Source organism: Streptomyces sp. NPDC054796 (genome assembly GCF_053611545.1).
Window position 1 is genome coordinate 1 of the sequence record NZ_JBSHAO010000066.1, and the last position, 41,692, is coordinate 41,692.

Consider the following 41,692-nt stretch of genomic DNA (forward strand, 5'->3'; position numbering starts at 1 on the left):
GGAGGTGGTGCGGTGGGGTGTCCCCGCAAGTGGTGGCGACGAGTGCCGGGAGAAACCCGACAACGAGACCCGCACTTGTCGCCGCCCGAGGAGACACCCCGGCGCGGCGCCGACCCCCACCACACACGGGCCCCATAACCACTGACGCAAGCCACGAATCACGCGGCGCCAGCCGCGTACTACCGGTCCATACGCCGCGCCGAAGCCACCGACCCGCACCCGGCCCCGTACCGCAGGGCGACGGCGCCAAATGTTGTGGGCAAACGTTCCGCAAGGCGGGACGGGTGGGCACAACCCGTGCCACCGGCCCGCAACACGCGAACGAACCCCAAGAGGCACCAGCCAAGGCGCACCCCTGCAAGAGCCGGGCACCCCGTGTGGCCGTCACCCCGCACCCCGTGAGGGGGGCGCAACCCGGTGAAGCGGCAACCCCCCGTTTCTTCCAACCGAATCCGCGTTAGGCTACGTTCGCGATACCGATCAGGTGTCGGGATATCGAACTGCCGCCAGTTGCAACCAGCTACAAGGGGAGACGCGGAACATGGGACGTCTCGTGCCAGCCGTAACCAGGGCTCTGGACATATTGGAGCTGTTTCTCGACGGCGACGGAACCCTCTCCGCGCCCGAAATCACCCGTAAGCTCCAGCTCCCGCGCACCACCGTGCACGAGCTGGTCACGACGCTCGCGGCCCGTCACTACCTCGTCCCGCTGCCCGACCAGCCGGGCCGCTACCGCCTGGGCGTCCGCACGTACCAGCTCGGCAGCCGCTACGCGGAACAGCTCGACCTCGCGGCCGAGGGCCAGCAGGTGGCCCGTACCGTCGCCGAGACCTGTGACGAGACGGTCCACGTCGCCCTTTTGGAGGGCATGGACGTCATCTACATCGCGAAGGTGGACAGTACGCACGCCGTCCGCATGGTCTCCGCCGCCGGGCGGCGGCTGCCCGCGCACTGCACCTCCGTGGGGAAGATGCTCCTCGCGTCGCTCCCCGAGGACGAGTTGGAGGCGCGGCTGCCCGCGGGCGAGCCCCTCGCGGCGATGACGCCGAACTCCATCACCTCGCCCGAGGCGCTGCGCGAGGCGCTCACGGAGATCAGGGGACGCGGAGTCGCCGTGGAACAGCGCGAGTCGAACCCGGACGTGAGCTGTGTGGCGGCGCCCGTACGGAACTCGGCGGGCCAGGTCGTCGCGGCGCTCAGCATCTCCGTGCCCATGATCCGGTGGAGCGACGAGCGGCTGGCCGAGCTGGAGGAGCTGGCGGTGAAGGGCGCGAGCGAGCTGTCCGAGCGGCTCGGTCACCGTCGCCGCCCCTGAACACCCCCGGCCCTCGGGCCGCCTGACGACTTACGGAGAGCGCATGAGCGGCACACACCCACCCCGCACGCCCCGCGCACTGGACGTCGCCGTGCGGGCGCACGCGAAGCTGGGGGAGGGGCCGACCTGGGACGCCGCGCGTGCGCGGCTGATCTGGGTGGACATCCTCACCTCACGGGTGCACACCTTCGACCCGGCCACCGGCGCCCGTACGGTCCTGGTGACCGAGCAGCACGTGGGCGCGGCCAAGCCCCGCGAGGGCGGCGGCCTCGTCGTCAACCTCCGCGACGGCATCGGGCTGTTCGGCCCGGAGGACGCGGACGCGGACACGGGCGCCGACGCGGGAGCCGTGCCCCGTCGCGCGTTCTCCTGGCTGCACAGGGACCCCGTCCCAGGGCGTCGTGGCAACGACGCGGCGGTCGCGCCCGACGGCGCGCTGTGGGCGGGGAGCATGCGCTACGACGAGGCGGCGGGCGGCGGCGTCCTCGCCCGCGTGACGGGGGACGGCGCGGTCCGCACGGTGCTGCCCGACGTCACCGTCAGCAACGGCGCGGGCTGGAGCCCGGACGGGCGGCTGATGTACTACATCGACACCCCCACAGGCCGCATCGACGTCCTCCCCTTCGACGGCCACGACGTGGACGTCTCGCGCCGCCGTCCGCTGGCCGAGATCGAGGAGAGCGCGGGCTACCCCGACGGCCTGACCGTCGACGCCGAAGGATGCGTCTGGGTCGCGCTGTGGGACGGGGCCGCGCTGCGGCGCTACACGCCGGACGGCGCCCTGGACCGCACCGTTCCGCTGCCGGTGCGGCGGCCCACGGCCTGCGCTTTCGGCGGGCCCGGGCTGCGCGATCTGTACGTCACGACGGCGCTGACGGGCGCAGAGCCGGCGCGGCAGCCGCTGGCGGGCTCCCTGCTGGTGCTGCCGGACGCGGGGCAGGGCCTGCCGCAGCCCGTGTTCGCGGGCTAGCAAGGGCGAGGGCGGGGGCGGGGCGCCCGGTGCCCCGCTCAGCTCTCCGCCGGGCCCGCCACGTCCTCGCCCAGCATCCGCTTCAGCAGATCCCGCAGCACCGTCCGCTCCGCGTTCGTCAGCTCGCCGAGGGGTTCGCGGGCGAAATCGAGGGACTCGCGCAGCCGGTCGGCGGTGGCGCGGCCCTCGTCCGTGGCGGCGGCGACCTTGACGCGGCGGTCAGCGGGGTCCGGACGGCGCTCGACGAGCCCGCGCACTTCGAGGCGGTCCACTATCCCCGTCACGTTCGACGGCTCGCACTTGAGCTGCTGGGCCACCTTGCGCATGGGCGTGGGCTCCCGGGAGAGGAGCGCGAGGACGCGGGCCTGGGCGCCGGTGAGGGAGTGGTGGGCCGCCGCCAGCTCGTACTCCGCGTAATAGCGCGCGACGACCGAACCTATGAGGTCCACGACCTCACGGGTGAGCGGGTCGGTGCTCCGTGAGCGGGTACTGCGAGCCATGACACCCAGGGTACCCGTTTGCTTGACAACATGAAATATCGAGGAGCATGGTTGTTTCAGTATCTGAAGCATTATTCTGGAGGCAGCCCTCATGACCTCGACCGGCCCCGTATCGCCCGACACCGCATCCCTGCCCGCCACCGGCCGTGAGTGGCACCTGGTCGCCCGGCCGCAGGGCTGGCCCACGCCCGCCGACTTCGCCCTGCGCGAGGCCCCCGTGGCCGCGCCCGGCGAGGGCGAGGTCCTGGTGCGGAACCTGTATTTCTCCGTCGACCCGTACATGCGCGGGCGCATGAACGACGTGAAGTCGTACGTGCCGCCCTTCGAGCTGGACCGGCCGATGCAGGGCGGCGCGGTCGGCGTCGTGCTCGCGTCCGGGGCCGAGGGCATCGCGCCGGGTGACCACGTGCTGCACTTCGCGGGCTGGCGGGAGTACGCCACGTTCCCCGCCAAGCACGCGACGAAGGTGGACCCGGAAGCGGCTCCGCTCTCCGCCTACCTCGGGGTGCTCGGCATGCCGGGCCTCACCGGGTACGCGGGACTGCTGCGCGTGGCCGATTTCAAGGAGGGCGACGCGGTCTTCGTCTCCGGCGCGGCAGGTGCCGTCGGCAGCCAGGTCGGCCAGATCGCCAAGCTCAAGGGCGCCTCGCGCGTCATCGGCTCGGCCGGTTCGGACGAGAAGGTCAGGGTCCTCACCGAGGAGTACGGCTTTGACGCCGCCTTCAACTACAAGAACGGCCCCGTCAAGGACCAGCTCAAGGCCGCGGCCCCGGACGGCATCGATGTCTACTTCGACAATGTGGGCGGTGACCACCTGGAGGCGGCCATCGGCCGTCTGAACCTGCACGGCCGGATCGCCGTGTGCGGGATGATCTCGCAGTACAACGCCACCGAGCCGACCCCGGCCCCGCGCAACCTCGCCATGCTCATCGGCAAGCGGCTGCGCATCGAGGGCTTCCTCGTCGGCGACCACGAGGACCTTCAGCCGAGGTTCGTCGAAGAGGTCTCCGCCTGGGTGCGCTCCGGTGAGCTGAAGTACCGCGAGACGGTCGTCGAGGGCGTGGAGAACGGCGTGGACGCCTTCCTCGGCCTGCTCAAGGGCGAGAACACCGGCAAGATGGTCGTCTCCCTGGGCGAGTGACCACGCGGGGCAGCCGCCCCCGCCCCACCCCGGGCCGCCCCTCCGGGCCGCCTCTCCGGCTCGTCCGCGAGGGGCGGCCCCCGGGCGGGTGCCGAGGGGCGGCTAGGCTCGGCAGCGGCCAGTGGAGTCGTGGGCGCGAGGCCCCTGGTCACGCCATCCAACAGGAGGATTCATGTCCATCCAGTCCATCGACGTCAAGTACACCGCTGTCGCCACGGCGGAGAACGGCCGCGACGGCCGCGTCTCCACCGATGACGGACAGCTCGATGTCGTGGTCAACCCGCCCAAGGAGATGGGCGGCAGCGGTGCGGGCACCAACCCCGAGCAGCTCTTCGCCGCCGGGTACAGCGCCTGCTTCCAGGGCGCGCTCGGTGTCGTCGCGCGCAAGGAGAACGCGGACATCTCCGGCTCGACGGTGACGGCCAAGGTCAGCATCGGCAGCACCCCCGAGGGCGGGTTCGGTCTCAAGGTGGCCCTTGAGGCGAACATCCCGAACGTGGACGCGGCCAAGGCCAAGGAGCTGCTGGAGAAGGCCCACCAGGTCTGCCCGTACTCCAACGCCACCCGCGGCAACATCGAGGTCACCCTCGACGTCGCCTGACCCTCCGCCTCACGTCCCGAAGGGCCACCCCGCCATCCGGCAGGGGTGGCCCTTTACGCGTCGGCCCTTTGGAGCGGGCGGGAGGTCGCGGGAGGTCAGGGAGTGCCCAAGTAGGTGGTGGCCTCGATGTCGTGGAGGTGGATGAGGACGTCGTGGGCCCGGCCGGGTGCGGCCGTGTACCGCGTAGGGTCGGGCCACCCGGCGCCGATGTTCCACGTGGCGCGTTCCTCGTCCAGCCACGCGCGCGCCGCCTTGGGCGCTGTGCGCATGTCCAGGATGTAGTCCTCCCGGCGGGACCTGTCCAGGGTCTCTTCGTTGGAGCCCTGCGGGGCTCCGGGCACGCGGTAGGTGCGCATCACGTTGTCGTCGGTGCCGAACGCCTTGAAGGCGCCCTCGTAGAAACTGAAGCCGACGCTGACGTACCCGCTGCCCAGTGCGTCGTGGAGGAAGGACCCCTGGGTCTTGGGGTAGCGCGCGTCGAACGAGTCGTAGGACACATGGGTGTTGTGGGCCGACAACAGCGTGCGGTCACCGGTGTGCCGGCGCCACCATCGCACGTTGTCGGCCATCACCTGGTCGCGGAGCTTCATCATCTGCGCGATCTGGGCCTCGTCATCGAGGTCAAAGGACATGCCCCTGGCCATCTGATGGATCGCCAGGGCGTGCTGCACCATCCACACGTGGTCCTGTCTGCCACCGGTGCCGGGGTGCTGTGCGCGCAGGAGGTCGTAGACCTTCCTGGTCCGTTCGGCCCGCTCCTGGCGTTCGCCGAGCGGCAGCTTGAGGTACGCCTCGCTGTAGGTGGCGGCGTCGGTGGTCGGGGCCAGACCGCGGTACAACTCGGTGACCTGTTCGAGCAGCCGCGGGTATCTGCGGGACACGTAGTCGGTGACACGCCCGTACAGTTCCGGGCCGGCGTAGCCCATGTCGTTGCCCATGAACCGCACCGGGTCGTCGGGGTGGTGGCGGTTGTAGTCGCGCATCCAGGTGAGGAGGTCGCGGTAGTCCTGGTTGTTCCAGATCCGGTAGGTGCCCTGGAACTCCTCCCGGACTATCTCATCGAGATCACCCTTCCCGTGCACCACGTACTCGTCGAGCCGCACGCCGCTGCTCCAGGGCAGTTCCAGCGAGAAGGACCGGAAGCCCCTCTTCTCCACCAGGTAGCGGAAGACGCGGTGCTTCATACGGAAGAAGTCCCGTGAACCGTGGGTGGCTTCGCCCAGTCCCACGACGTCGGCGTCCTTGATCATGCGGCCGAGCGCGTCCAGGTCCCGCAGAGAGCCCGTGGGCCGTGTGGTCCTGAGTGTGTGGGCGCTGCGGTCTATGGCGTCGACCACACTCCCGTGGTGCTGCCGCGAGGCCGATGCCCGCGAGACGGTGGCCGACGAGGTGTGTGTGGTGGACCCGGTGGCGGGCGTGGCGAGCGCCAGCGCGCCGAGGGAGCAGAGGACCGAGGGAACGAGCAGTGCCGTACGTCGCTTCATGCCTCCAGATTCCTGTGGACGCGGGGTCCGTCACCAACCCAACTGCTGCCCACCTGCGGGTAGTGCAGGCACTACCCGCAGGGTCTGGTCAGCCGGTCCTCACGCGCAGAGTTCGCTGTCGATCAGGTGGTTCTGGGCCTGTTGGGTGGAGGAGTCCGCGGAGCCGTCGCCGGTCGCGTTCAGGACCACCGCACGGCGGCCGTCCGGGCTCACGCCGTTACGGGTGGTGTAGCCGGGAACGTCGCCGCCGTGACCGTAGTAGGTGCCGCCGCAGGACAACGGGACCTCCATCAGGCCGAGGCCGTAACGCACACCGGCCCACGCGGGGTCCAGCTCCGGGGCCCGTACCGTCGTCTTCATCGCCGCCAGCTGTGCGGGGGGCAGCAGCCGGCCGCCCAGCAGCGCCCGGTAGAAGCGGCTCAGGTCGGCTGTCGTGCTGATCATGGCCCCTGCCGCGCCACCCGCGGAGGGGTTGAGCGCGGTGACGTCGATCGCCGGGCCCGCTTCGTCGAAGGCGGAGAAGCCGTGCAGATGGCGGCCGGGCATCCGCGGGTTCGTGGTCGGGGCGAGCGTGTCGTGCAGGCCCAGCGGGCGGATGATGCGGGAGGTGACCTCCTGGTTCCAGCTGTGTCCGGTGATCTTCTCGATGATCATTCCGGCGAGGAGGTAGTTGGTGTTGGAGTAGCTCCAGCCCGCGCCGGGCGCGAAGTCCGGGGCGTGCCGCAGCGCGGTGGCGACCAGCCGCTCGGGGGGCCAGGTGGTGTAGCGGTCGGCCAGGTAACCGGCCTTGCTGGTGAACTGGGGGAGGTCCGCGGCGTAGTCGTGCAGTCCGCTGGTGTGCTGGAGGAGCTGCCGCACGGTGACGGCGCTGCCGTCGTTGCCGTTGCCGGAGACCACGCCGGGCAGCCAGTGCTCGACCGTGTCGTCCAGCGAAAGGCGGTCCTCGCCGACGAGTTGCAGCACCACCGTGGCGACGAACGTCTTGGTGGTGCTGGCGATCCGGAACCGGTCACCGGGGCGTGCCCGCTCCCCTGTGGCCTGGTCGGCCACCCCGCCGGTGGCATACCGGGTGCCGCGCGGCCCGGCCGACTGTGCCACGACTGCGACGGTCCCCGTCTTCATGACCGCGTCCACGCCGGCCTCCAGAGCTGTGCTGTGCGTCCGGTCGTGCGTGCCGCCGTGCACGGGCACGGAACCGGTCGCGCCGGCCGCGGGCAGGGTCGGGCCGATTCCCGCGAGCGCGGTCACCAGGGCCGTGGCAGCCACACGGGAAGTGAGCTCGGGTTTCATGAGTCGCGGACTCCTCGGTCGTCGTCGCGGTCGTGCCGCCGTCGCGGCGTGACCACCACGCTAGGAACTCCGGCTCCGCGAAACGATGGGGCAGGCGGGCCGTTCGGTGGGGGTGCCTTCTCCCAGGTGCGAGTAGCGCGTGCTGCACCGGCCGGAGGTCCGACGGGGCGGGGACGCACACGCCGGGGGACACGCGAGGGGGCATGCACGCGCGCTGGACGCACGCTCCATGACGGGGCGTCAGGAGCGGCGTCGCGTGTCGTCGAGGTAGCGCAGGACCGCCGCGACCCGCCGGTCCACCTGGTCGGCGGGCGACAGGCCGAGCTTGGCGAAGATGCTGCGGATGTGTTTGTGGACGGCGCCCTCGGTAACAACGAGCCGTTTCGCGATGGCGCTGTTGCCCAGGCCCTCCGCCATCAGTCCGAGCACGTCGCGTTCACGCGGGCTGAGCTGCTCCAGGCGGGTGTCCTGGCGGCTGCGGGTGAAGAGCTGCGCGACCACCTCAGGGTCGATGGCCGTGCCGCCGTCCGCGACCCGGCCCAGCGCGTCCAGGAACTCCTCGACCCGCCCGACCCGCTCCTTGAGCAGATAGCCGAGCCCGGTGATGCCGCCCGAGAGCAGATCGGTGGCGAAGGACTGCTCGACGTACGCCGACAGGACGAGGACCGCCAGATCGGGCCGTCGCCGCCGGGCCTCGACCGCCGCGACGATCCCCTCGTCGGTGTGCGTCGGCGGCATCCGCACATCGAGGATGGCGACATCCGGCTTGTGGGTGTCGATGGCGTCGAGAACGCCGTCGACGGTACCGGCCGTGGCCACCACGTCGATGCCCTCGGCGCGCAGCAGCAACGCGAGCCCCTCCCGCAGCAGCGGGTCGTCCTCGGCGATCACAATCCGCATGGCAGTTCCACCTTGAGAGTCGTCGGGCCGCCGGGCGGGCTGGCCAGTTCGAGAGCGCCGTCGTGGGCGGCGATCCGGTCGCGGATGCCGGCGAGCCCGGAGCCGCCCTCTTCGTCGGCACCGCCCCGGCCGTCGTCGGTGACGTCCAGGCGCAGCCGGCCGCCCCGGCCGCGGACCGTGACCGACGCCTGCCGTGCGCCGCTGTGCTTGGCGATGTTCGTCAGGGCCTCCGCCACCACGAAGTAGGCGGTCGCCTCCACGGAGGCCGCGCACCGCTCAGGCACCTCGACGTCGATCCGACAGGGCACCGGGCAGCTCGCCGCGAGCCCGGTGAGCGCCCCGGCCAGCCCACGGTCGGCCAGCACGGGCGGCAGGATGCCCCGGGCGACCGAACGCAGCTCCGACAGGGCCTGCTCGGCGGCACTCTGGGCCCGTTCGAGGAGTTCTTCGGCGCCCGCCGGATCGCGGGCCACCATACGGCGCGCCGCGCCGAGCAGCACGGTGACCGTGACAAGCCGGTTCTGGGTGCCGTCGTGCAGTGAGCGTTCGATGCGCCGCAGCTCGGTGGCGTGGGCGTCCAGGGCGGCCGCCCGGGTGGCGGTCAGCTCCGCGACGCGCAGCAACAGGTCCGTGCCGGGCCTGGCCGCGAGGAGGGTGCGCCCCGGCCGCGCCTGGAGCCGTGCCATGCCGGAGGTGAGGCCCAGGATGATGGCGGTCCAGCCGAGCCCGACGAGGGCGGCGGCGAGCGCGTCGGCCCAGGTCTCGGCGACCCCGATGCCCAGGGAGGTGCTGGTCGAGCCCTCCGGCAGCAGGCGCCAGTACAGCGGGAAGGCCACGTCGCGCACGGCCAGCACCGGGAGCAGCGCGCCGCACAGGCCGAGGAGGAGCCCCAGCGAGGCGTGGCGGACCAGCCAGCGCAGCTCGCGCCGGGTGGTCGGGTCGACGAGCGCGAGCCGCAGCCGGGTGGGCGCCGGGTCAGGGCCGATGACCTCGGGGCCGCGGCGGCCGAGCCGTCGGCGTTCGCGTGCGGCGAGCGCGTGCAGTGTGCGCAGCACGGCCGGCGCCATGAGCAGTCCGACGCCCACCAGGGACGTCACGGCGGTCACGGCCACCCAGACCAGGACGAGGAGCGCGAGGAATGCCGTACGGAGTCCGCTGACGAGTTCGCCGAGCGCGGCGACGGCTGCGCCCGCCGCCCGGACTGCGGACGCCCGGACCGTGGCGGCCCGGACCGTGGTGGCCCGGATGGATGCCGGTATCCGCACCCGCTCCCCTCTCCGTATCTGTCACCAACAGCCCCCTTCGGTGCGGCCGGTTCGCCGTAGAGGAGGAGCGTAGAGGTACAGCCTGCCGTACCCCCAGTCGGGCGGCTGGCGGGCTCGGCCGGCCGGGTCCCGGTCCGTAGTTTCGGTGGCACGACAGCAGGACCCGACGATCCGGGACCCAGGAGAGGGACAGCGATGACCACCACGGACCCCAACCGCCTCGACGGCGGAGCCCAGGACCCGCGCCCGGTCGACCCGGGCGCACCGCGCGACAGTGTCACCGGGGGCGGTGTCGTCCGGGCGGCACTGTGGCTGGTGCTCGTCATCAGCACCGTCGGCAACATGGTGGCCTCGTTCGCCGCCGCCTCCACGCAGATCCACCTCGTCTGCGGCGTGGTCACCACGCTGTGCGTGGCGGGGCTCGTCACCTGCCATCTGCGGGCCCGGCGAGGAGCATGACGACCCCTGACTGGGCCCGGTCGCCTTCCCCCTGACGCCCTCGCGACCCCGTTTCTGCGCAAAGCATTGACGTAGGAGCGCTTCGATTCTACGTTCCCGTTCGGATAACCGATCGATGTACGGGATATCGAACGCACCGTACCCCCGATCGCGCACCCCCGCATGCCCGCACGCCGCAGCACCCCGCACCACCGAGACCTGTCCACCACTCCGGGGAAGAGCCGCATGACTTCAACTCCCCGTCAGGCGCCCAGTCGTCGGCGTCTGCTCGGAACCGCCGCCAAGGCCGCGGGACTCGCCGGGCTCGGCGCCTTCGGGGCCGCCGGGGCCCTGGGCACGGCGGGCTGCGCCGCGCCCGCCTCCGTCGCCGCGGGAAAGACCCCGTTCCGCTTCTGGCACCTCTACGGCGGTGGCGACGGCGTCAACATGAGCGCCATGCTCGACGTCTTCCGCAAGGAGCACCCCCAGTTCGATATGGAGGTCGCCCAGCTCCAGTGGGGCGCCCCGTACTACACCAAGCTCGGCATGGCGGGCGCGGGCGGCCGGGCGCCCGAGGTCGCGGCACTGCATCTCGCGCGGCTACCCGGGTTCGGACCAGGCCGTCTTCTCGACCCCTTCGACCTGGACCTGCTCGCCGAACACGGCGTCGAGCCGGGGAACTTCCCCGAGCAGATCTGGCGCCGGGGCGCCGTGGACGGCAAGCAGTACGCCGTGCCGCTCGACACCCACCCGATCGTTCTGTTCTACAACACCAAGATCTGCGAGAAGGCCGGGCTGCTCGACGGCTCAGGCAAGCTGAAGACTCTGCGCGGCGCCGAGGAGTTCACCGAGGCGCTGCGCGCGATCACCAAGGTCACCAAGCGGCCCGCGCTGGTCACCGAGACCCTCGGGCCCGATGTCGTCGGCCCCTGGCGGATATTCGCCACCTTCTACTCGCAGACCGGCGGCACCCTCCTCGACCCCACCGGCACCCGCATGACCATCGACGACGAGAAGGCCCTCCGGGCACTGGAGTACATGCGCACCCTCACTCACGAGGGCCTCGCCGTGCGGCGCGTCGACTACAACGGTGGGGTCGCCGTCTTCAACGCGGGGGAGACCGGCTTCTACCTCAACGGCGAGTGGGAGGTCTCCACCTTCACCGAGAGCAAGCTGCCCTTCTCCATGACGCGCGTCCCCAACCTCTTCGGCCGCCCCACCGTGCAGGCCGACGCGCACGCCTTCGTGCTGCCCCACCAGAAGGACAGGGGCGGCCCGCCGAACGAGGCCGCGCACGCCTTCGTCGGCTGGATGATGCGGCACAGCGCCGACTGGGCCAAGGGCGGCCATGTGCCCGCGTATCTGCCGACGCTGGAGGAGCCGGAGTATCTGGAGCTGGAGCCGCAGTCCGCCTACCGCTCCGTGATCGAGGACGTCGCGCTCGACCCGCCCGCCTGGTTCGCGGGCTCGGCCTCCTCCATGTGGCTGGCGCTGGGCGCCGTCTTCTCCGGCGTGCTGACCGGCTCCCGTACCCCGCGCGAGGCGCTGGACGAGGCGAAGTCCCGGCTGCGCGAACTCCTCGACACCCCCAGCCCGCTCGGTGCGCGCGGCACCCGCACCGCCCCAGGCTCCCGCGGAGGTGAGACCGCATGACCGCTCCCACGCCCACCGCGGCGATGCCGGACGGGCTCCCGGACCCGGTCGCGGGCGGCCCCGCGCGGCCCCCCGCCGCCGCACGCCCCCAGGGCATACGCCGCCGCTGGACCGAGCACGGCCTCACCTTCACCGCGCCCTTCCTCCTCGTCTACGGGTTCTTCCTGGTCTGGCCGCTGCTGCTCGGCGTCAAGATGAGCTTCAGCGACGACAACATCACCGGCAGCGGCGGCTCGTTCGTCGGCCTCGACAACTACACAGAGGCCCTCGCCGACCCCGATGTGTGGTCCTCGCTGTGGAACACGGTCTGGTTCACGGTGCTGTCCACCGTGCCGCTGGTCGTGATGGGCATGGTCCTCGCGCTGCTGGCCCACCATCTGCGGGTGGTGAGCTGGCTGTGGCGGCTGAGCTGGTTCGCGCCCTTCCTGCTGCCCTCGGGCGTCGTCGGACTGCTGTGGCTGTGGATCATCTACCCGTCCGACTTCGGCTTCGCCGACCAGCTCCTCGCCTCGGCCGGGCTGCACCCCGGCATCGGCTGGCTGACGGACGCGCGCTACGCGATGCTCTCCATCGTGCTGACCACCGTCTGGTGGACCGTCGGCTTCAACTTCCTGCTCTACCTCGCCGCGCTCCAGGCCATCCCGCAGCACCTCTACGAGGCCGCCGACCTGGACGGGGCCACCGGCTGGCAGCAGCTTTGGCACATCACGCTGCCGATGCTGCGCCGCACGACGGGCGTCGTCGTCATCCTCCAGCTGCTCGCCTCGCTCAAGATCTTCGATCAGGTCTACATCATGACCCAGGGCGGCCCCGACGACTCCACCCGCCCGATCCTCCAGTACGTCTTCCAGCAGGGCTTCACGGGCTACCGGATCGGCTACGCCTCGGCCGTCTCGTACATCTTCTTCGCCCTGATCGTGCTCGTCTCGCTGATCCAGCTCCGCCTTGCCCGCAGGTCCCGTGAGGAGAACGCCGCATGACGACACAGCTCGCCGAGTCGGGCAGGCGCGCCCGCTGGACCCCGGGCCGCCTCGCGATGCTGTGCGTGGCGGTGGTGCTGGCCGTCGCGTGGGTGCTGCCGCTCGCCTACGGGGTGGCCACCTCGCTGAAGCCCGCTGGCGAGGAGGTGAAGACCCCGCTCCAGTGGATCGGCTCGACGGTCACCTTCGAGGCGTACCAGAAGGTGTGGGAGGCCGGTGACCTGCCGCAGTGGATGTTCAACACCTTCTACGTCTCCGCGATGACGACCGTGCTGACCGTGCTGCTGTGCGCGATGGCCGCGTACGGCTTCTCGCGCACCGAGTTCCGCGGGCGGCGGGTGCTGTACGGGCTGGTACTGGCCGGGATCATGGTGCCGCCGCAGGTGCTGATGGCGCCGCTCTTCGCGGAGATGCTGGCGCTCGGCCTGGTGGACACGTACTGGGGCGTGATCCTGCCGCAGGTGGCCGTGCCCGCGATGGTCTTCATCCTCGTCAAGTTCTTCGAGGGCGTACCGCGCGAGCTGGAGGAGGCCGCGTTCTGCGACGGTGCCGGGCGCTGGCGGGTCTTCTGGACGATCGTGATGCCGCTGTCCCGGCCCATCCTGGCCGCCGTCGCGATCTTCACCTTCATCCAGACGTGGAACAACTTCCTCTGGCCGTTCCTGGTGACCACCGACCCGAACGGCATGACGCTCCCCGTCGGGCTCGTCAACGTGCAGTCCAGCTACGGCGTGCGCTACTCGCAGGTCATGGCCTCGCTGGTGATCGCCGGCCTGCCGCTGCTCGTCGTGTTCGCTCTCTTCCAGCGCCAGATCGTCCGCGGGGTCGCGCACACGGGCCTCGCGGGCCAGTAGCCGCCGGGCCGGTAGCCACCGGGTCACCAGGTCACCGCGTCACCGCGTCGCGGCAACTCCGGGCCGCGCGGCGGCGACCTAGCGAGGAACCACCAAGCGAGGAACCCCCGTCCGCACGAAGGAGTGCACCCCATGCGAATCCTCAGCGCACGACGACGCACCTCGAACCCCTCCGGTCCCTCCGGCCGCTCCCGCCGCCGCAGACGCGCCACGCTCGTCGGCGCCCCACTGGCGGCCGCCGTCCTGGGCACCGTCATCGCCCTCGTCCCCGGCACCGCCTCGGCCGCCTACCCGGGCCCCGGCGTGGTGACGGGCGACATCGGCATCCACGACCCGTCCATGGCCAAGGTGGGCAGCGGCTACGTGCTCTACGGCTCCAACAACCGCCTCGACGCGCGCACATCCCCCGACCGCACCGCCTTCAAGAACGCGGGCTCCGCCTTCTCGCAGCCGCTGAGCTGGTGGGGCACCTACTCGCCCGAGCGGAGCCCCTGGGCGCCCGACATCACCAAGGTCGGCAGCACCTACTACATGTACTACGCCGTCTCCAGCTTCGGCTCCAACAAGTCCGCCATCGGGCTGGCCACCAGCTCCACCGGGGCGCCCGGCAGCTTCTCCGACAAGGGCATCGTCTACTCGACGAGCACGAGCAGCGACCACAACGCCATCGACCCCGACCTCCTCGTGGACAGCGACGGCCGCTGGTGGATGACGTTCGGCTCCTGGTGGACGGGCATCAAGGTCATGGAGCTGAACCCGGCCACGGGCAAGCGCCTCAACTCCTCGATGGCGGGCGTCGCCTCGGCCAGCGGCGGCATCGAGGGCCCCACCATGGTCAAGAACGGCGGCTACTACTACCTGTTCAGCTCCTACGGGAAGTGCTGCGCGGGCACGTCCAGCACGTACAGCATCCGCGTCGGCCGCTCCACCAAGCCGACGGGGCCCTTCACCGACCGCTCGGGCAAGGCGCTGACGGCCGGCGGCGGCACGCCGGTGCTGGAGACGCACGACAGGATCATCGGCCCCGGCGGCCAGGACGTCCTCCACGACTCGGACGGTGACCTGCTCGTCTACCACTACTACGACGGCAACGACAACGGCACGCCGAAGCTCGGCGTCAACCTCATGAGCTGGTCCGGAGGCTGGCCCACCGTCTACTGAGCCCCGCCCCCTCGCCAGGAAACGCGCCCGCTCCTCCCGCACACCCCACGTACCCCCGCACACCCCGCACACCCCGCACCGAAGGGACCCCATGAGCACCACCGCACGCTTCACCCTCGACCCCGCGTTCACCGTCGGCGACGTGGACCCGCGTCTGTTCGGGTCGTTCGTCGAGCATCTGGGCCGCTGTGTGTACACGGGCGTCTACGAGCCCGGCCACCCCACGGCCGACGCCGAAGGACTGCGCACCGACGTCCTGGAGCTGGTGCGGGAGCTGGGGGTCACCACCCTGCGCTACCCGGGCGGCAACTTCGTCTCGGGCTACCGCTGGGAGGACAGCGTGGGACCGCGGGAGGAGCGCCCGCGCCGTCTCGACCTGGCCTGGCGCTCGACGGAGAGCAACCGCTTCGGGCTCGCCGAGTTCACCGACTTCGTGCGCAAGGTGTCCGGCGAACCGATGCTGGCCGTCAACCTCGGCACCCGGGGGGTGGCGGAGGCCATCCAGCTCCAGGAGTACGCCAACCACCCCTCGGGTACCGAGCTGTCCGACCGCCGGATAGCGCACGGCGACAAGGACCCGTACAACATCCGGCTGTGGTGTCTGGGCAACGAGATGGACGGGCCCTGGCAGACGGGGCACAAGACGGCCGCCGAGTACGGGCGCGTCGCGGCCGAGACCGCGCGGGCCATGCGGCAGATCGACCCGGATCTGGAGCTGGTCGCCTGCGGCAGCTCGAACCAGGCCATGGAGACCTTCGCCGCCTGGGAGGCCGAGGTCCTCGCCGAGTGCTACGAGCACGTGGACTTCATCTCGCTGCACGCCTACTACGAGGAGAAGGACGGCGACCGGGACTCCTTCCTCGCCTCGGCCGTGGACACCGAGTCCTTCATCGAGAACGTCATCGCCACCTGCGACCACGTCGGGGCCCGGCTCAAGTCGAAGAAGCGGATCAACCTCTCCTTCGACGAGTGGAACGTGTGGTACCAGTCCCGGCCCAACCCGCACCCCGTCGAGGACTGGCAGGAGGCGCCGAGGCTGCTGGAGGACGTCTACACCGTCACCGACGCGGTCGTGTTCGGCTCGCTGCTCATCGCCCTGCTGCGGCACGCGGACCGGGTCACCGTCGCCTGCCTCGCGCAGCTCGTCAACGTCATCGCTCCGATCATGACCGAGCCCGGCGGCCCGGCCTGGCGGCAGACCACCTTCTTCCCCTTCGCGCAGGCGTCCCGGCACGGGCGCGGCACGGTGCTGGAGGTGCGGGCGGACTCGCCCACGTACGCGACGGAGAAGTATGGGGAGGTGCCGCTGCTGCACGTCACGGCCGTACGGGACGAGGCGAGCGGCGAGGTCACCGTCTTCGCCGTCAACCGCGACCAGCACGCCGAACTCCCCCTGGAGGCGGCGCTGCACGGGCTGGGGCTCGCCCGTGTACTGGAGCACACGGCCCTCGCCGACGCCGACCCGGAGGCCCGCAACACCCTCGCGGACCCCGAGCGCGTCACCCCGCACACCCGCGAGGGCACCGAGCTGCGGGACGGGGTGCTGCGGGCGAGCCTGGAGCCGCTGTCCTGGAACGTGATCCGGCTGGGCTGACACGCGGCGACGGGCCGCCCGCCGTGGGGGCGGGCGGCCCGTCGCGGGTGGCCGGATCCGGCTCAGCGGATGCCGAAGTAGTGCAGCGTGCTGCTGCGGTACGTCTCGCCCGGACGCAGCACCGTGGAGGGAAAGCCGGGCTGGTTGGGGGAGTCCGGGAAGTGCTGGGTCTCCAGGCAGAAGCCGTCGCCCTGGCGGTAGACCGCGCCGGAGGTGCCGACGGCCGAGCCGTCCAGGAAGTTGCCCGTGTAGAACTGCACCCCCGGCTCGGTGGTGGCGATGCGCATCACGCGCCCCGAGGTGGGCTCGGTGACGGTCACGAAGCGCTCGGGGCGGGGCGTGATGCCCTTGTCCAGCACGAAGTTGTGGTCGATGCCCTTGCCGAACAGCACCTGCTCGTGCGGGACGCGGATGTCCTGCCCGATGGGCTTGGCGCGGCGGAAGTCGAAGGGGGTACGGGCGACCTTCGCCAGCTCGCCCGTGGGGATGAGCGTGGAGTCGACGGGCGTGTAGCGGGAGGCGTCCAGCTCCAGCCTGTGGCCGTAGACGTCGCCGCTGCCCTCTCCTGCGAGGTTGAAGTAGGTGTGGTTGGTGAGGTTGACGACGGTGGCCTTGTCGGTGACGGCCTCGTAGTCGATGCGGAACTCGCCGCCGGAGGCGAGCGTGTAGTCGACGCGCACCTTCAGCTTGCCCGGGTAGCCCATCTCGCCGTCGGCGCTGGTGTAGCGCAGCGTCAGCCCGACGTCCGAGCCCTTCTCGAACGGCTCGACGTCCCACACCCTGCGGTCGAAGCCCTTGTCGCCGCCGTGCAGGCTGTTCGGGCCGTCGTTCAGCGGGAGCTGGTACGTCTTCCCGTCGAGGGTGAAGCGGCCCTTGGCGATGCGGTTCCCGTACCGGCCGATGAGGGCGCCGAAGTGGGAGGTGTCCTTGACGTAGCCCTCCAGGTTGTCGAACCCGAGGGAGATGTTGGCGCGGCGGCCGTGGCGGTCCGGTATCTCCAGCGACTGGACGGCGCCGCCGAAGCTGATGACGCGCAGCCGGGTGCCGCCGTTCTCGATGGTCCAGCGGTGTACCTCGGTGCCGTCCTCAAGGGTGCCGAAGTGCTCCTTCGCCTTCGCCGCGTTCACCGGACCGTTCCCCTGTCCCTCGGCGCCGCGCCGGGGCGCCGCGTGTGCCGTACCGGCGGCGCCCGTCGCGCCTGCCGCAGCCGCGGCGCCCGCCGCTGCCAGAACTGTGCGTCTTCTTGTGGTCATGGTGGATAGAGCGCCCTTCTGTTCGGAAGTGGGTGAGCCAACTCTTTCGCGTCCAGCGCGTGTTGGCACGGGGTCCGACCAAGGTTTCGCTACTTCGCTACGGGGGTGCGGCCCGTGATCCGGGCCGCACCCCGCCTGGGCTCAGGTCAGGAACCGGCCGTCAGGAACCGACCTTCCGCTTGTTCCAGACGTCGAAGCCCACCGCGGCCAGCAGCACCAGCCCCTTGATGACCTGCTGGTAGTCCGTGCCGATGCCGACCAGCGACATGCCGTTGTTCAGCACGCCGAGGACGAGCCCGCCGATGACCGCGCCGAGTACCGTGCCGACGCCGCCGCTCATCGAGGCGCCGCCGATGAACGCCGCCGCGATGGCCTCCAGCTCGAAGTTGATGCCCGCCTGCGGTGTGCCCGCGTTCAGCCGTGCCGCGTACACACAGCCCGCGAGGGCCGCCAGTACGCCCATGTTGACGAAGACCAGGAAGGTGACCCGCTTGTCCCGCACGCCCGAGAGCTTGGCCGCCGCCTTGTTGCCGCCCAGCGCGTACACATGGCGGCCGATGACCGCGTTGCGCATCACGAAGCCCATGCCGATCAGCAGCGCGCACATGATCAGCAGCACGACGGGGACGCCGTGGTAGCTGGCCAGCGTCAGGGTGAAGGCCACCACGGCCGCGACGATCGCCGCGCACTTGATGACCCACAGCTTGAACGGCAGCACGTCCAGCTCGTAGGCGAGCTGCCGGCGCCGGTCGCGCCACTCCTGGAAGAGGACGAAGGCGATCACGACGAGGCCGATCAGCAGCGTCGGGTTGTGGTACTGCGTGTACGGGCCCATCTCAGGGATGAAGCCCTGGGCGATGTCCTGGAAGCTCTTGGGGAAGGGCGCGACGGACTGGCCCTCCAGCAGGATCTGCGTCGCGCCGCGGAAGAGGAGCATGCCCGCCAGCGTCACGATGAAGGACGGGATGCCGACGTACGCGATCCAGAACCCCTGCCAGGCACCGGCCGCCGCGCCGATCAGCAGCGAGACCACCAGGGCCAGCACCCACGGCATGTCGTGCTTGACCATCATCACGGCGGCTGCCGCGCCCACGAAGGCGGCCAGCGAGCCGACGGACAGGTCGATGTGCCCGGCGATGATGACGATCATCATGCCCATGGCGAGGATCAGGATGTAGCTGTTCTGCTGGACGATGTTGGAGACGTTGTTCGGCAGCAGCAGCGCGCCGTCGGTCCATATCTGGAACAGCACGACGATGAGCGCGAGTGCGACGAGCATGCCGTACTGGCGCATGTTGTTCCGCACGGTCCGCAGCAGCAGCGAACCCGCGCTCTCTCTGTCCCCGCTACCGGGGTTCGGGCCCCCGGGCGTCTGCTCCGGCTTCTCGGAGGTCACGGTCGTCATGGGTCGGCCTCAGCTCTTGTCGCTCGTCGTGCCCGGTTCCGGCTTGTCCTTGGTCATCAGGCGCATCAGCACTTCCTGCGAGGCGTCCTCGCGGGAGACCTCGCCCGTCAGCCGTCCCGCCGCCATCGTGTAGACGCGGTCGCACATCCCCAGCAGCTCCGGCAGCTCCGAGGAGATGAAGACGACCGCCTTGCCCTGCGCGGCGAGCTGGTCGACGACCGTGTAGATCTCGAACTTCGCGCCGACGTCGATGCCCCGCGTCGGCTCGTCCAGGATCAGCACCTCGGGATCGGCGTGGATCCACTTGCTGAGGACGACCTTCTGCTGGTTGCCGCCGCTCAGCCGCTGGACCTGCTCGTGGACGGTGGGCGCCTTGATGTTCATCGAGCGCCGGTAGCGCTCGGAGACCCGCCGCTCCTCGTGGTCGTCCACCACGCCGCGCCGGGTGAGCCCGCGCAGGGAGGCGAGCGAGATGTTGCGGTTGATGTCGTCGATGAGGTTGAGGCCGTAGGTCTTGCGGTCCTCGGTGACGTACGCGATGCCGTGCGCCACCGCCTCCGGCACCGTACGGGTCGAGACTTCGCGCCCGTCGACGTGCACCGTCCCGCCCGCGTACTGGCCGTAGCTGCGCCCGAAGACGCTCATCGCCAGCTCGGTGCGGCCCGCGCCCATCAGCCCCGCGATGCCCACGATCTCCCCGCGCCGCACCTCCAGGGACACGTCGTCCACGACCTTGCGCTGGTGGTCGATGGGATGGTGGACCGTCCAGCCGGACACGGACAGCGCCGTGCGCCCGGCGTCCTCGCCCTCGTAGCGGGTGCGCTCGGGGAAGCGGTGGTCCAGGTCGCGGCCGACCATGCCGCGGATGATGCGGTCCTCGGAGACCTCGGCCTCCGCTTCCTCGGTCTCGCGCACCGTCAGGGTCTCGATGGTCCGCCCGTCGCGCAGGATGGTGACGGAGTCGGCGACCTGCCGGATCTCGTTGAGCTTGTGCGAGATGACGATGCAGGAGATGCCCTGCGCGCGCAGCTCCAGGATGAGATCGAGGAGCTTGCGGCTGTCCTCGTCGTTGAGCGCCGCCGTCGGCTCGTCAAGGATGAGCAGCTTCACCTCCTTCGAGAGCGCCTTGGCGATCTCGACCAGCTGCTGCTTGCCCACGCCGATGTCCGCGACGCGGGTCTGCGGCTTGTCGGGCAGCCCGATCCGCTTCAGCAGCTTGTCGGCGTGCCGGAGGGTCTCGTTCCAGCTGATGACACCCCGGGTGGCGTGCTCGTTGCCCAGGAAGATGTTCTCCGCGATGGACAGATAGGGGACGAGGGCCAGCTCCTGGTGGATGATGACGATGCCGTGCCGCTCGCTGGCCCGGATGTCCTTGAAGGCGACCGGCTCCCCCTCGAAGAGGATCTCGCCCTCGTACGTCCCGTGCGGGTGCACCCCGCTGAGGACCTTCATCAGCGTGGACTTGCCCGCGCCGTTCTCCCCGCAGACGGCGTGGATCTCGCCCTTCCCGACGGTCAGGTTGACGTCCGAGAGCGCCTTGACCCCGGGGAACGTCTTGGTGATGCCCCGCATCTCCAGTACGGGCCGCCTCACTTGAGCTGCCCCGCCTTGTAGTAGCCGTCCTCCACGAGACGGTCGGTGTTGGTCTTGTCGATGCTGACGGGCTTGAGGAGGTAGGCGGGCACGACCTTCTTGCCGTTGTCGTAGGTCTTGGTGTCGTTGACCTCGGGCTTCTTGCCGGTCAGCACGGCGTCGCCCATGTCCACGGCCTGCTGGGCGAGCTTGCGGGTGTCCTTGTAGACGGTCTGCGTCTGCTGGTCCTTGAGGATCGACTTGATGGAGGCCAGCTCCGCGTCCTGCCCGGTGACGACGGGGAACGGCTGGTCGCCCGAGCCGTAGCCCGCGCTCTTGAGGGCCGAGATGACGCCGATGGAGATCCCGTCGTACGGCGAGAGGACCGCGTCCACGTCCTCGGAGCCGTAGTTCTTGCTGAGCAGGTCGTCCATCCGCTTCTGCGCGGTGCCGCCGTCCCAGCGCAGGGTCGTCGTCTGGTTCATCTTCGTCTGCTTGCTGAGGACGTTGAGCTGCCCCTTCTTCATGTACGGGCGCAGCACCTTCATCGCGCCGTCCCAGAAGAACTTGGTGTTGTTGTCGTCGGGCGACCCGGCGAACAGCTCGACGTTGAACTCCTCGTCCTTGTTCGACTCCTCGTCCAGCTTGAGCTTGTCGACGATGTACTGCCCTTGCAGCTCGCCGACGCGCTCGTTGTCGAAGGACGCGTAGTAGTCGATGTTGGGCGTGCCGAGGATGAGGCGGTCGTAGGAGATGACGGGGATGTCCGCCTCCTTGGCGCGACGGAGCACGTCCGTCAGCGCCGACCCGTCGATGGCGGCGATGACCAGGAGCCGGTGGCCCTTGGCGATCATGTTCTCCAGCTGCGCGACCTGGTTCTCCACCTTGTCGTCGCCGTACTGGAGGTCGGCCTCGTAACCCGCCGCCTCGAACTGCTTGGCCATGTTCTTGCCGTCGGCTATCCACCGCTCGGAGGACTTGGTGGGCATGGCCAGGCCGATGGTGCCGCCCTTGCCCGTCTTCTCCGACTTGTAGCGGCTGCCGCCCTTCGCCTCCTGGCCGCAGGCCGCGAGCGACGCGACGAGCAGCCCGGCGACGGCGACGGCGGCGACCGGGGCCGTACGGGTACGGGTACGAGTACGGGCGCCGGTACGGGCGCGGGAGCGGGAGCGTCCTGGGGTGGTACGTGTGCGGGTGCCCATGTCGTCAGTTCCTCTCGGGGAGCGGGAAGCGCCGCAGCTCGCCAGGGAGCCGCGAACCCAGCGGCGACATCCCGCCGTCGGCGCCGAGCCTGGCCAGCAGATCGAGCGCGAGCCTGCCCCTGCGCACGCGTTCGCGGGCCGAGTCGAGGGTGACGTCGCGCAGGTGGGCGCCGTAGGGGTAGATGCCGGGGGCCTTGCTGAGGCCGAACTTGAGGTAGATGGGGGCACCGCGCCGGATCAGCTCGGACGCCTCGTACATCCGCACATAGCCGCCGAGGTCGTCGGGCGCCTCCAGATAGAAGTCCATCGGTGCCCTGCTGACCCGGCGGATCTCCGTGAGGTGCTGGAGCGTCAGGTCCGAGGGGATGTTGATGGAGTCCGCGCCCAGGCCCTCGTGGACGCTGAACGCGGTCGGGTTGACGGGGCCGATCAGCGCCGACACCTTCAGCGTGGTGTCGGCGGGCAGCAGGCCCCGCTCGCGCATCTGGTGCAGCGTCCACAGCACGCCCTCGTCGGCCACCAGCAGGCAGCGCACGCCGAGTTCCGTGGCGCGCAGCGCGTCCTCGACGCAGCCCGCGACGGCGTCGTGCCCACGGGCGCGCAGGCCGCCGCCGCGCGAGTCGCTGCGGGTCGCGGCGCCGATGTCCCAGGTGCCGCGCGGGCCCGTGAACAGGCACAGCTCGATGTCGCGCTGCGCGCAGGCGTCGACCATCTCGGAGATCTCGGCGTCGGTCAGCATCCACACGCCGCTGCCCTGGCTGATGCGGTGGACCGGCACGTCGAGGGAGGCCGCCTCCTTGAGCACGGTGGCCAGCGCCTCCGGGCCCTCGCAGGACGGGATCTCGGTGCGCCAGGTGCCGCCGTCGGGGAAGGCGTGCGGGGAGGCGTCGGCGGGCTCGGGCCCGGGCGCCGCGACGCCGAGTGCGGCGAGCGCGGCGGCGCCGGGCTGACGGGGGCCGGGGCCGGAGGGGGCGGTGGTCACAGTGCTCCTGAGAGGTTGTTCGGAGGCGCGGCACCCGGAAGGGCCGCGCGTCATGACTGTTCGGTACTTCGGACGCTATTCGGTTGAGGGTTCCGTTCCGGTTCCGGTCCCGCCGCTGCGGGGCCGGAACGAGGCGGTGCGGACGGGCGGCGCCCCGGGTCCGGGAGGAGGGGCCCGGAACCGGAGGGCCCGGAACCGGACGGGCCCGGGGCGCCGTGGTCCGTCAGGGCCGCAGCAGGACCTTCCCGACGCCGGGATCCCCGCTGCCCACCAGCCCGATCGCTTCGGCGAACCGGGTCAGCGGCAGCTCGTGCGTGATCAGCGGTGCCGGATCGATGACCCCCGCGTCGAAGGCCCGCACGGCGTGCGACCAGGCCGACGACGGGGCGCCGAAGACCGAGCGCACCGTGAGCTGGCTGACGGCGAGATGCACGGGATCGATGCCCCGAGCGCCCGGCTCGAACATCCCCGTGAGCACGACCCGGCCGCCGCGCCGCGCCAGCAGGCACGCGTCGTCCGCGGTGCTGGGCGCGCCCGCCGTCTCCACGACGAGGTCGTAGCGCCCCGCCTCCCCGGCCGCCTCCGTGGGGGTCACCGCTCGCGTCGCGCCCATGCCGAGCCCCTGCTCGGCCCGCCGCACCCGTGGGTCGACGGCCACCAGTTCGCCCGGCGAGTACGCCGCCAGCATCTGCACCGCCAGCAGCCCCAGCGTCCCCGCGCCCACCACCGCCACGCGGTCGCCGGGCAGCGGCCCGCCCGCGAGCACCGCTGCGGCGACCACGGCCGCCGGCTCCAGCAGGGCCGCCGCGCTCAGATCGGCGTCGTCGGACAGCGGGTGCAGCAGCCTGGCCGGGATCACCAGCGCGTCGGCGAAGGCGCCGGGGCGGGTGAAGCCGGTCTCGTCGTAGCCGCTCTCGCACAGGCTCGTCTCGCCCTCGCGGCAGCGCCCGCAGCGCAGACAGGCACGGAAGCCCTCCGCGACGGTCTTGCGCCCGACGAGCGCCGGGTCCACGCCCTCGCCGACCGCGTCCACGGTCCCCGCCCACTCGTGCCCGGGGGTGACGGGATAGCGGACATAACCCGCCGCCCTGGTGCCGTCGTACACCTCGCGGTCGCTGGCGCAGATGCCCGCCGCGTGCACGGCGATCCGCACCTCGCCGGGGCCTGGGGAGGGGCGTGGCCCGCTCACCAGCCGGTGGGTGCCCGGCTTGTCGATGACGAGAGCGCGCGCGCCGTCCGGGCGCTGTGCGTCGGGTTCGTGCGCGTGGGGTTCGTGCGTGCCGGGTTCGTGCGCGTCGGCCGAAGTCGTCTCCACCGGTGCTCCCTTCGCCGGGCGGGCCTCCTGGCCCGCCGGTCCGAAGGACCGTACGGGCCCGAGCGCCGTTTCCCTCACCGCTCGCCGCCCTTGGGGTCCCGCTTCTCCCAGCCCTCGGCCCACAGATCGAACCGGGCCTGCTGCTGGGGGAATTCTGCCGCCGCTTCGGTATCCAGTTCGACCCCGAGACCCGGGGCATCGGACAGTTCGAAGTAGCCGTCGACGACCTGCGGGGCTCCCTTGACGACCTTCTTGATCTCCGCGTCGGCGAAGTCGTTGAAGTGCTCCAGGATCTTGAAGTTGGGCGTACAGCCCGCGACCTGGAGCGATGCGGCGGTGAGGACCGGGCCGCCGACGTTGTGCGGGGCGATCAGCGTGTAGTGGGTCTCGGCCGTCGCGGCCAGCTTGCGGGTCTCCAGGATGCCGCCGATGTGGCCGACGTCGGGCTGGATGATGTCGGCCGCCTGCGACTCGAACAGCTCGCGGAACTCGATGCGGTCGTGGATGCGTTCGCCGGTGGCCACCGGCAGGTCCACCTTCTCGGCGACCTTGGCCAGCGCCTTGAGGTTCTCCGGCGGCACCGGCTCCTCCAGCCAGGCCGGGCGGAACGGCGCCATCTCCTTGGCGAGCCGCACGGCTGTGGACGGGCTGAAGCGCCCGTGCATCTCCAGCATCAGCTCGGTACCGGGGCCGATCGCGTCCCTTACGGCCTCGATCAGGGACACCGCGTAGCCGGTCTGCTCGTGGTCCAGCTCGAAGTGCCCGGTGCCGAAGGGGTCGATCTTCAGCGCGCGGTAACCGCGCTCCACCACGGCGGTGGCGGCCTTGTGGTAGGCGTCCGGCGTGCGTTCCGTGGTGTACCAGCCGTTCGCGTACGCCTTGACCCTGTCGGTCACCTTGCCGCCGAGAAGCTGCCAGACCGGCACGCCCAGTGCCTTGCCCTTGATGTCCCAGCAGGCCATCTCCACGCACGCGATGCCGGACATCACGATCTCGCCCGCGCGCCCGTAGTCGCCGTACTTCATGCGGCGCACCAGGTCCTCGACAGCGAACGGGTCGGACCCGGCGATGTGGTTGGCCTCGGCCTCCCGCAGATAGCCCACCAGCGCGTCGGTGTGCCCGAGCATCCGGGTCTCGCCCACCCCCGTGAGCCCCTCGTCCGTGTGCACCTGTACGTAGGTCAGGTTGCGCCATGGTGTCCCGACGACGTGGGTACTGATTCCGGTGATGCGCACGGCAGTTGACCCCTTACGATGTTCGATATTTCGTCACACGTTCGAAATGCTGGCGTGAATCTATTGAGCGCGCGCGAGCCGCGTCAATGGGTTGTGTGGGGGGTCTTTCGCGGTTCCCCTTCGCGGGGTGCGGAAGGAAACGGGGGGTTGCCCCTGCACGGGGGTGTCGCGCGGGACGGTCGGCCCGGGGAGTGGGGACCGTAGGTCCCGCGCTGGGGCGTGCCGCCGCACGGCATGGAGTCGGCCTCAGCGGATCCGGAGTGGCAGTGGGCCACCGGGGGCACGGCACCGGACACCCAAGAGCACGCGCCCCACACGGCCACGGGCGCAAGCCAAGAACCACGCGGCGCAAGCCGCATCGCACCGCAACCACACGCCGCGCCGTAGCCATACAGCCGCACCCGGAAACGAAGCCGCGAGGCCACCGCACCCCCAGAGGAGACGCGCACCCTGTGGGGCGGTCAACGTCGCACCCCGTGAAGGGGGGCATAGCGGTGAAGGGGTTAGCCCTCGTTGGGGGCGACTATCTCGCGGTAGGCGAGTTCGGCGAGTTTGCGCTGGCCCTGTTTGCTGGGGTGGAACCAGTCCCAGTCGCTCAGCTCCGTCTCGGTGAAGCGGTACGAGAAGACGGCGCCCCCGTCATAGCGGCAGCGCAGATCCTCGGCGCACTCCTGTTCCAGTACGCGGTTGTACGCCACCACCCGTTCGTACACCTCCTGGCGCCGCTCCTCGGCCGCCTCGGTCACCGACTTCGCGTCCCGCAGCATCGACTGGCAGATCCCCAGCCGCCAGATCCGCTCGCCCATCGGGTTGGCCCGGCCCTCGGACCACAGCCGTTTGAGGTCCGGCACGCTGGCCACGTAGACCTGCGTCTTCGGGCTCTCCTTCCGCAGGGTGCGCATCGCCTCGCGGAAGCTCTCGCGGTAGTCGTCGACGGAGGTCATGCGGGCCACCGTCGGCTGGCAGGCGTCGTTCGCGCCGCTCATCACCGTCACCATGTCGGGCTCGCGCCCGGCGGCGCGCTTCATCTGGCGCGGCAGGTCGGCCATGACGGAGCCGCTGCGCGCGTAGTTCCAGCTGTCGCCGGAGGGGTCGTCCAGCAGGCGGCCCGCCAGGCTGTCCACCCCGGTGTCCGAACCGGTGGCCCAGGAGACCCTGGTGCAGTCGGCGAGCAGCGAACAGGCGTCGAAGCCGCGTGTGATGGAGTCGCCGACGGCCGCGAGGGATTCGGGGTGCCGGTCCCAGACGGGGGTGGGGGAGGGCGAGGCGGACGGCTGTCTGCCGCCGGGGCCCTGCCGGGTCTCCTGGCCGCCGCCGTCCCCGGCGCCACCGAAGGCGGCGAGCGCGATCCCTCCGGCCAGCACGGCGGCGAAGGCGCCGAGTGCGACGGCCCGCACGCGACGGCGGCGGCCCGCCCCTGTGCCCGTGCCGACCGGATGGCTGTCCCGCATGCGCGTCCCCGTCTCTCCCTGTCCGACCGGCTCCCCGGCGTCCATCCGACGGTACGTCACTCGTGGTGCGGTCCCGCAGGGTAGTTTTGCCCCGTGGCCTGTGGGGTGAGGGAGCGCACAGCGACAACTAAATATTACATCGCGTCACTTCATGTCCCTTTCGGGGAGAATTGATCGCAATGGTGTTTACTATTCGTAACCTCGGGCGCTGGTAGGGAGTGGCCGATGGTGCAGAATGTCAGGCGCCGATCCGGCGCGTGACCAGCAGGTCATCGAGGCCGTCGGCGAGGCGGCCCTCGAACCGCACTGGAGGTCCCGGTGACGACACGTGGAGTTCTGTACGTGCACTCCGCGCCCCGCGCGCTGTGCCCGCACGTCGAATGGGCCGTGGCGGGTGTCCTCGGCGCCCGGGTCAATCTCGACTGGATCAGACAGCCCGCCTCACCCGGCACCTGGCGCGCCGAGTTCTCCTGGCAGGGCGATCCCGGCACCGCCTCCAAGCTGGCCTCGGCGCTGCGCGGCTGGCACCTCCTGCGCTTCGAAGTCACCGCGGAGCCCTGCCCCACGGCCGAGGGCGAGCGCTACAGCTCCACGCCCGAGCTGGGCATCTTCCACGCCGTCACCGGCATGCACGGCGACATCCTCATCCCCGAGGACAGACTGCGTGCGGCGCTGGCCCGCTCCAAGCGCGGAGAAGGCGATCTGGAGGCCGAGCTGTCCCGGCTGCTCGGCAAGCCCTGGGACGACGAGCTGGAGCCCTTCCGCTACGCCGGAGAGGGCGCCCCCGTCCGCTGGCTGCACCAGGTGGTCTGACCGCGCACCCTCCCCGGGGAGCACCCGGTACGGCCCAACGCACGGCGCCGCACCCACACCGCGCGCGTGTCAGGGCATAGCGTGCACGCATGGCTGACCGAACCTCAGTAGCAGTGCTGGGCACAGGAATCATGGGGGCCGCGATGGCCCGCAACCTCTGCCGCGCAGGACTCGACGTCCGCGCCTGGAACCGCACCCGCGCCAAGGCCCGGCCCCTGGCCGACGACGGAGTACGCGTCACCGACACCCCGGCGGAGGCGGTGGACGGCGCCGACGTGGTGCTCACCATGCTCTACGACGGGCCCGCCACCCTGGAGACCATGCGCGCCGCCGAGCCGGGGCTGGGCCGCGACACGGTGTGGCTCCAGTGCACGACGGCGGGCACCGAAGGGCTGCCGCCGCTGGCGGAGTTCGCCGTCGAGCGGGGGATCACCTTCGTGGACGCGCCCGTGCTGGGCACCCGGCAGCCCGCGGAGACGGGGCAGCTCCTGGTCCTCGCGGCCGGTCCAGAGCGGGCGCGGGCACGGCTGGACCCGGTGCTGGACGCGGTCGCCGCGCGCACGGTCTGGGTGGCGGGGGAGCCGGGTGCCGCGACCCGGCTGAAGCTGGTCTGCAACAGCTGGGTGCTGACCGTCACCCACGGCACGGCCGAGGCGCTGGCGCTGGCCGACGGGCTCGGGGTCGATCCGCAGAGCTTCCTGGAGGCCATCGCGGGCGGCCCGCTGGACATGGGCTATCTCCAGCTCAAGGCCGCCGCCATCCGCTCCCGCGACTTCACCCCGAGCTTCGCCGTGGAGACGGCCGAGAAGGACGCGCGGCTCATCGTCGAGGCGGGAGGGGACGTCGGCGTCAGGCTGGACGTCATGGAAGCGGGTGCCGAGCGCTTCCGTCGCGCCGCCGAACAGGGCCACGGCGAAGCGGACATGGCCGCCTCGTACTACGCGAGTTTCGCGGACGGCCGCGCCCCGAAGTGAGCCCCCGAGCATGAGTAAGGGGCGGCCTCCAAGGAGACCGCCCCTTACCCGTATGGCGCGGGCGCCGGGCCCACCGGTGGTGTCCGGCGGGCCCGGCTACCGGCTCACACCCTCACCGCCCGGATGCTGCTCAGCAGCTCAGCAGCTCAGACCGAGCGGAAGGCCAGGACGACGTTGTGGCCGCCGAAGCCGAAGGAGTTGTTCAGCGCCGCGATCCTGCCCTCGGGCAGGGACCGCGCCTCGCCCGTCACCACGTCGGCGTCCGCCTCCGGGTCCAGGTTCTGGACGTTGATCGTCGGCGGGGCCACGCGGTCGCGCAACGCCAGGATCGAGGCCACCGTCTCGACACCGCCGGCGCCGCCGAGCAGATGCCCGGTCATCGACTTGGTGCCGGAGACCGCCATGTGGTCGACGTCGTCGCCGAAGACCTTGCGCAGCGCCTTCAGCTCGGCGATGTCACCCTGCGGCGTGGAGGTGGCGTGCGCGTTGATGTGCACGATCTCCGAGGGCTTCAGATCGTTGCGCTCCACCAGGTTCTGGAGGGCCAGCGCGATGCCGTTGCCGCTGGGCTCCGGCTGCGTGATGTGGTGGCTGTCCGCCGAGATGCCCTGGCCGACGGCCTCCGCGTAGATCTTCGCGCCGCGCCGCTTGGCGTGCTCCTCGGACTCCAGCACGATCACGCCCGCGCCCTCGCCGAGGACGAAGCCGTTGCGGTCGACGTCGTACGGGCGGGAGGCGCCCTGCGGGTCGTCGTTGTTCTTGGACATCGCCATCATGTTGCCGAAGGCGGCGATGGGCAGCGGGTGGATGGCCGCTTCCGTGCCGCCCGCCACGACGATGTCGGCCCGGCCTGTACGGATCATCTCGACCGCGTAGCCGATGGCCTCGGAGCCGGAGGCGCAGGCGCTGACCGGTGTGTGCACACCGGCGCGCGCGTTGACCTCCAGACCGACGTTGGCGCTGGGGCTGTTGGGCATCAGCATCGGCACGGTGTGCGGGGAGACGCGGCGTACGCCCTTCTCCTTGAGCACGTCGTACTGGTCGAGCAGCGTGGTCACGCCGCCGATGCCCGACGCGATGACCGAGCCGAGGCGGTCGGGGGACACCGAGGCGTCCTCGCCCGCCTTGGCCGTGAAGCCCGCGTCCGCCCACGCCTCGCGGGCGGCGATCAGCGCGAACTGGGCCGAGCGGTCGAGCTTGCGTGCCTGCGGCCTCGGGATGATCTCACCGGGGTCCACCGCCGCCTCGGCGGCGATGCGGACCGGCAGCTCGGCCGCCCATTCCTGTTCGAGAAGGTGTACACCGGAGCGCCCGGCGACGAGACCTTCCCAGGTCGATGCGCTGTCGCCACCCAGCGGTGTGGTTGCGCCGATACCGGTGACGACCACGGTGTGATGGGTCGCGTTCACTGGATTCCTGTCTCCACTGGTAGAGGGTGAGCATTTGAGCCACCTCGGAAGCGGGTGGCGACAAACGCGTCGTCGGACGGGTCAGTCCTGGTGCTTGAGGATGTACTCGGTCGCGTCGCCGACGGTCTTGAGGTTCTTGACGTCGTCGTCCGGGATCTTCACGCCGAAGCGCTCCTCGGCGGCGACGACGACCTCGACCATGGACAGCGAGTCGACGTCCAGGTCGTCGGTGAAGGACTTCTCGGTCTTCACGTCCTCGGTGGGGATACCGGCGATCTCGTTCACGATCTCAGCGAGACCGGCGACGATCTCTTCCTGCGTGGCGGCCATTGCGGCGCTCCTTCGGTGTGTTGCGGTGGGTGTCTGGGCGTCCGTACGCCTTTGTACGGACTGCGGGGATCTTGACTAAGGGAGGGTAACGACCGTAGCCGCGTACACGAGACCCGCCCCGAATCCGATGACGAGCGCGGTGTCGCCGCTCTTCGCCTGCCCGGTCGCCAGCAGCCGCTCCATGGCGAGCGGGATGGAGGCGGCCGAGGTGTTGCCGGTGGTCTCCACGTCACGGGCGACCATGACGTGCTCCGGCAGCTTGAGAGTCTTCACCATCGAGTCGATGATCCGCATGTTGGCCTGGTGCGGGATGAAGACGTCCAGGTCAGCGGGCGAGATCCCGGCGGCGTCCAGGGCCTCCTGGGCCACCTTCGCCATCTCGAAGACCGCCCAGCGGAAGACCGTCTGGCCCTCCTGCCGGATGGCAGGGAACTTCTCGACGGAGGCCGGATCCTGGCGGTACGCCTCCCAGGACACGGTCTGGCTGATGACGTCGGACTTGTCGCCCTCGGAGCCCCACACGGTGGGGCCCATGGCGGGCTCCTCCGAGGGGCCGACGATGACCGCGCCGGCGCCGTCCCCGAACAGGAACGCGGTGGAGCGGTCGGTCAGGTCGGTCAGGTCGGACAGCCGCTCGGCGCCGACCACGAGGACGTACTCGGCGCTGCCCTCGGTGATCAGACCCTTCGCGATGGTCAGGCCGTAGCCGAAGCCCGCGCAGCCCGCGTTGATGTCGAACGCGGCGGCCTTGCCCGCGCCCATCCGGTCGGCGATCTCCGTCGCGACGGCGGGCGTCTGCTTGAAGTGCGAGACGGTCGAGATGATGACCGCGCCCACCTGGTCGGGCGAGATCCCGGCGTCGGCGACGGCCTTGCCCGCCGCCTCCAGGGTCATCTCCGCCACGGTCTCCTCGGGGCCTGCCCAGTGGCGGGTCGCGATGCCGGAGCGGGAGCGGATCCACTCGTCGGACGAGTCGATGTGCTTCAGGATCTCCTCGTTCGGCACGACACGGGTCGGGCGGTAGCCGCCGACACCGAGAACGCGCGCGTACGGGGAGCCCTTCGCTGGCTTGATCTTCGCGGTCATGCTCTCCGGGCTCCTAGGGGCTCAGGCGGTCGGCGCGTGCTCGGCGATGAGCGCGCGGGCCGCTTCGAGGTCGTCGGGGGACTTCAGCGCGAGGGTCTGCACGCCGGGCAGGCCGCGCTTGGCGAGCCCGGTGAGGGTGCCGCCGGGGCAGACCTCGATGAGGGCGGTGACGCCCAGTTCCTTGAAGGTCTCCATGCACAGGTCCCACCGCACGGAGGCGGAGATCTGGTTGACCAGCCGCCGCACGACCTCGTCACCCGAGCCGACGGCCTGGCCGTCGAGGTTGGAGACGTAGCGCACGGCCGGGTCGGAGGCGGTGACGTCCTTGACCGCGGACTCCAGGGTGGCGACCGCGGGGGCCATGTGACGGGTGTGGAAGGCGCCCGCCACCTTCAGCGGGATGACGCGGGCCTTCTCGGGCTTGTCCTCCGCGAGGGCCGCCAGCTCCTCCGCGGTACCGGCGGCGACGATCTGGCCGCCGCCGTTCACGTTGGCCGCGGTGAGGCCGAGCTTCTCCAGGTGCGCGGTGACCTGCTCGGGGTCCCCGCCGAGCACGGCGGACATCCCGGTCTCGGTCACGGCGGCGGCCTCTGCCATGGCCCGGCCGCGGGTGCGGACGAGCGACATGGCGTCGCCGGGGGACAGCACACCTGCGATCGCGGCGGCGGCCAGCTCACCGACGCTGTGCCCCGCCGTGGCGCCCAGCACCCGCGCGGGGTCCTGGCCGTCCAGCAGGACCTCGGTCGAGATCAGGCTGGAGGCGACGAGCAGCGGCTGGGCCACGGCCGTGTCGCGGATCGCGTCCGCGTCGGCCTCGGTGCCGTAGTGCACCAGGTCCAGGTCGATGGCGGCCGACCACTCCGCGAGCCGGTCACCGACACCGGGGAGGTCGAGCCAGGGGTTCAGGAGGCCAGGCTTCTGAGCGCCTTGGCCGGGAGCGACGAGTACGAGCACTCTTTCACTCTCTCTTGTGGACAGCGGTCCCCGCCCGTGGGGACCGATACGAAGAACCGTCAGGGGAATTGTGAACCCTCGACAAAGGGCGCGTCCGAGCCTAGGGCTGGCTCTCGAAGTCGGCGAGACGCCCCAGGATCAGCGCGATACGCAGCGTGAAGGCGGACCGGACGTCCGAGGGCGACCAGCCGGTGACATCCGTCACACGTCGCAGCCGGTAGCGGACGGTGTTGGGGTGCACGAACAGCATCCGGGCGGCGCCCTCCAGGCTGCTCGCCTGCTCCAGGTAGACGCTCAGCGTCTCCAGCAGCGCCGAGCCCGCCTCCTCCAGCGGTCTGTAGATCTCCTCCACCAAGAGGTCCCGCGCGGCCGGGTCGCCCGCCATCGCGCGCTCCGGCAGCAGATCGTCGGCGAGTACGGGCCGGGGCGCGTCGGGCCAGGCGGCCGAGGCCCGCAGCCCCGCCGCGGCGGCCTGCGCCGAGCGCGTCGCCGACAGCAGGTCGCCCACCACGGGCCCCGCCACGACGGGACCCGGCGCGAACGGCCCGATCAGGGACTTCGCGGAGCGCAGCGGGTCGTCGGAGCCGCCCGCGATGACCACCAGCCGGTTCCCGAGCACCCCCGTGAGGACCTGGAGCTTGGCGTGCCGGGCCGCGCGCCTGATGGCCTCGACGGTCAGTTCGCTGTCCCCGTCGGGCGCGGTGCCCAGGACCACCGCCACGTGCTCGGGCGAGTTCCAGCCGAGCGCGGCGGCCCGGGAGACGGCGCCCTCGTCGGCCTCGCCCGAGAGCACGGCGTTGACCACCAGGGACTCAAGACGCGCGTCCCAGGCGCCCCGCGCCTCAGCGGCCTGCGCATACACCTGCGCGGTGGCGAAGGCGATCTCCCGCGCGTAGACGAGCAGCGCCTCGCGCAGCACCGACTCGTCACCAGGCGCCGCGACCTCGTCGATCTCGGCCTCGACGACCTCGATGGTGGTGCGCACCATCTCCACGGTCTGCCGCAGCGTGATCGCCCGCGTCAGCTCGCGCGGCGCCGTGCCGAACACGTCGGTGCTGATGGCCTGCGGCGTCTCCGGGTGCCGGAACCACTCGGTGAAGGCCGCGATGCCCGCCTGCGCGACGAGCCCGATCCAGGAGCGGTTCTCCGGGGGCATCGCGCGGTACCACGGCAACTGCTCGTCCATGCGCGCGATGGCCGAAGCGGCGAGCTTCCCGGAGGACTGCTCCAGCCTCCGGAGCGTGGCCGTGTGCGGGTGCTCCGGCGTTTCCTGCCGCCGCTTTCGCGGGTCCGGCTGCGGGCTGGGGGAGGGCTCTGTGGGTTCGGGCACGTGACAAGCCTGCCTTATCGGATGGCGTAAGCGGGTGCGGGGGCCGTCTCCGGACAACCTGGGCGGATTACCGGGGCTCTTGCAGAAGGCCCCGGCGTTCACGCCGGGGGTGAATGCATCTCAAGACTGCTCTGAAGTGCACCTTAGAGGGGACGTTCTTGCTGCTTGCCGCGCTGACGGGTGATCGCCAACGGTGCTCCGCCGCATGATGCGGAGAGTGGGAGGACAGGTGCCTGTGGTGAGGGGCATGGTTGATCACTGAGTGCGCATACATCGCCGAAACCACGTATCTGCCGCGCTTGTGGGGGGTTTATGCGTCTATGGCGTGACGGTGAGTAGGGTCGGGCTTGTGCAGCTTCGTTACAACTACCGGGTCTACTCGGATGCCGCCCAGTGCCGTGCGCTGGCCAGAGCGTTCGGGTGTGCGCGTGTGGTGTGGAACGACTGCCTGCGTGACCGGAGGGAAGCGCACGCGGCAGGACTGCCGTATGTCACGTCGGCTGAGTTGTCGCGGCTGCGTATCACCCAGGCCAAGCGCACCGAGGAGCGTGCCTGGCTCGCTGAGGTGTCGGCGGTCGTCCTGCAACAGTCCCTGCGGGATTTGGATGTGGCCTTCAAGAGCTTCTTCGACTCGCTGAAGGGTAAGCGGTCCGGTCGCAAGGTGGGGCCGCCCCGGTACAAGTCGAAGAGGGACACCCGGCAGTCGGTCCGCCTCAACGCCAACGCCTTCTCCCTCCCCGGCGACGGCAGGGTGTATGTGGCCAAGGTCGGCCATCTCAAGATCAGGTGGTCGCGTCGGCTTCCGGCGGCCCCGACTTCTGTGACCGTCACCAGGGACGGCGCGGGCCGGTACTTCCTCAGTTTCGTCGTGGAGACCGAGCCGGACATCCTCCCCGAGGTGGAAGCGGAGGCCGGTATCGACCTGGGTCTGTCCGTCTTCGCGGTCCTGTCCGACGGCTCCAGGATCGCCAGCCCGCGTTTCCTGCGCCGGGCGGAGAAGAAGCTCAAGCGCCTTCAGCGGGAGCTGTCCCGCAAGGCCAAGGGATCGAAGAACCGGGCCAAGGCCCGGATCAAGGTCGCGCGCCAGCATGCCCGGGTGGTGGACCGGCGCCGGGACTGGCACCACAAGGCTTCCACACGGATCATCCGCGAGAACCAAGCGGTGTATGTGGAAGACCTCGCGGTGGCCGGCCTCGCCCGTACCCGGCTGGGCAAGTCCGTGCACGACGCGGGGTGGTCCGCGTTCACTGGGATGCTGGAGTACAAGGCGGTCAAGCACGGGCGCGCCTTCGCCAGGGTGGACCGTGCTTTCCCGTCCTCGCAGGTCTGCTCGGTCTGCGGAGTGCGGGACGGCCCCAAGCCCCTGCATGTGCGGGAGTGGACGTGCGGCGTGTGTGGCACGGTGCATGAGCGTGACCACAACGCGGCCCGCAATGTCCTCTTCGAGGGACGCCGTATCGTCGCCGCCGGACGGGCGGAGACGCTAAACGCCTGTGGAGCGCCGGTAAGACGGGCACCCGTGCCCGCACAGCGCGGTGAAGCAGGAAGCCCCCGGAAGGGCCACACGACCCAGGCCGGAAGCCCTGGACTTTAGACCAGGGAGCACGTCAACGTGGTGCCCATGCTTCAGGTGTGGCGGGCTGACGACCGGTATCGGGGCGGCGAAGCGGACGCCGGGATCGATACCCGGCACGCGTTCTCCTTCTCGGGCTTCTACGACCCGGACAACGTGAACTTCGGCCTCCTCGTGGCCTGCAACGAGGAACGCCTCGCGGTAGGGGCGGGCTTCGAGGAGCATCCGCACCGCGACGTCGAGATCGTCACATGGGTGGCCGAGGGCGAGCTGGAGCACCGCGACTCGGCGGGCCACACCTCCCTCGTGCGCTCCGGTGACGTGCAGCGGCTCAGCGCGGGCAGCGGAGTGCGCCACGTGGAGCGCAACGCGGGCGAGGGGCCGCTGCGCTTCGTACAGATGTGGCTCGTCCCCGGGGCCTTCGGCACGGAGCCCGAGTACGAGGTCGTCCACGGCATCGCCGACAACACCCCCTTCGCGCTGCCCCGTACGGAGGCGGTGCTGCATGTGCGGCGGCTCGCCGAGGGGGAGCGCACGGCGGTGCCGGACGCGCAGTGGGTGTACGCGCACGTGGTGCGGGGGCGCGTGGTGCTCGACGGGCACGAGCTGGCCGGGGGCGACGCGGCGCGGATCACGGAGGCGGCGGAGCTGGAGGCGGCGGCGCTGGGCGGCCCGGCGGAGCTGCTGCTGTGGGAGATGCACGCGGAGCCCTCGTACGGGTGAGGGGGCGCGGGCGGCTTGCAGGGCGGGCGGTTCACGGGACGGCACCGTCCACAGGCCGCCCCGTCCGCCGGGCCGGGCCCGGGGTCCCGCGTCCAGTGGCCCCGCGTCCAGTGACCCCGCGTCGGCGGATTCCGGGCGCGGGCGCCCCGTGCCTCAGCGCAGCTCCGCCAGCACCGCGTCCGTGAGGGGCGGCCACACCTCCGTCGCCCACGGGCCGAAGGCGCGGTCCGTGAGGGCCACGCACGCGGCGCCCGCTTCCGGGTCCACCCACAGGAACGTGCCCGACTGCCCGAAGTGCCCGAAGGTGCGCGGCGAGGACGAGGCGCCCGTCCAGTGCGGGGACTTGCCGTCGCGGATCTCGAAGCCCAGGCCCCAGTCGTTGGGCGACTGGTTCCCGTAGCCGGGCAGCACGCCCTTCAGGCCGGGGAAGACGACGGAGGTGGCCTCGTCCAGCGTCGTACGGGCCACGAGGCGCGGTGCCTGGAGTTCGGCGGCGAACCGCGTCAGGTCCCCGACCGTCGAGACGGCGTCCTTCGCGGGCGAGCCGGGCAGGTCCGTCGCGGTCATGCCGAGCGGCTCGAAGACCGCCTCGCGCACGTACTGCGGGAAGGGGATCTCGGTGGCCTTGGCGAGGTGGTCGCCGAGCGCCTCGAAGCCCGCGTTGGAGTAGATGCGGCGGGTGCCGGGCGCGGCCATGGGCCGGTCCTCGTCGAACGCGAGGCCCGAGGTGTGGGCGAGCAGATGGCGGACGGTCGAGCCCTCGGGCCCTGCGGGCTCGTCCAGCTCGACGGCACCCTCCTCGACGGCGACGAGCACGGCGTAGGCGGCGAGCGGTTTGGTGACGGAGGCGAGGTCGAAGCGCCGTCCGGCCGGTCCCTGCGTCCCCGCGACGGTGCCGTCCGCGCGTACGACGGCCGCCGCCGCGTTGTCCACGGGCCAGTTCTCGATCATCCGCAGGCTGTCCATGGCCCCGAGCCTAACCCCGGGAGAATTGGCCCCGGTTTTGCGCTTGCTTGGAGTGCGCTCGAAGTCCGTAGCGTTCACTTGTGAGCGTGATGGAGACGAAGGCGGCGACGGAGACGGCAGCGGAGACGAAGACGGCGACGGAGACGGCGGACGCGGGTGCGGCGCGGGAGACCGTGTCCCCGAGGCCCGGAGGGCAGGACAGGTACACCATCAGCGAGGTCGCGGCGCGCACGGGCCTGAGCGCCCACACGCTGCGCTGGTACGAGCGGATCGGGCTGATGCCGCACGTGGACAGGTCGCACACCGGGCAGCGCCGGTTCACCGACAAGGACCTCGACTGGCTCGAACTGGTCGGCAAGCTGCGCCTGACGGGCATGCCCGTGGCCGACATGGTGCGCTACGCCGAGCTGGTGCGGGAGGGCGAGCGGACGTTCGCCGAGCGGGAGCGGCTGCTGGTGCGTACACGGGTGGACGTGCGGGAGCGGATCGCCGAACTCCAGGAGACCCTGGCGGTCCTGGACCACAAGATCGGCGTCTACGCGGAAGCGCGCGAGGCGTCGGAGAGGGCCCAGAACCCCGGATGAGCTGTATGAGCACGAACACCGGGAAGATCGCGGACACGGCTCGGCGAGGTCGGCCCGGCGCACGGGGCGACACCGGGGCAGGGCCGCTCCGGGCCGGTCCAGGTGCTCACACGACCGCGAAGGCGTAGAGCGCGAAGGCCGCCGCGAGCAGCGCGGCCACGGCCTTCCGCGCGCCCGTGACGCCCTTCCAGGGCGCCTCGAAGCGCCGGGTGACGCTGCCGATCGCCACCAGCGCCAGGGCGAAGACCGGCATCCAGGCCAGCCGCGCCAGCACCCAGCCCAGCGAGTCCGGCGCGGTCGTCAGCCCCGCGAAGGTGCCGGCGAAGGCGCTGGGCACGGCCGCGGCCAGCATCGCCGACTGGTGCCAGCAGAAGATCGTCATCGCCGAGAGGTTGATCAGCACCACCGGCGCCCACAGCGCCGGCCGGCGCAGCAGCGCCCCCAGGCGGTCGCGCAGCAGGACGGCGGCCCCGCACTGCACACCGGCGAGCGCCAGCACCAGCAGGGACGGCGGGTGCGAGTTCGTACGGGCCTCACCGGGGACGCCGACCATCGACGCCGGATAGTGGAAGACGAGCAGCAGCACCGCGAACAGCGCGGCCCCGCCGCCCAGGAGCAGGACGCCGCCGCGCCGGGCGAGTCTGCCCTCGCCCCAGGAGACGCCGAGCTGGTACGCGAACAGCCAGCCAGGCAGCAGGTTGGCCATGCCCACCCAGGAGGGCACGGCCTCGGCCCAGGGCCCGTAGCGCAGCACGTCCACGACGGCGACGGCGGCCAGCAGCGGCGCCGCGGCCCAGGCGCCCAGGCGCTCGGTGGCGCGCACGCAGTACGGGGTCAGCGCGGTGACGCCCGCGTACACGCCGACGAACCACAGCGGCTGCACCACCAGCACAGCGGCCGTGCGCAGCGTGCCGCCCGGCACCCCGGCCGCCCACAGCAGCGGCAACAGCGCCGCCCACACGGCCGTCACCCCCAGCACGGGGCGGCCGAGCCGCAACAGCCGGGCGCGCAGCCAGGCGCCCGTGGTCTCGCCGCGCGCCGTGGAGCGGCGCAGCGAGAGGACCGAGGAGTAGCCGCCGACCAGGAAGAAGATCCCGAGGAGCTGGAGCACCCAGCTCAGCGGCGCGAGGAAGCCGAGGGAGGCGAGAGGGCTGGCGTTGTGCAGCGCGCCGTCGCCGTCGCGCGTGAAGCCGCCCAGCAACCAGTGCCCCGTCGGCACGGCGAGCAGCGCGAGGGCACGCAGCCCGTCGATGGCGCGGTCGCGGTGCGCGGGGGTGCGGGCTTCTATGGAGCGCACGGCACCGCGTACGGAGCCGCGTGGACCGCGCGGGGGTCTGACGGGGACGGGAGTGGGAGTGGGAGTGGGGGCTGGGGCAGAGGTAGAGGCGGGGGCGGGAAGGCGCAGGTCAGACGCCATGGGTGCACTCCTTCGACGAGCAGTGGACGTCGCCCCAGGCACCGAGCGTGATGGCGGCGAAGTTGGTGAGTGAGCGGGTGCCGGGGACGAGGTAGCCCGCGTGGCCCTCGGCGCTCCCCGCGCTGACGACACGGGCGCCGAACTCCGGCGAGGCGGGGTCGCTGCCGTGGCCCAGGCCCAGGAACTCGACGTTCGGCACGCGGCCGATCCAGTCCCCCCGGTCGCGCGCCGCCCAGACGGGCACGGACGTGCCCAGCGCCTCGACGGACCCCGCGTGCATGCCGGGCGAGCCGAACACCACGAGCCCGGCGGCCTCCTGCCGCGTCAGGCCCTTCGGGCTCTGCTGGCCCTTCCGGTTCTTCCCGCCCGTCGAACCGTCCCCGTCGCGGGCCGCCTCGCCGCAGACGACCGAGCCGTAGCTGTGGCAGAGCACGGTCGGCGCCGGTGCGCCCGTCGCGGCCAGCCCGCGCAGGAAGCGCGCCAGCCGGGGCGCGCCCGCTTCGGCGAGCCGGGAGGTGGCCGCGTCGGGGCCGATCCCGACGGGCGTGGTGTAGCCGACCCAGGCGATCACCGCGGTCGGCGTGCCGGGCGACTGCCGCGCCATCCGCTCCCGGAGGGAGCGCGCCATTCCGGCGGGCTTCCCGTAGCGGTTCTCGCCGCCCCCGTCGAAGGTCGCGAGGTCGATGTCGGAGCCGGGGACGACGACGGCGGTGCGCCGCGCGGACGCCAGATCGCCGTACACCTCGGCCACTTGGCCCCTGCCGCGCGGGTCGAAGGCGAGGATCTGCCGCCCCGGTGCCAGGAGTTCCGCGTAGCGGTCGGCCTCGGCACGGGCCCGCTGGTGGTCCTGGAGGGTGAGCCCGGGCTCGGTGGCGCGCGCCTTCGCGCCCTCCCACGTGCTCTTGAGGGCCCGCCGGTTGGCCTCGTAGCGCAGCTCCACCGGGGCGCCGTCCAGGTTGCCGACGGTGAGGGGGTGACGTCGGACGAGCGCTTCGCGCCGCGCGGGGCCGAGACCCGCGAAGAAGCCGGCGACCTCGTCAGCGGGCGCGGTGGCCGGGTCGGGCAGCGCGCGGCCCAGCGAGGTGTCGGCGCGCCAGGCCGCGGCACCGGGCGGTGGCCCCGTGACGGCGGTCTCCTCAGAGCCGACGGCCCAGCCAGCGGTTCCCCCGATCGCGGCCGTGACCAGCGCGACGGCGATGAGCGTGCGCCTCAGCCGCTGCCCCGGCCGTCGCTGCGGCCGTTGCCCCGGCCGTCGCTGTGCGCTGTGTTTTGCGTTGCGGTTCGCGCTGCGCTTCATGACGGTTCTCCCTCCTGCGGCTGCCGGAGGGCCCGGCCGCCTGCCGGAGAGGAGATTGCGGGTGCGACGTGCCCCGGTACGTCACACCGGGGAGCCAACTCGTGGGGGATACCGGGGTACGGGGTGGCGCGCGCCGCCCTCCTCGGGGAGGAGCGGCGGGCCCGAGGCCGGGAAGGGGGTCAACCCCCGACCGGCCTCGAAGGCCAGGCGGGAGTCAGCCGCTCTCCGGCGCACCAGTCCGCTGACTGGGGTACCGACGATGTTTGTGGGGTGTCCCGAAACTTCTGTTACCTGATGCCCGGAATGTCCGCCTAGACTCGCCCGTAGTACGTGATCAAGCTGCTCGCCAGCAAGGACGTGAGGGAGTGCGGAGCATGACGGAGAACACGCTGCGGGACAAGGTCGCCGTCGTCGGCGGTGGCGAGAAGAACCTGGGCGGACTGATCAGCAGGACATTCGCGGAGGCCGGGGCGAAGGTGGTCGTGCACTTTCACAGCTCCGAGAGCGACGCCGAGCAGACGGTGAAGGCGATCCAGGAGGCCGGAGGACAGGCCGTCTCCGTCCAGGGGGACCTGACGAAGGTCGCCGACGTACGGCGGCTCTTCGACACGGCGGTGGACACCTACGGCGGCGCCGACATCGCGGTCAACACCACCGGGATGGTGCTGCGCAAGCCGATCCTGGAGACCACCGAGGAAGAGTACGACCGCATGTTCGGCATCAACGCCAAGGCGGCGTACTTCTTCATCCAGGAGGCCGGGCGCCGGCTGAACGACCACGGCAAGATCATCAGCCTGGGCACGTCGCTGCTGGCCGCCTTCACCGACGGCTACTCCACCTACGCCGGAGGCAAGGCGCCGCTGGAGCACTTCACCCGGGCGGCGGCCAAGGAGTTCGCTGACCGCGGGATCTCCGTGAACACGGTAGCTCCGGGGCCGATGGACACGCCGTTCTTCTACCCGCAGGAGACCCCGGAGCGGGTGGAGTTCCACAAGTCGCAGGCGATGGGCAACCAGCTCACCCACATCGAGGACATCGTCCCGATCATCAGGTTCCTGGCCACCGAAGGATGGTGGTTCACCGGTCAGACGATGTTCCCCAATGGCGGCTACACCACCCGCTGATCCCGTGGTCTCCCGGCGGGTGCACCGGCCGGCTCCCGGCACGGCCGGCTCCCGCCTGCATCGGCGCCCTGCGCGTAACACCAGGAGGTACTGATGACCGCATATCCGAGTGACCCCGCGGTGGCCGCCTTCGTCACCGCCGTCAACGCCGGCGACAAAGACGCCTTCTTCGCCACGCTGACTGATGACGCCACCATGTCCGACGACGGCACCGACCGTGACCTTGCCGCCTGGGCGGAGCGCGAGATCTTCTCCTCGGACGGCCGCATGGACATCGAGGACGTCTCGGCCGACGGCCAGACCCTGACGGTCATGTACACCAACTCCACCTGGGGCAGTATGCGCACGCGGTGGAGCTTCACCGTCACCGACGGCCGCATCAGCCGCTTCGAAACGAGCCAAGCCTGAAGAGGCCCTTCTTGTCCACCATGCTGGGTTCGGTGTGCCGATGAGATCACCCGCATGGCGGCATGTGGCGCCCCCCCGGCCCGGTCACCGCCGGGGGGGGGGCCCATCCGGCGGTACCCGGGGGCAGGGGAAAATAAGACACC

Annotated in this window: 38 protein-coding genes; 17 read left to right on the top strand and 21 right to left on the bottom strand. The window is 71.2% G+C overall.

Annotated elements, in window-relative coordinates:
- Window positions 1–541 precede the first annotated feature (541 nt).
- Together ACWGJ2_RS34820 and ACWGJ2_RS34825 are read left to right on the top strand one after the other, a co-directional pair.
- A complete protein-coding gene (locus ACWGJ2_RS34820) occupies window positions 542–1,315 on the top strand; it encodes an IclR family transcriptional regulator (RefSeq protein WP_453350348.1) in 774 nt (257 codons plus the stop codon).
- A 43-nt stretch (window positions 1,316–1,358) separates the two neighbouring features.
- Window positions 1,359–2,285, top strand: coding sequence for an SMP-30/gluconolactonase/LRE family protein (locus ACWGJ2_RS34825; RefSeq protein ID WP_453350349.1), 927 nt, complete (start codon window positions 1,359–1,361; stop codon window positions 2,283–2,285).
- Window positions 2,286–2,323: 38 nt separating this feature from the next.
- On the opposite strand, the gene ACWGJ2_RS34830 is transcribed toward ACWGJ2_RS34825, so the two are convergent.
- Window positions 2,324–2,785, bottom strand: coding sequence for a MarR family winged helix-turn-helix transcriptional regulator (locus ACWGJ2_RS34830; protein WP_453350350.1), 462 nt, complete (start codon window positions 2,783–2,785; stop codon window positions 2,324–2,326).
- Between the two features lie 91 nt (window positions 2,786–2,876).
- Between ACWGJ2_RS34830 and ACWGJ2_RS34835 the strand changes: the two genes are divergently transcribed.
- Both ACWGJ2_RS34835 and ACWGJ2_RS34840 read left to right on the top strand, forming a co-directional pair.
- Window positions 2,877–3,926 (top strand): NADP-dependent oxidoreductase, encoded by a 1,050-nt coding sequence (locus ACWGJ2_RS34835; RefSeq protein WP_453350351.1) that lies wholly within the window; start codon window positions 2,877–2,879, stop codon window positions 3,924–3,926.
- A gap of 172 nt (window positions 3,927–4,098) precedes the next feature.
- Window positions 4,099–4,527 (top strand): organic hydroperoxide resistance protein, encoded by a 429-nt coding sequence (locus tag ACWGJ2_RS34840; RefSeq protein ID WP_453350352.1) that lies wholly within the window; start codon window positions 4,099–4,101, stop codon window positions 4,525–4,527.
- 95 nt (window positions 4,528–4,622) lie between these two features.
- Here the strand turns inward: ACWGJ2_RS34840 and ACWGJ2_RS34845 are convergent, their stop codons facing one another.
- The 4 genes from ACWGJ2_RS34845 to ACWGJ2_RS34860 form a co-directional block, all read right to left on the bottom strand.
- Window positions 4,623–6,011 (bottom strand): erythromycin esterase family protein, encoded by a 1,389-nt coding sequence (locus tag ACWGJ2_RS34845; RefSeq protein WP_453350353.1) that lies wholly within the window; start codon window positions 6,009–6,011, stop codon window positions 4,623–4,625.
- A gap of 99 nt (window positions 6,012–6,110) precedes the next feature.
- Complete coding sequence (locus ACWGJ2_RS34850; RefSeq protein WP_453350354.1) at window positions 6,111–7,301, bottom strand: serine hydrolase domain-containing protein; 1,191 nt, start codon at window positions 7,299–7,301, stop codon at window positions 6,111–6,113.
- A gap of 240 nt (window positions 7,302–7,541) precedes the next feature.
- A complete protein-coding gene (locus ACWGJ2_RS34855; protein ID WP_453350355.1) occupies window positions 7,542–8,201 on the bottom strand; it encodes a response regulator transcription factor in 660 nt (219 codons plus the stop codon).
- On the bottom strand, window positions 8,189–9,466 hold the full coding sequence (locus ACWGJ2_RS34860; RefSeq protein ID WP_453350356.1) for a sensor histidine kinase: 1,278 nt from the start codon (window positions 9,464–9,466) through the stop codon (window positions 8,189–8,191). The genes ACWGJ2_RS34855 and ACWGJ2_RS34860 overlap by 13 nt, the downstream gene beginning before the upstream one ends.
- Before the next feature lie 195 nt (window positions 9,467–9,661).
- Between ACWGJ2_RS34860 and ACWGJ2_RS34865 the strand changes: the two genes are divergently transcribed.
- The 6 genes from ACWGJ2_RS34865 to arfA all read left to right on the top strand — a co-directional run bounded on the left by ACWGJ2_RS34865 (window position 9,662) and on the right by arfA (window position 16,146).
- On the top strand, window positions 9,662–9,925 hold the full coding sequence (locus ACWGJ2_RS34865; RefSeq protein WP_453350357.1) for a hypothetical protein: 264 nt from the start codon (window positions 9,662–9,664) through the stop codon (window positions 9,923–9,925).
- Window positions 9,926–10,150: 225 nt separating this feature from the next.
- Complete coding sequence (locus ACWGJ2_RS34870) at window positions 10,151–11,557, top strand: extracellular solute-binding protein (RefSeq protein WP_453350358.1); 1,407 nt, start codon at window positions 10,151–10,153, stop codon at window positions 11,555–11,557.
- A gap of 23 nt (window positions 11,558–11,580) precedes the next feature.
- Complete coding sequence (locus ACWGJ2_RS34875) at window positions 11,581–12,537, top strand: carbohydrate ABC transporter permease (RefSeq protein ID WP_453350381.1); 957 nt, start codon at window positions 11,581–11,583, stop codon at window positions 12,535–12,537.
- The gene (locus tag ACWGJ2_RS34880; RefSeq protein ID WP_453350359.1) at window positions 12,534–13,391 is read left to right on the top strand and encodes a carbohydrate ABC transporter permease; all 858 of its coding nucleotides are present in this window, start codon (window positions 12,534–12,536) and stop codon (window positions 13,389–13,391) included. The genes ACWGJ2_RS34875 and ACWGJ2_RS34880 overlap by 4 nt, the downstream gene beginning before the upstream one ends.
- A 132-nt stretch (window positions 13,392–13,523) precedes the next feature.
- Window positions 13,524–14,552 carry an arabinan endo-1,5-alpha-L-arabinosidase gene (locus ACWGJ2_RS34885; protein WP_453350360.1) on the top strand — a complete coding sequence of 343 codons (1,029 nt, stop codon included), beginning with the start codon at window positions 13,524–13,526 and terminating at the stop codon, window positions 14,550–14,552.
- Window positions 14,553–14,643: 91 nt separating this feature from the next.
- Window positions 14,644–16,146, top strand: a complete 1,503-nt coding sequence (arfA, locus tag ACWGJ2_RS34890; protein ID WP_453350361.1) for an arabinosylfuranosidase ArfA — start codon at window positions 14,644–14,646, stop codon at window positions 16,144–16,146.
- A gap of 62 nt (window positions 16,147–16,208) precedes the next feature.
- Here the strand turns inward: arfA and ACWGJ2_RS34895 are convergent, their stop codons facing one another.
- The 8 genes from ACWGJ2_RS34895 to ACWGJ2_RS34930 form a co-directional block, all read right to left on the bottom strand.
- Window positions 16,209–17,399 carry an aldose epimerase family protein gene (locus tag ACWGJ2_RS34895; protein WP_453350362.1) on the bottom strand — a complete coding sequence of 397 codons (1,191 nt, stop codon included), beginning with the start codon at window positions 17,397–17,399 and terminating at the stop codon, window positions 16,209–16,211.
- Between the two features lie 160 nt (window positions 17,400–17,559).
- Window positions 17,560–18,804: a multiple monosaccharide ABC transporter permease gene (gene mmsB, locus ACWGJ2_RS34900; RefSeq protein ID WP_453350363.1), complete on the bottom strand. Its 1,245-nt coding sequence runs from the start codon at window positions 18,802–18,804 to the stop codon at window positions 17,560–17,562.
- Window positions 18,805–18,813: 9 nt separating this feature from the next.
- The gene (mmsA, locus tag ACWGJ2_RS34905; RefSeq protein ID WP_453350364.1) at window positions 18,814–20,397 is read right to left on the bottom strand and encodes a multiple monosaccharide ABC transporter ATP-binding protein; all 1,584 of its coding nucleotides are present in this window, start codon (window positions 20,395–20,397) and stop codon (window positions 18,814–18,816) included.
- Window positions 20,394–21,578 carry a multiple monosaccharide ABC transporter substrate-binding protein gene (chvE, locus tag ACWGJ2_RS34910; protein ID WP_453350365.1) on the bottom strand — a complete coding sequence of 395 codons (1,185 nt, stop codon included), beginning with the start codon at window positions 21,576–21,578 and terminating at the stop codon, window positions 20,394–20,396. Before chvE ends, mmsA begins: the two co-directional genes overlap by 4 nt.
- Window positions 21,579–21,582: 4 nt before the next feature.
- Window positions 21,583–22,560 (bottom strand): hypothetical protein, encoded by a 978-nt coding sequence (locus tag ACWGJ2_RS34915; protein ID WP_453350366.1) that lies wholly within the window; start codon window positions 22,558–22,560, stop codon window positions 21,583–21,585.
- A gap of 223 nt (window positions 22,561–22,783) precedes the next feature.
- On the bottom strand, window positions 22,784–23,776 hold the full coding sequence (locus tag ACWGJ2_RS34920) for a zinc-dependent alcohol dehydrogenase (RefSeq protein ID WP_453350382.1): 993 nt from the start codon (window positions 23,774–23,776) through the stop codon (window positions 22,784–22,786).
- A 173-nt stretch (window positions 23,777–23,949) separates the two neighbouring features.
- On the bottom strand, window positions 23,950–25,110 hold the full coding sequence (locus ACWGJ2_RS34925; protein ID WP_453350367.1) for a mandelate racemase/muconate lactonizing enzyme family protein: 1,161 nt from the start codon (window positions 25,108–25,110) through the stop codon (window positions 23,950–23,952).
- A 503-nt stretch (window positions 25,111–25,613) separates the two neighbouring features.
- Window positions 25,614–26,561: an SGNH/GDSL hydrolase family protein gene (locus tag ACWGJ2_RS34930; protein ID WP_453350368.1), complete on the bottom strand. Its 948-nt coding sequence runs from the start codon at window positions 26,559–26,561 to the stop codon at window positions 25,614–25,616.
- A gap of 318 nt (window positions 26,562–26,879) precedes the next feature.
- On the opposite strand from ACWGJ2_RS34930, the gene ACWGJ2_RS34935 reads away from it, so the two are divergent.
- Both ACWGJ2_RS34935 and ACWGJ2_RS34940 read left to right on the top strand, forming a co-directional pair.
- Window positions 26,880–27,374 (top strand): DUF3145 domain-containing protein, encoded by a 495-nt coding sequence (locus ACWGJ2_RS34935; protein ID WP_453350369.1) that lies wholly within the window; start codon window positions 26,880–26,882, stop codon window positions 27,372–27,374.
- Window positions 27,375–27,463: 89 nt separating this feature from the next.
- Entirely contained in the window at window positions 27,464–28,348 is an 885-nt protein-coding gene (locus ACWGJ2_RS34940) for an NAD(P)-dependent oxidoreductase (RefSeq protein WP_453350370.1), read from the top strand.
- Window positions 28,349–28,494: 146 nt separating this feature from the next.
- Here ACWGJ2_RS34940 and fabF read toward each other — a convergent pair whose 3' ends face one another.
- The 5 genes from fabF to ACWGJ2_RS34965 all read right to left on the bottom strand — a co-directional run bounded on the left by fabF (window position 28,495) and on the right by ACWGJ2_RS34965 (window position 33,358).
- The gene (gene fabF / locus ACWGJ2_RS34945; RefSeq protein WP_453350371.1) at window positions 28,495–29,757 is read right to left on the bottom strand and encodes a beta-ketoacyl-ACP synthase II; all 1,263 of its coding nucleotides are present in this window, start codon (window positions 29,755–29,757) and stop codon (window positions 28,495–28,497) included.
- A gap of 81 nt (window positions 29,758–29,838) precedes the next feature.
- Complete coding sequence (locus ACWGJ2_RS34950; RefSeq protein WP_453350372.1) at window positions 29,839–30,087, bottom strand: acyl carrier protein; 249 nt, start codon at window positions 30,085–30,087, stop codon at window positions 29,839–29,841.
- Window positions 30,088–30,162: 75 nt separating this feature from the next.
- Complete coding sequence (locus ACWGJ2_RS34955; RefSeq protein ID WP_453350373.1) at window positions 30,163–31,173, bottom strand: beta-ketoacyl-ACP synthase 3; 1,011 nt, start codon at window positions 31,171–31,173, stop codon at window positions 30,163–30,165.
- Window positions 31,174–31,194: 21 nt separating this feature from the next.
- A complete protein-coding gene (locus tag ACWGJ2_RS34960) occupies window positions 31,195–32,127 on the bottom strand; it encodes an ACP S-malonyltransferase (RefSeq protein ID WP_453350374.1) in 933 nt (310 codons plus the stop codon).
- A gap of 100 nt (window positions 32,128–32,227) precedes the next feature.
- Window positions 32,228–33,358, bottom strand: coding sequence for a PucR family transcriptional regulator (locus tag ACWGJ2_RS34965; RefSeq protein ID WP_453350383.1), 1,131 nt, complete (start codon window positions 33,356–33,358; stop codon window positions 32,228–32,230).
- Window positions 33,359–33,806: 448 nt separating this feature from the next.
- Between ACWGJ2_RS34965 and ACWGJ2_RS34970 the strand changes: the two genes are divergently transcribed.
- Window positions 33,807–35,051: an RNA-guided endonuclease InsQ/TnpB family protein gene (locus ACWGJ2_RS34970; protein ID WP_453350375.1), complete on the top strand. Its 1,245-nt coding sequence runs from the start codon at window positions 33,807–33,809 to the stop codon at window positions 35,049–35,051.
- 27 nt (window positions 35,052–35,078) lie between these two features.
- Window positions 35,079–35,753: a pirin family protein gene (locus ACWGJ2_RS34975; RefSeq protein ID WP_453350384.1), complete on the top strand. Its 675-nt coding sequence runs from the start codon at window positions 35,079–35,081 to the stop codon at window positions 35,751–35,753.
- A 153-nt stretch (window positions 35,754–35,906) separates the two neighbouring features.
- Here ACWGJ2_RS34975 and ACWGJ2_RS34980 read toward each other — a convergent pair whose 3' ends face one another.
- Window positions 35,907–36,719: a serine hydrolase domain-containing protein gene (locus tag ACWGJ2_RS34980; RefSeq protein ID WP_453350376.1), complete on the bottom strand. Its 813-nt coding sequence runs from the start codon at window positions 36,717–36,719 to the stop codon at window positions 35,907–35,909.
- An 89-nt stretch (window positions 36,720–36,808) separates the two neighbouring features.
- Between ACWGJ2_RS34980 and ACWGJ2_RS34985 the strand changes: the two genes are divergently transcribed.
- Entirely contained in the window at window positions 36,809–37,303 is a 495-nt protein-coding gene (locus ACWGJ2_RS34985; protein WP_453350385.1) for a MerR family transcriptional regulator, read from the top strand.
- A gap of 106 nt (window positions 37,304–37,409) precedes the next feature.
- On the opposite strand, the gene ACWGJ2_RS34990 is transcribed toward ACWGJ2_RS34985, so the two are convergent.
- Together ACWGJ2_RS34990 and ACWGJ2_RS34995 are read right to left on the bottom strand one after the other, a co-directional pair.
- Window positions 37,410–38,720, bottom strand: a complete 1,311-nt coding sequence (locus ACWGJ2_RS34990) for an acyltransferase family protein (RefSeq protein WP_453350377.1) — start codon at window positions 38,718–38,720, stop codon at window positions 37,410–37,412.
- Window positions 38,710–40,017, bottom strand: a complete 1,308-nt coding sequence (locus ACWGJ2_RS34995) for an alpha/beta hydrolase (RefSeq protein ID WP_453350378.1) — start codon at window positions 40,015–40,017, stop codon at window positions 38,710–38,712. The genes ACWGJ2_RS34990 and ACWGJ2_RS34995 overlap by 11 nt, the downstream gene beginning before the upstream one ends.
- 374 nt (window positions 40,018–40,391) lie before the next feature.
- Here ACWGJ2_RS34995 and ACWGJ2_RS35000 point away from each other — a divergent pair, with 374 nt between their 5' ends.
- Entirely contained in the window at window positions 40,392–41,141 is a 750-nt protein-coding gene (locus ACWGJ2_RS35000; protein WP_453350379.1) for an SDR family oxidoreductase, read from the top strand.
- Window positions 41,142–41,234: 93 nt separating this feature from the next.
- Complete coding sequence (locus tag ACWGJ2_RS35005) at window positions 41,235–41,549, top strand: nuclear transport factor 2 family protein (RefSeq protein ID WP_453350380.1); 315 nt, start codon at window positions 41,235–41,237, stop codon at window positions 41,547–41,549.
- Window positions 41,550–41,692: the final 143 nt, after the last annotated feature.

Bases quoted from the DNA above. Each gene is read 5' to 3' on its own strand.
- ACWGJ2_RS34930 (WP_453350368.1), bottom strand. From the start codon at position 26,561: ATGCGGGACAGCCATCCGGTCGGCACGGGCACAGGGGCGGGCCGCCGC.
- ACWGJ2_RS35000 (WP_453350379.1), top strand. From the start codon at position 40,392: ATGACGGAGAACACGCTGCGGGACAAGGTCGCCGTCGTCGGCGGTGGC.
- ACWGJ2_RS34825 (WP_453350349.1), top strand. From the start codon at position 1,359: ATGAGCGGCACACACCCACCCCGCACGCCCCGCGCACTGGACGTCGCC.
- ACWGJ2_RS35005 (WP_453350380.1), top strand. From the start codon at position 41,235: ATGACCGCATATCCGAGTGACCCCGCGGTGGCCGCCTTCGTCACCGCC.
- ACWGJ2_RS34975 (WP_453350384.1), top strand. From the start codon at position 35,079: ATGCTTCAGGTGTGGCGGGCTGACGACCGGTATCGGGGCGGCGAAGCG.
- ACWGJ2_RS34845 (WP_453350353.1), bottom strand. From the start codon at position 6,011: ATGAAGCGACGTACGGCACTGCTCGTTCCCTCGGTCCTCTGCTCCCTC.
- ACWGJ2_RS34865 (WP_453350357.1), top strand. From the start codon at position 9,662: ATGACCACCACGGACCCCAACCGCCTCGACGGCGGAGCCCAGGACCCG.
- ACWGJ2_RS34820 (WP_453350348.1), top strand. From the start codon at position 542: ATGGGACGTCTCGTGCCAGCCGTAACCAGGGCTCTGGACATATTGGAG.
- ACWGJ2_RS34985 (WP_453350385.1), top strand. From the start codon at position 36,809: ATGGAGACGAAGGCGGCGACGGAGACGGCAGCGGAGACGAAGACGGCG.
- ACWGJ2_RS34830 (WP_453350350.1), bottom strand. From the start codon at position 2,785: ATGGCTCGCAGTACCCGCTCACGGAGCACCGACCCGCTCACCCGTGAG.
- mmsB (WP_453350363.1), bottom strand. From the start codon at position 18,804: ATGACGACCGTGACCTCCGAGAAGCCGGAGCAGACGCCCGGGGGCCCG.
- ACWGJ2_RS34835 (WP_453350351.1), top strand. From the start codon at position 2,877: ATGACCTCGACCGGCCCCGTATCGCCCGACACCGCATCCCTGCCCGCC.
- ACWGJ2_RS34990 (WP_453350377.1), bottom strand. From the start codon at position 38,720: ATGGCGTCTGACCTGCGCCTTCCCGCCCCCGCCTCTACCTCTGCCCCA.
- ACWGJ2_RS34955 (WP_453350373.1), bottom strand. From the start codon at position 31,173: ATGACCGCGAAGATCAAGCCAGCGAAGGGCTCCCCGTACGCGCGCGTT.
- ACWGJ2_RS34940 (WP_453350370.1), top strand. From the start codon at position 27,464: ATGGCTGACCGAACCTCAGTAGCAGTGCTGGGCACAGGAATCATGGGG.
- ACWGJ2_RS34950 (WP_453350372.1), bottom strand. From the start codon at position 30,087: ATGGCCGCCACGCAGGAAGAGATCGTCGCCGGTCTCGCTGAGATCGTG.
- ACWGJ2_RS34885 (WP_453350360.1), top strand. From the start codon at position 13,524: ATGCGAATCCTCAGCGCACGACGACGCACCTCGAACCCCTCCGGTCCC.
- ACWGJ2_RS34880 (WP_453350359.1), top strand. From the start codon at position 12,534: ATGACGACACAGCTCGCCGAGTCGGGCAGGCGCGCCCGCTGGACCCCG.
- arfA (WP_453350361.1), top strand. From the start codon at position 14,644: ATGAGCACCACCGCACGCTTCACCCTCGACCCCGCGTTCACCGTCGGC.
- ACWGJ2_RS34855 (WP_453350355.1), bottom strand. From the start codon at position 8,201: ATGCGGATTGTGATCGCCGAGGACGACCCGCTGCTGCGGGAGGGGCTC.
- ACWGJ2_RS34840 (WP_453350352.1), top strand. From the start codon at position 4,099: ATGTCCATCCAGTCCATCGACGTCAAGTACACCGCTGTCGCCACGGCG.
- ACWGJ2_RS34850 (WP_453350354.1), bottom strand. From the start codon at position 7,301: ATGAAACCCGAGCTCACTTCCCGTGTGGCTGCCACGGCCCTGGTGACC.
- chvE (WP_453350365.1), bottom strand. From the start codon at position 21,578: ATGGGCACCCGCACACGTACCACCCCAGGACGCTCCCGCTCCCGCGCC.
- ACWGJ2_RS34895 (WP_453350362.1), bottom strand. From the start codon at position 17,399: ATGACCACAAGAAGACGCACAGTTCTGGCAGCGGCGGGCGCCGCGGCT.
- ACWGJ2_RS34875 (WP_453350381.1), top strand. From the start codon at position 11,581: ATGCCGGACGGGCTCCCGGACCCGGTCGCGGGCGGCCCCGCGCGGCCC.
- ACWGJ2_RS34980 (WP_453350376.1), bottom strand. From the start codon at position 36,719: ATGGACAGCCTGCGGATGATCGAGAACTGGCCCGTGGACAACGCGGCG.
- ACWGJ2_RS34995 (WP_453350378.1), bottom strand. From the start codon at position 40,017: ATGAAGCGCAGCGCGAACCGCAACGCAAAACACAGCGCACAGCGACGG.
- ACWGJ2_RS34870 (WP_453350358.1), top strand. From the start codon at position 10,151: ATGACTTCAACTCCCCGTCAGGCGCCCAGTCGTCGGCGTCTGCTCGGA.